General features: G+C 73.2%; 44 protein-coding genes and 1 pseudogene. 22 read left to right on the top strand and 23 right to left on the bottom strand.

Annotated elements, in window-relative coordinates; translation table 11 throughout:
- Positions 1 to 240 precede the first annotated feature (240 nt).
- From AB0E07_RS36250 to AB0E07_RS36265, 4 genes are all read left to right on the top strand, one after another.
- The gene (locus tag AB0E07_RS36250) at positions 241 to 1,470 is read left to right on the top strand and encodes a DegT/DnrJ/EryC1/StrS family aminotransferase (RefSeq protein WP_362261601.1); all 1,230 of its coding nucleotides are present in this window, start codon (positions 241 to 243) and stop codon (positions 1,468 to 1,470) included.
- A gap of 207 nt (positions 1,471 to 1,677) precedes the next feature.
- The gene (locus AB0E07_RS36255) at positions 1,678 to 2,802 is read left to right on the top strand and encodes a Gfo/Idh/MocA family oxidoreductase (RefSeq protein ID WP_362261603.1); all 1,125 of its coding nucleotides are present in this window, start codon (positions 1,678 to 1,680) and stop codon (positions 2,800 to 2,802) included.
- Positions 2,799 to 3,719, top strand: a complete 921-nt coding sequence (locus AB0E07_RS36260; protein ID WP_362261605.1) for a PmoA family protein — start codon at positions 2,799 to 2,801, stop codon at positions 3,717 to 3,719. The genes AB0E07_RS36255 and AB0E07_RS36260 overlap by 4 nt, the downstream gene beginning before the upstream one ends.
- Positions 3,713 to 4,450: a cupin gene (locus AB0E07_RS36265; RefSeq protein ID WP_362261607.1), complete on the top strand. Its 738-nt coding sequence runs from the start codon at positions 3,713 to 3,715 to the stop codon at positions 4,448 to 4,450. The genes AB0E07_RS36260 and AB0E07_RS36265 overlap by 7 nt, the downstream gene beginning before the upstream one ends.
- Before the next feature lie 25 nt (positions 4,451 to 4,475).
- On the opposite strand, the gene AB0E07_RS36270 is transcribed toward AB0E07_RS36265, so the two are convergent.
- Together AB0E07_RS36270 and AB0E07_RS36275 are read right to left on the bottom strand one after the other, a co-directional pair.
- Positions 4,476 to 5,525, bottom strand: a complete 1,050-nt coding sequence (locus AB0E07_RS36270; RefSeq protein WP_362261609.1) for a glycerophosphodiester phosphodiesterase family protein — start codon at positions 5,523 to 5,525, stop codon at positions 4,476 to 4,478.
- Positions 5,526 to 5,656: 131 nt separating this feature from the next.
- Complete coding sequence (locus AB0E07_RS36275) at positions 5,657 to 7,885, bottom strand: heavy metal translocating P-type ATPase (RefSeq protein WP_362261611.1); 2,229 nt, start codon at positions 7,883 to 7,885, stop codon at positions 5,657 to 5,659.
- A 158-nt stretch (positions 7,886 to 8,043) separates the two neighbouring features.
- Here AB0E07_RS36275 and AB0E07_RS36280 point away from each other — a divergent pair, with 158 nt between their 5' ends.
- Positions 8,044 to 8,979: a hypothetical protein gene (locus tag AB0E07_RS36280; protein WP_362261614.1), complete on the top strand. Its 936-nt coding sequence runs from the start codon at positions 8,044 to 8,046 to the stop codon at positions 8,977 to 8,979.
- Positions 8,980 to 8,981: 2 nt separating this feature from the next.
- Here AB0E07_RS36280 and AB0E07_RS36285 read toward each other — a convergent pair whose 3' ends face one another.
- Together AB0E07_RS36285 and AB0E07_RS36290 are read right to left on the bottom strand one after the other, a co-directional pair.
- The gene (locus AB0E07_RS36285) at positions 8,982 to 10,820 is read right to left on the bottom strand and encodes a glycoside hydrolase family 15 protein (RefSeq protein WP_362261616.1); all 1,839 of its coding nucleotides are present in this window, start codon (positions 10,818 to 10,820) and stop codon (positions 8,982 to 8,984) included.
- A gap of 77 nt (positions 10,821 to 10,897) precedes the next feature.
- A complete protein-coding gene (locus AB0E07_RS36290) occupies positions 10,898 to 11,677 on the bottom strand; it encodes a DeoR/GlpR family DNA-binding transcription regulator (RefSeq protein WP_362261618.1) in 780 nt (259 codons plus the stop codon).
- Between the two features lie 122 nt (positions 11,678 to 11,799).
- Between AB0E07_RS36290 and AB0E07_RS36295 the strand changes: the two genes are divergently transcribed.
- A complete protein-coding gene (locus AB0E07_RS36295; RefSeq protein WP_362261621.1) occupies positions 11,800 to 12,681 on the top strand; it encodes an SIS domain-containing protein in 882 nt (293 codons plus the stop codon).
- 195 nt (positions 12,682 to 12,876) lie between these two features.
- Positions 12,877 to 13,734 carry a class II fructose-bisphosphate aldolase gene (locus AB0E07_RS36300; protein ID WP_362261624.1) on the top strand — a complete coding sequence of 286 codons (858 nt, stop codon included), beginning with the start codon at positions 12,877 to 12,879 and terminating at the stop codon, positions 13,732 to 13,734.
- Here the strand turns inward: AB0E07_RS36300 and AB0E07_RS36305 are convergent.
- Positions 13,718 to 14,857 carry a methyltransferase gene (locus AB0E07_RS36305; protein ID WP_362261712.1) on the bottom strand — a complete coding sequence of 380 codons (1,140 nt, stop codon included), beginning with the start codon at positions 14,855 to 14,857 and terminating at the stop codon, positions 13,718 to 13,720. The genes AB0E07_RS36300 and AB0E07_RS36305 overlap by 17 nt on opposite strands.
- A gap of 103 nt (positions 14,858 to 14,960) precedes the next feature.
- Here AB0E07_RS36305 and AB0E07_RS36310 point away from each other — a divergent pair, with 103 nt between their 5' ends.
- On the top strand, positions 14,961 to 15,602 hold the full coding sequence (locus AB0E07_RS36310) for an alpha-ketoglutarate-dependent dioxygenase AlkB (protein ID WP_362261627.1): 642 nt from the start codon (positions 14,961 to 14,963) through the stop codon (positions 15,600 to 15,602).
- 37 nt (positions 15,603 to 15,639) lie between these two features.
- Positions 15,640 to 16,884, top strand: a complete 1,245-nt coding sequence (locus AB0E07_RS36315) for an ROK family protein (RefSeq protein ID WP_362261629.1) — start codon at positions 15,640 to 15,642, stop codon at positions 16,882 to 16,884.
- Between the two features lie 37 nt (positions 16,885 to 16,921).
- Here AB0E07_RS36315 and AB0E07_RS36320 read toward each other — a convergent pair whose 3' ends face one another.
- Positions 16,922 to 17,563 (bottom strand): helix-turn-helix domain-containing protein, encoded by a 642-nt coding sequence (locus tag AB0E07_RS36320; protein ID WP_362261632.1) that lies wholly within the window; start codon positions 17,561 to 17,563, stop codon positions 16,922 to 16,924.
- A gap of 72 nt (positions 17,564 to 17,635) precedes the next feature.
- On the opposite strand from AB0E07_RS36320, the gene AB0E07_RS36325 reads away from it, so the two are divergent.
- Positions 17,636 to 18,490: a class I SAM-dependent methyltransferase gene (locus tag AB0E07_RS36325; protein WP_362261635.1), complete on the top strand. Its 855-nt coding sequence runs from the start codon at positions 17,636 to 17,638 to the stop codon at positions 18,488 to 18,490.
- Positions 18,491 to 18,837: 347 nt separating this feature from the next.
- Here the strand turns inward: AB0E07_RS36325 and AB0E07_RS36330 are convergent, their stop codons facing one another.
- Positions 18,838 to 19,374, bottom strand: a complete 537-nt coding sequence (locus AB0E07_RS36330) for an ATP-binding protein (protein ID WP_362261637.1) — start codon at positions 19,372 to 19,374, stop codon at positions 18,838 to 18,840.
- A 186-nt stretch (positions 19,375 to 19,560) separates the two neighbouring features.
- The gene (locus AB0E07_RS36335) at positions 19,561 to 19,884 is read right to left on the bottom strand and encodes a hypothetical protein (RefSeq protein ID WP_362261640.1); all 324 of its coding nucleotides are present in this window, start codon (positions 19,882 to 19,884) and stop codon (positions 19,561 to 19,563) included.
- 320 nt (positions 19,885 to 20,204) lie between these two features.
- On the opposite strand from AB0E07_RS36335, the gene AB0E07_RS36340 reads away from it, so the two are divergent.
- On the top strand, positions 20,205 to 21,329 hold the full coding sequence (locus AB0E07_RS36340) for a PLP-dependent cysteine synthase family protein (RefSeq protein ID WP_362261642.1): 1,125 nt from the start codon (positions 20,205 to 20,207) through the stop codon (positions 21,327 to 21,329).
- Between the two features lies 1 nt (position 21,330).
- On the opposite strand, the gene AB0E07_RS36345 is transcribed toward AB0E07_RS36340, so the two are convergent.
- Complete coding sequence (locus AB0E07_RS36345) at positions 21,331 to 21,798, bottom strand: SRPBCC family protein (RefSeq protein ID WP_362261644.1); 468 nt, start codon at positions 21,796 to 21,798, stop codon at positions 21,331 to 21,333.
- A 50-nt stretch (positions 21,799 to 21,848) separates the two neighbouring features.
- Complete coding sequence (locus tag AB0E07_RS36350) at positions 21,849 to 22,679, bottom strand: DeoR/GlpR family DNA-binding transcription regulator (protein WP_362261646.1); 831 nt, start codon at positions 22,677 to 22,679, stop codon at positions 21,849 to 21,851.
- A 285-nt stretch (positions 22,680 to 22,964) separates the two neighbouring features.
- Between AB0E07_RS36350 and AB0E07_RS36355 the strand changes: the two genes are divergently transcribed.
- Complete coding sequence (locus AB0E07_RS36355) at positions 22,965 to 25,313, top strand: hypothetical protein (RefSeq protein WP_362261649.1); 2,349 nt, start codon at positions 22,965 to 22,967, stop codon at positions 25,311 to 25,313.
- Here the strand turns inward: AB0E07_RS36355 and AB0E07_RS36360 are convergent.
- From AB0E07_RS36360 to AB0E07_RS36375, 4 genes are all read right to left on the bottom strand, one after another.
- Positions 25,283 to 27,724 (bottom strand): right-handed parallel beta-helix repeat-containing protein, encoded by a 2,442-nt coding sequence (locus AB0E07_RS36360; protein ID WP_362261651.1) that lies wholly within the window; start codon positions 27,722 to 27,724, stop codon positions 25,283 to 25,285. The two genes, AB0E07_RS36355 and AB0E07_RS36360, sit on opposite strands and share 31 nt — an antisense overlap.
- A 159-nt stretch (positions 27,725 to 27,883) precedes the next feature.
- A complete protein-coding gene (locus tag AB0E07_RS36365) occupies positions 27,884 to 28,492 on the bottom strand; it encodes a hypothetical protein (RefSeq protein ID WP_362261654.1) in 609 nt (202 codons plus the stop codon).
- A gap of 281 nt (positions 28,493 to 28,773) precedes the next feature.
- Complete coding sequence (locus tag AB0E07_RS36370; protein WP_362261657.1) at positions 28,774 to 29,601, bottom strand: MOSC N-terminal beta barrel domain-containing protein; 828 nt, start codon at positions 29,599 to 29,601, stop codon at positions 28,774 to 28,776.
- Positions 29,602 to 29,643: 42 nt separating this feature from the next.
- Positions 29,644 to 30,072, bottom strand: a complete 429-nt coding sequence (locus AB0E07_RS36375) for a DUF6643 family protein (protein WP_362261660.1) — start codon at positions 30,070 to 30,072, stop codon at positions 29,644 to 29,646.
- Between the two features lie 300 nt (positions 30,073 to 30,372).
- Between AB0E07_RS36375 and AB0E07_RS36380 the strand changes: the two genes are divergently transcribed.
- Positions 30,373 to 31,650: a TerD family protein gene (locus AB0E07_RS36380; protein WP_362261714.1), complete on the top strand. Its 1,278-nt coding sequence runs from the start codon at positions 30,373 to 30,375 to the stop codon at positions 31,648 to 31,650.
- On the opposite strand, the gene AB0E07_RS36385 is transcribed toward AB0E07_RS36380, so the two are convergent.
- Positions 31,651 to 32,844, bottom strand: a complete 1,194-nt coding sequence (locus tag AB0E07_RS36385) for a glycosyltransferase (RefSeq protein WP_362261662.1) — start codon at positions 32,842 to 32,844, stop codon at positions 31,651 to 31,653.
- A gap of 39 nt (positions 32,845 to 32,883) precedes the next feature.
- Between AB0E07_RS36385 and AB0E07_RS36390 the strand changes: the two genes are divergently transcribed.
- Together AB0E07_RS36390 and AB0E07_RS36395 are read left to right on the top strand one after the other, a co-directional pair.
- A complete protein-coding gene (locus AB0E07_RS36390) occupies positions 32,884 to 33,669 on the top strand; it encodes an aspartate/glutamate racemase family protein (protein ID WP_362261665.1) in 786 nt (261 codons plus the stop codon).
- 88 nt (positions 33,670 to 33,757) lie between these two features.
- Positions 33,758 to 34,300: a hypothetical protein gene (locus AB0E07_RS36395; protein WP_362261668.1), complete on the top strand. Its 543-nt coding sequence runs from the start codon at positions 33,758 to 33,760 to the stop codon at positions 34,298 to 34,300.
- A 227-nt stretch (positions 34,301 to 34,527) separates the two neighbouring features.
- Here AB0E07_RS36395 and AB0E07_RS36400 read toward each other — a convergent pair whose 3' ends face one another.
- Positions 34,528 to 35,586 (bottom strand): O-antigen ligase family protein, encoded by a 1,059-nt coding sequence (locus tag AB0E07_RS36400; RefSeq protein ID WP_362261671.1) that lies wholly within the window; start codon positions 35,584 to 35,586, stop codon positions 34,528 to 34,530.
- A 242-nt stretch (positions 35,587 to 35,828) separates the two neighbouring features.
- On the opposite strand from AB0E07_RS36400, the gene lnt reads away from it, so the two are divergent.
- The 4 genes from lnt to AB0E07_RS36420 all read left to right on the top strand — a co-directional run bounded on the left by lnt (position 35,829) and on the right by AB0E07_RS36420 (position 40,828).
- On the top strand, positions 35,829 to 37,436 hold the full coding sequence (gene lnt / locus AB0E07_RS36405) for an apolipoprotein N-acyltransferase (RefSeq protein WP_362261674.1): 1,608 nt from the start codon (positions 35,829 to 35,831) through the stop codon (positions 37,434 to 37,436).
- Between the two features lie 68 nt (positions 37,437 to 37,504).
- Positions 37,505 to 37,984, top strand: coding sequence for an NUDIX domain-containing protein (locus AB0E07_RS36410; protein WP_362261677.1), 480 nt, complete (start codon positions 37,505 to 37,507; stop codon positions 37,982 to 37,984).
- A 54-nt stretch (positions 37,985 to 38,038) separates the two neighbouring features.
- Complete coding sequence (locus AB0E07_RS36415; RefSeq protein WP_362261680.1) at positions 38,039 to 38,839, top strand: 3-hydroxybutyrate dehydrogenase; 801 nt, start codon at positions 38,039 to 38,041, stop codon at positions 38,837 to 38,839.
- A 66-nt stretch (positions 38,840 to 38,905) separates the two neighbouring features.
- On the top strand, positions 38,906 to 40,828 hold the full coding sequence (locus AB0E07_RS36420; protein WP_362261682.1) for a GAF domain-containing protein: 1,923 nt from the start codon (positions 38,906 to 38,908) through the stop codon (positions 40,826 to 40,828).
- Between the two features lie 77 nt (positions 40,829 to 40,905).
- Here the strand turns inward: AB0E07_RS36420 and AB0E07_RS36425 are convergent, their stop codons facing one another.
- Positions 40,906 to 42,276, bottom strand: coding sequence for an MFS transporter (locus AB0E07_RS36425; RefSeq protein WP_362261684.1), 1,371 nt, complete (start codon positions 42,274 to 42,276; stop codon positions 40,906 to 40,908).
- Between the two features lie 169 nt (positions 42,277 to 42,445).
- Positions 42,446 to 43,249 (bottom strand): class I SAM-dependent methyltransferase, encoded by an 804-nt coding sequence (locus AB0E07_RS36430; RefSeq protein ID WP_362261687.1) that lies wholly within the window; start codon positions 43,247 to 43,249, stop codon positions 42,446 to 42,448.
- A 151-nt stretch (positions 43,250 to 43,400) separates the two neighbouring features.
- On the opposite strand from AB0E07_RS36430, the gene AB0E07_RS36435 reads away from it, so the two are divergent.
- The 3 genes from AB0E07_RS36435 (at position 43,401) to AB0E07_RS36445 (ending at position 47,229) form a co-directional block, all read left to right on the top strand.
- Positions 43,401 to 44,606, top strand: coding sequence for a serine hydrolase domain-containing protein (locus AB0E07_RS36435; protein WP_362261690.1), 1,206 nt, complete (start codon positions 43,401 to 43,403; stop codon positions 44,604 to 44,606).
- 65 nt (positions 44,607 to 44,671) lie between these two features.
- Positions 44,672 to 45,874 carry an alpha/beta fold hydrolase gene (locus AB0E07_RS36440; protein WP_362261693.1) on the top strand — a complete coding sequence of 401 codons (1,203 nt, stop codon included), beginning with the start codon at positions 44,672 to 44,674 and terminating at the stop codon, positions 45,872 to 45,874.
- A gap of 98 nt (positions 45,875 to 45,972) precedes the next feature.
- The gene (locus AB0E07_RS36445; RefSeq protein ID WP_362261696.1) at positions 45,973 to 47,229 is read left to right on the top strand and encodes a serine hydrolase domain-containing protein; all 1,257 of its coding nucleotides are present in this window, start codon (positions 45,973 to 45,975) and stop codon (positions 47,227 to 47,229) included.
- 59 nt (positions 47,230 to 47,288) lie between these two features.
- Here AB0E07_RS36445 and AB0E07_RS36450 read toward each other — a convergent pair whose 3' ends face one another.
- The 5 genes and pseudogenes from AB0E07_RS36450 to AB0E07_RS36470 all read right to left on the bottom strand — a co-directional run.
- A complete protein-coding gene (locus tag AB0E07_RS36450) occupies positions 47,289 to 49,307 on the bottom strand; it encodes a serine protease (RefSeq protein ID WP_362261699.1) in 2,019 nt (672 codons plus the stop codon).
- A gap of 529 nt (positions 49,308 to 49,836) precedes the next feature.
- On the bottom strand, positions 49,837 to 50,034 hold the full coding sequence (locus AB0E07_RS36455; RefSeq protein WP_362261702.1) for a hypothetical protein: 198 nt from the start codon (positions 50,032 to 50,034) through the stop codon (positions 49,837 to 49,839).
- A 34-nt stretch (positions 50,035 to 50,068) separates the two neighbouring features.
- The gene (locus AB0E07_RS36460; RefSeq protein ID WP_362261706.1) at positions 50,069 to 50,281 is read right to left on the bottom strand and encodes a hypothetical protein; all 213 of its coding nucleotides are present in this window, start codon (positions 50,279 to 50,281) and stop codon (positions 50,069 to 50,071) included.
- 75 nt (positions 50,282 to 50,356) lie between these two features.
- Entirely contained in the window at positions 50,357 to 50,548 is a 192-nt protein-coding gene (locus tag AB0E07_RS36465) for a hypothetical protein (protein WP_362261709.1), read from the bottom strand.
- 269 nt (positions 50,549 to 50,817) lie between these two features.
- Positions 50,818 to 52,057 (bottom strand): annotated as a pseudogene (locus AB0E07_RS36470) (hypothetical protein); the annotation flags it as partial.

A 52,057-nucleotide genomic window follows, 5' to 3' on the forward strand; every position in this document is an offset into this window, starting at 1 on the left:
GTGGGCTCCCTGCGCTCCGGGCCCGGGGCCGCGCCCGGCGGCGACGGGCAGCGCGCGCACTGAGCCACCGCCGCCGGTCCCGGCGGACCGGGAGGGGCGGCCGTCCCGCCGTCCCGCCGTCCCGGTCCGCTGCGGCGGGCACCCCGCCGGGGTGAGGCTCCCCGGCACCCGGCTCCCCCCGGCGCGCGCCCCGTGCCGCGTCCGTCCCACCCTTCGACCCCTGCGACGGAAGAAGTGACGATGGCGTACGGATCGCGGCTGGCCGCGACGATGACGCGGCGACTCGGCCGCGAATGCGTCTACACCCCCTCGGCGCGCCTGGCCCTCTACCTCGCGCTGCGCCGCTGGTGCCGGCCCGGCGCCCGGGTGCTGATGTCCCCGGTGAACGACGACGTGATCCTCTTCGTGGTGCTCGCGGCCGGCTGCCGCCCGGTCCAGGCCCCCGTCTCCGTGTGGGACGGCAACATCGACCCCGCCGCCGTACCCGAGTCGACCTGGCGGAACGTGGACGCGGTGCTGACCACCAACCTCTACGGGGTGCCCGACCGGGTGCTCGAACTGCGCCGCCGCTGCGAGCAGTCGGGGATCCCGTTGATCGAGGACGCGGCGCACGCGATCGGCACCCACGTGGACGGCCGGCCGATCGGCACCTTCGGCACGGCCGCCGCGTTCAGCCTCTCCAAGCACGTCGCGGGGATGGCCGGCGGATTCCTCGCCGTCGAGGACGCGCACACCCGGCGCGAACTCGAACTGCTCCGCGACGACCTGCTCACCCCGCGCCGCCTGCGCGACGACCTGAACGTGACCCTGCGCCCGCTGGCCCGCTCCACCGTCCGCACCCTCCACCTGGTCCGCCCGGTGTGGCGCACCATGGAACGCCTCGGCCTGCTCGAACGCGACACCTTCCGGATGGACCTGCACGCCCCCCGGCTCACCGCCTCCGCCCGCTCGGCCCCCAGCCTGAGCGCCTACGAACCCTGGGTCCGGGTCGACCTCCACGGCTTCCGGGTCCGCCACGGAGCCCTGGTCCGGGGGCAGTTGAACCTGCGCATGGCCGGACTGGACGACGACCTGACCCGGCGCCGCGCCGGAGTGGCGCTGCTCTCCGGCACCGAGTGGGCCTCGGCCGCCCTGCGCGACCGGGTCGTCCACGACGGACCGCTCCCGCTGTTCCGCGTCCCGCTCCTGGTCGACGACCGCGACATCCTGCTGGAGCGCATGGTGGACCACGGCATGGTGTGCGGGTACGTCTACGACCCGCCCCTCGACGACTACGCGGGCGCCGAGTTCGTCGAACCGTCCCCCGACCCCTGGGCGGCCCGCTGGTTCGCCTCGCACGTGCTGCCCGCCGACCCGCTGGCCGCCCGCAGGGTCATCGACGCGCTCACCCGGGAGCGGACCGCGACGGTGCGCCCGGTGCGCCCCGCACCCGTCAGGGACGCCACCCCGCCGGCGCCGCTCGGACAGTAGCCGGGCGCCCCCGCCACCCGGCCGGAAGGTCCCCGCCACCCGGCCGGAACGCCCCCCTCCGACACCTCCGTACGCCGCTTGACCAGAGAAAAGACCCGGCGATGTGGAGGCAGGGGGGTTGTTCGGACAATGCCTCGGCACCTAGGGTCTGCGTGGGGAGCAAGCGCTTTCCCCCGGCATGTCCACCGGTCGTTCGAGGAGCGCCGCATGACCCTGTCCCCAGCGACCCCCGCCCGTCGCCGAGTCGCCGTCGTAGGCACCGGCGCCATCGTCAGCGGCAGCCATCTCTCCGCGCTCACCGAGCACGCCGACCGCACGGAACTGGTCGCCGCCGTCGACGTGGACCCCGACCGGCTGCGCGCCTTCCAGGAACTGGCGGGCGGCAAGGTGAACGGCTACCCCTCGGTGGGCGCGATGCTCGACGCCGAGCGCCCCGACCTGGTGCTGATCGGCACCCCGCCCGCCCTGCACCGGGAACAGACGATCGCCGCGCTCAAGGCCGGCGCCTGGGTGCTGTGCGAGAAGCCGCTCACCCTCTCCCTCGCCGAGTACGACGAGATCGCCGCCGCCGAGGAGGCGTCCGGCTGCTACGCCTCCGTGATCTTCCAGCACCGCTACGGTTCGGGCGCCGAGCACGCCCGCCGGCTGATCGGCAGCGGTGAACTGGGGGCGCCCCGGGTCGCCCACTGCCAGACCACCTGGTACCGCGACGCCGCGTACTACGCGGTGCCCTGGCGCGGCCGGTGGGCCAGCGAGGGCGGCGGCCCGACCATGGGCCACGGCATCCACCAGTACGACCTGCTGCTGCATCTGCTCGGCGAGTGGGAGGAGATCCGGGCCATGACGGCGCGGCTCGTCCACGACACCGAGAGCGAGGACGTCTCCACCGCCCTGGTCAGGTTCACCGGCGGCGCCCTGGCCACCGTCGTCAACAGCGTGCTCTCCCCGCAGGAGGTCAGCCGCATCCGCATCGACTGCGCCGACGCCACCGTCGAACTGACCCACCTGTACGGCCACCGCAACGCGGACTGGGTCTACACCCCGGCGCCCCACGTTGCCCCCGACCGCGCCGACGCCTGGCGCACGCCCGCCGCCGACGTCCCCAGCTCCCACACCGCCCAGCTGGGCGGCCTCCTCGACGCCTACGACGCGGGTGTACGGCCTCCCGGCAGCGGTCCCGAGGCGCGGGCCACCCTGGAGTTCGCCGCGGCCCTGTACAAGGCGGCCTTCACCGGCCTGCCCGTCCGCTCCGGCGAGATCACCCCGGGGGACCCCTACTACGCGGCGATGCACGGCGAGCACCCCGACTGGGCCCCCAAGGAGCAGGCATGAGCATCCGAGTCAGCCACGTCCACGGCGAGCACATCGCCGTGGCCGCGGCGGGCGGCACGGAGATCCTCCGCTACGTCTACCGCCCCGACGCCGACGCCTTCGAGTCCCGCAAACCGTACGCGCACCCGCTGCGCACCCTCGCCGGGCACACGGTGACCGGCTACCGGCCCAACGACCACCGCTGGCACAAGGGCCTCCAGATGACCGCGAGCCATCTGTCCGGGCAGAACTTCTGGGGCGGCAACTCCTATGTCCACGGCGAGGGTTACCTGCCGCTGCCCGAGCGGGTCGGCTCGATGCGACACGACGGCTTCACCGGGTTCACCGCGACCGCGGACCGGCTCTCCGTCACCGAGGAGCTGACCTGGGTGGAGCACGGCGGCGCCGCGTGGGCGCGCGAATCACGCGGACTGACGGTCCACTCCGTCGACGAGGCGGCCGGCACCTGGGCCCTGGACTGGTCGATCCGGCTCACCAACCTCCGTACCGAGCCCCTCGTCTTCGGCTCCCCGACCACCGCGGGCCGTGAGATGGCGGGCTACACCGGACTCCAGTGGCGCGGGCCGCGCGACTTCACCGGCGGCACGGTCCTCGCCCCCGGCACCGACGCCGAGAAGGCGATGGGCAGCCAGGGCCCGTGGCTCGCCTTCACCGCCGAGCACGACGACGTCGACGCGCACTCCACGCTCGTCTTCGCGCACGCCCCGGAGAACCTCGACGAGGACGCGGCCGTCCACGAGTCCCACTGGTTCGTACGCTCCGAGCCCTTCCCCACAGTGGCGTTCTCCTGGGCGTTCTTTGAGGAGTTCGAGCTGGCGCCGGGCGACTCCTTCGACTACCGCTACCGGGTGGTGATCGCCGACGGGGCCTGGGACGGCGAACGCGTGGCCGCCCATCTGGAGAGCCTGCCGTGGTGAGCCCGGCCCCGCCGGTGCCGCTGCCCGGTGGGATCGGCCTGTCCCGTCTGGCCGCCTACGACTGGGAGTCCGCCGACGGCGTCTGCGGCGGCAGCCCGCATCTGCACCTGGTGTGCACCGAGGCGTACGTCGTCACCGGCGGCCGGGGAGCCGTGCAGACCCTGAGCCCGGACGGCTACCGGGACATCGCCCTGGAGCCCGGCTCGCTGGCCTGGTTCACCCCGGGCACCGTGCACCGGATGGTGCAGGGCGGGGACCTGCGGGTCACCGTACTGATGCAGAACGGCGGGCTGCCCGAGGCCGGCGACGCGGTGTTCACCTTCCCGCCGGAGATCCTCGCCGACCCCGAGCGGTACGCGGCGGCGGCGACGCTCCCGCCCGGTGCGGGCGCCGACACGGCCGAGGCCGCCCGGCGCCGCCGGGACCTCGCCGTCGAGGGCTACCTCGTCCTGCGCGAGGCCATGGTCGCGGGCGACGACGGCCCGTACCGCGCGTTCCAGGACGCCGCCGCCCGGCTGGTGCGCGACAAGGTGCCCGCCTGGCGCGAGCTGTGGCGGGCGGGGGCCCTGGCCGCGGCGGAGCGCACCGGCGCCCAGCTCGACGCGCTGGCCGGGGGAGAACCGGCCTACCTCTCCGAGGCGACGGCGCGACAGGCGTCCCCGACCCGGCGCGGCGGCTTCGGCATGTGCGGCAGACGGGACGAGTACGCCTTGCCGGGTCCGGGGATGTAGCGCTCGGCTGCCGCGCCAGGGGTGGTCAGCGCGGTTCGTACGGCCTCGGCAGACGCATGCCCCGGTCGGACATGATCCGGCGGACCCGGTCGGGGTAGTTGGTGATGACACCGTCCACGCCCGCGTCCATCAGCGCCTCCACCGTGGCCGGGTCGTCGCAGGTCCACGGGACGACCTTCAGCCCGCGGGCGTGTGCCGCGTCGACCATCGCCGCGTCGGCGTAGAACCGGAAGCCCGGGTCGCCGACCTTTCCGCTCTGCGGGAAGCCGTAGTTGGGGGAGAGCGTGGTGACCCCGGGGAGGGTGTCGGCGGCCTTCACGAAGTCGCCGTCGTAGTCGTCGGCGTCGATGCCGCCCAGCCAGGGTGACGCACCGGGCTTGCCGACCTGGAGGAAGTCGTAGTTGGTGAGCGCCACCAGGGGCCACCGGGGCGCGAGCCGGTGCATGGCCTTCAGCGCGCCCCAGTCGAAGGACTGGATCGTCACCTGCCGCTCGATACCGGAGCGGCGGATCTCCTGGTACACCCGGCGCACGAACAGCTCGCGGGGCGCGGTCTGTTCGGGGGCGCCGGCCTCCACCTTCGTCTCGACGTTCAGGGTGACCTGGCGGGCCTTGTAGCGCTTGACCAGGTTCAGCACGTCCTTCAGCTCGATCATCCGCAGGCCGTCGATCCGCTCCTGCTCCGGGTACCCGGGCAGTTGCCGGTAGCCGCAGTCCATCGTCCTGATCTGGGCCAGCGTCAGGTCCTTCACGTACTTCCCGACGTACGGATACATCGGGTCGTCCGGGACCAGCGGCCCGGTGTCCCGGCACTTGGTGGCGCTGACCTGCCGGTCGTGGGTGACGACGACCTTCTCGTCCTTGGTGATCTGGGTGTCCAGCTCCAGCGTGGACACGCCCAGCCGCAGGGCCTTGGCGAAGCCCTCCAGCGAGGACTCGGTCGTCATGCCGAGACCGCCGCGGTGCGCCTGGAGGTCGAAGGACGGCCGGTGACGGTCGACGGGTTCGTGCGCCGCCGCCGGGACGGTGAACACCGGCACCAGGGCCAGACCGGCGAGGACATGCCGTACGGACATAGCAACCTCGATCGTGTGGGTTCGAGCGACCAGCAGACGCTAGTGGGAGGGCGGACGCGGCCGACCTCCCCCGGATGAGGGCGCCGTGAACGCTGGGCGAACCCCTCACGGCAGCCGGGCCGCCGGACCTGTCAGCGCGCCGCCCGGAACGAGCGCAGTCGCAGCGAGTTGCCGACCACGAAGACCGAGGAGAAGGCCATGGCCGCCCCGGCGAGCATCGGGTAGAGCAGCCCGGCCGCGGCGAGCGGCAGGGCGGCCACGTTGTAGGCGAAGGCCCAGAACAGGTTGGAGCGGATGGTGCCGAGGGTACGGCGGGCCAGCCGGATGGCGTCCGCCGCGGCCCGCAGGTCGCCGCGGACCAGCGTCAGGTCGCCGGCCTCGATCGCCGCGTCCGCGCCGGTCCCCATCGCCAGCCCCAGGTCGGCCTGGGCCAGGGCCGCCGCGTCGTTGACGCCGTCACCGACCATCGCCACCGAACGCCCCTCGCCCTGAAGCCGCTTGACGACGTCCACCTTGTCCTGCGGCAGCACCTCGGCGATCACCTGCTCGGGCGCGATCCCGACCTGGCGGGCCACGGACTCGGCCACCGCCCGGTTGTCACCGGTGAGCAGCATCGGCGTCAGACCGAGCGCCCGCAGCCGGGTGATCGCCTCCGCGCTGGTCTCCTTCACCGCGTCGGCGACCTCCAGCACGGCCCGCGCCTCGCCGTCCCAGGCCACCGCGACGGCGGTACGTCCCTCGGCCTCCGCCTCGGACTTCGCCCGAGCCAGCGGCTCCGGAAGCTCCACGGCCCACTCCTGGAGCAGGCGCTCCCGGCCGACCAGCACCGCGTGGCCGTCGACGACGCCCTGCACGCCGAGCCCCGGCACGTTGGCGAAGTCCTCCGGGGCGGGCAGCGAAACCGGCTTCTGCCGGGCGCCGTCGGTCACGGCACGGGCGACGGGGTGCTCGGAGGCGTACTCCAACGCGCCCGCCAGCCGCAGGACTTCGGCCTCGTCGGCGTTGTCCGCGGTGTGCACGGCCAGCAGGGTCATCCGGCCGGTGGTGACGGTGCCCGTCTTGTCGAGAACGACGGTGTCGACCCTGCGGGTGGACTCCAGCACCTCCGGACCCTTGATCAGGATGCCGAGCTGGGCGCCGCGTCCGGTGCCCACCATCAGCGCGGTGGGAGTGGCGAGCCCGAGGGCGCAGGGGCAGGCGATGATGAGTACGGCGACGGCGGCGGTGAACGCGGCGGCCGGACCGGCACCGCTGCCCAGCCAGAAGCCGAGGGTGCCGAGGGCCAGCGCGATCACTATGGGCACGAAGACGGCCGAGATACGGTCGGCGAGCCGTTGCGCCGCCGCCTTGCCGTTCTGCGCCTCCTCCACGAGCCGTGCCATGCGCGCGAGTTGGGTGTCGGCGCCGATCCGGCCGGCCTCCACGACGAGCCGTCCGCCCGCGTTGACGGTGGCTCCGGTGACGGGGTCGCCCTCGCCGACCTCGACCGGCACGGACTCACCGGTCAGCATCGAGGCGTCCACCGCGGACGAACCCTCCACCACCGTTCCGTCGGTGGCGATCTTCTCGCCGGGACGGACCAGGAACCGGTCACCGACCTTCAACTCGGCCACCGGCACCGTCCGTTCGCCGCCGTCGGCGCGGACCAGGGTGACGTCCTTCGCGCCCAGCTCCAGCAGTGCCTTCAGGGCGGCGCCCGCCTTGCGCTTGGAGCGGGCCTCGAAGTACCGCCCGGCGAGGATGAAGGTGGTGACCCCGGCCGCCGCCTCCAGATAGATGTTGGCCGAGCCGTCCCCGCGGGAGACGGTCAGCTCGAAGGGGTGCGTCATGCCCGGCTCACCGGCGGTGCCGAGGAACAGGGCCCACACCGACCACAGGAACGCGGCCGAGGTGCCGACCGAGATCAGCGTGTCCATCGTGGCCGCGCCGTGCCGGGCGTTGGTGAACGCGGCCTTGTGGAAGGGCCAGGCGGCATAGGTGACGACCGGCGCCGCCAGGGTCAGGGAGAGCCACTGCCAGTACGCGAACTGGAGGGCCGGGACCATCGCCATCGCGATGACGGGCACGGCCAGGACGACCGCGGTGACCAGCCGCTCCCGCAGCGGCCGCAGCTCGTCGTGGTCGGGGGCGCGCTCCGGTTCCGGCGCCGGCCGGCTGGCCGTGTACCCGGTGGCCTCGACGGTCGCGATGAGGTCGTCGACCAGGACGCCACCGCCGTGACGGACCTTCGCCTTCTCGGTGGCGTAGTTGACGGTGGCGGTCACCCCCTCCATGCGGTTGAGCTTCTTCTCGATACGCGCCGCGCACGACGCGCAGGTCATGCCGCCGATGGCGAGTTCCGTGTCGGTCATGGTGGTCATCTCCGCTCCTGGCGGTCATATACCCGGTGGGGGTATCGTTCGAGCGCTTCCATGTATACCTATGGGGGGTATCGAAAGCAAGCGACGACCCCACTTGACTTGATACCCCCCAGGGGTATGTTGGGTGCTGTAGGGGAGATGAGACGGAGGAGATCGACATGCACACCGGACTGAAGATCACCGCGTTCGCCGCCGGCCTGGCCGCGACCTTCGGTACCGCCTACGGCGTGGGCCAGGGCGTGGGCCCGGTCGGGGAGGACCCGGCGCCCGCACGGCACGAGAGCCACCCGGAGGCGTCACCACAGCCGGAGGGCGGGGGCGCCGTGCCCGGGGGGCTTCAGCTCTCCGAGGGCGGCTACACCCTCGACCTGCGTACCCCCACCGTCACCGCCCGTGACCGCAGCGACCTGCGTTTCGTGATCCGGGACGGTGACGGACGAGCGGTGACCGCGTTCCAACGCGAGCACGACAAGGAACTGCACCTGATCGTCGCCTCACGCGACCTGACCACCTACCGCCATCTGCACCCGACCCGCGCCACAGACGACACCTGGACCACCCCTGTCGACCTGCCTCGCGCGGGCGGATACCGGGTCTTCGCCGACTTCACCCCGGCGGGGCAGGGCGCCCGGAACCTGACCCTCGGCGCCGACCTCGCCGCCTCCGGCCCCTACGCACCCCGGCCCCTCCCGGCCCCGAAGGACACGGCCGAGGTGGACGGGTACCGGGTACGCCTCGACGGCGAACTCCGCCCCGGCGCGTCGAACGAACTGAAGCTGACCGTCTCGCGCGACGGCAGGCCCGTCACCGACCTCCAGCCCTACCTCGGTGCCTACGGGCATCTCGTCGCCCTGCGCTCCGGCGACCTCGCCTACCTGCACGTCCACCCGAACGGTGAGCCCGGCGACGGCAATACCGAGCCCGGCCCCGGAGTCTCCTTCACCGCGAGCGCGCCCAGTGGCGGCACCTACCGGCTCTTCCTCGACTTCAAGCACGACGGCGAGGTCCGCACGGCCGCGTTCACCGTCCGGGCCGGGCAGGCGGCACCCGAGCCGGAGGCCCCGCACGAGCAGGAGCCGGCCCACGGCCACTGACGTCAGCCGAGCGCCAGGTCGAGATTGAAGGCCGCGCTGATCAGGGCGAGGTGGGTGAACGCCTGCGGGAAGTTGCCCTGTTGCTCCCCGGTGTGGCTGATCTCCTCGGCGTACAGGCCCAGATGGTTGGCGTACGTGAGCATCTTCTCGAAGGCCAGCCGCGCCTCCTCGACCCGGCCCGCGTGCACCAGCGCCTCGACGTACCAGAAGGAGCAGATCGAGAAGGTGCCCTCGTCGCCGCGGAGTCCGTCGGGGCTCGCCATCGGGTCGTAGCGGTAGACCAGGGAGTCGGAGACCAGGTCCTGGCCGAGCGCGTCCAGCGTGGACAGCCACTTGGGGTCCGTCGGGGCGATGAACTTGGTCAGCGGCATCATCAGGACGGCCGCGTCCAGTACGTCGTCGTCCTCGTGCTGGACGAACGCCTGACGGGACTCGGACCAGCCGTGGGTCATGATGCGGCGGTAGATGGTGTCCCGGCAGGTGCGCCAGTGGACGATGTCGGCGGGCAGGCCGCGCCGGTTGGCCATCCGGATGGCCCGCTCGATCGCCACCCAGCACATCAGCCGCGAGTACAGGAACTTCTTGCGCCCGCCCCGCGTCTCCCAGATCCCCTCGTCCGGCTGGTCCCAGTGCTCGCACACCCAGTCCACCAGCGCGCACACGTCGTCCCACTGATCGCTGGAGATGGGCTTGGCCCACTTGTCGTAGAGGTAGATCGAGTCGATCAGGGCGCCGTAGATGTCGAGTTGGAGCTGCTCGGCCGCCGCGTTGCCGATGCGGACGGGAGCGGAGCCGCGATGGCCCTCCAGATGGTCGAGTTCGCGCTCGGCGAGGTCCGTGCGGCCGTCGATTCCGTACATGATCTGCAAGGGACCCGAGGGCTTGCCGTCGCCCGGACTGATGTGCCGGGTCACGAAGTTCATGAACGCCTCGGCCTCGCCGGTGAAGCCCAGCCGCAGCAGCGCGTACACGCAGAAGGCCGCGTCCCGCACCCACACATAGCGGTAGTCCCAGTTGCGCTCACCGCCCAGCTGCTCGGGCAGGCTCGTGGTCGGCGCGGCGACGATCGCGCCGGTGGGCGCGTAGGTGAGGAGCTTCAGCGTGAGCGCCGAGCGGTGCACCATCTCCCGCCACCGGCCCCGGTACTTGGACGCGGACAGCCAGTGCCGCCAGTAGGCGACCGTGGTGGCGAACTGCTCCTCCGCCTCCGTCATCGCGCACCGGCGGGGCGTGACCTCGCCGCCCACCTGATCGAGTGCGAACACCGCCGTCTCGCCCTCGGCCAGCTTGAACTCGGCCTCCACGTCCGGCCCGTCGGCCCGCAGTGGGACCGTGGCGGTCAGCCCGAGCGAGAGCTTGGCCGACTCGAAGACCGCGACATCGCCGACCATCCGCACCGAGTGCGGCCGGGTGCCGTAGTCGAAGCGCGGGGCGACCCGCACCCGGAACGGGATGGAACCGCGCACGCACAGCACACGCCGGATCAGCCGGTGCCGCTCGGTCTCCACCGCGTCGCCGTCGACCGGCATGAAGTCCTGCACCTCGCCGACACCGTCCTCGGTGAAGAAGCGGGTGATCAGCACGTTGGTGTCCGGGAAGTAGAACTGCTTGGTCCGGGCCGGGACGGCCGCCGCCAGCTCGAAGGCCCCGCCGCGCTCGGCGTCCAGGATCGACGCGAAGACGCTCGGCGCGTCGAAGGAGGGGCAGCAGTACCAGTCGATCGTGCCGTCGGTCCCCACCAGGGCCACGCTGCGCAGATCGCCGATCAGCCCGTGCTCGGCGATCGGCAGATAGCGCGGAGCCCCGGGGGCGTCCTGGTCGCTCGGTGCTGTTCCGCTCATCGCAGCCTCCCTGGGCCCCCGACACCGCCTCGGCACCAGCCTAGGACGATTCGGTACGCGCCGGGCGGACAATGGCCTCAGACCGTGACGACCGAGATACCCGCCTCCGTGAAGCGCCGCACGGTCTCCGGTGCCGCCGCCGCGTCGGTGACCAGGGTGTCCACCGCCTCGGCCGCGCAGATCCGGGCGAAGGCCCGGCGCCCCAGCTTGCTGGAGTCCGCCGCGACGATCACCCGCCCCGCCCGCTCGCACAGCAGCCGGTTGATCGCGGCCTCGGCCTCGTCGTTGGCCGCCGCGCCGTGCGCGACGTCGAAGGCGACGACGCCCAGCACGGCCACGTCGAGGGTGATCTGCCCGAGCACCCCGTCGGCGAGCGGTCCGATCAGCTCGTAGGACTGCGGGCGCGCGACGCCACCGGTCACCACGATCTTGAACTGCGGGCGCACGGCGAGTTCGTTGGCGATGTTCAGGGCGTTGGTGACCACGGTCAGCGCGGGGGAGCCGGTGGCGAGGTCACCCCGCACGGCCAGGGCACGGGCCACCTCGGTGGTCGTCGTGCCGCCGGTCAGCCCGACCGCCTCGCCGGGCGCGACCAGCGCGGCCACCGCCTTGGCGATGCGCTCCTTCTCCGAGGCGTTCCGCGCGGTCTTGTAGCGCAGGGGGAGTTCGTAGGAGACGCCGTGCACGACCGCGCCGCCCCGGGTGCGCACCAGCATCTGCTGCTCGGCCAGCTGGTCGAAGTCGCGGCGGATCGTGGCGGCGGACACCGACAGCTCCGCCGCCGCCTCCTCGACGTCCAGCCGGCCGCGCTCCACGAGCAGTTCCAGCAGTGCCTTCCAGCGGGCGTCGCGCGACATCTGCGCCTCCGTTCCTCGATCTTCCGGCGACCCTAGCGCACCCCCGCTGAGCTCGAATGCTTGATTCTGCTCGAAAGCTCGCTATATCTTGCAAGAACAATCAAAGCAGGGGAGGGGTGGGTATGACCCACGTCGAGGAGGAGCTGGCCGGCCAGCCCGAGTGCTGGGCGCGGGCCGCCGCGGAGGCACCGGATCACGCCGAGGCGCTGTCGGCGCCGGGGGAGCGGGTCGCGTTCGTCGGCTGCGGCACCTCGTACTTCATGGCGCAGTCGGCCGCCGCCCTGCGTGAGGGGGCGGGCCAGGGGGAGACCGACGCCTTCGCCGCCTCCGAGTTCCCGCACGGGCGCGCCTACGACCGAGTCGTCGCCCTCAGCCGCTCCGGCACGACGACCGAAGTACTGGAGCTGCTGGCCGAGTTGAAGGGCCGTACCCCCACCACGGCGATCACGGCCGACCCGCGCACCCCGGTGATGGACGCGACCGATGCCGTCGTCGTGCTGGACTGGGCCGACGAACGCTCCGTCGTCCAGACCCGGTTCGCGACCACGGCGCTGACCCTGCTCCGGGCGCACCTCGGACTGCACACGGACCAGGTCGTCGCCGACGCCCGCGCCGCGCTGGCCGCCCCGCTGCCCGAGGGGCTCACCGACCGAGCGCAGTTCACCTTCCTGGGGCGCGGCTGGACCGTGGGCCTGGCCCACGAGGCCGCCCTGAAGATGCGCGAGGCCGCGCAGGCGTGGACCGAGTCCTACCCGGCGATGGAGTACCGGCACGGTCCGATCAGCATCACCACGGAGGGCACCGCGACCTGGATGCTCGGCGAGGCCCCCGAGGGGCTGGCGGAACAGGTGCGGGCCACCGGCGGCACCTGGGTGGCGGGCGCGCTCGACCCGCTCGCCGAGCTGATCCGCGCCCAGCGCCTGGCGGTCGCCGTCGCCCGCTCCCGCGGCCTGGACCCCGACCTCCCACGCCACCTGACCCGCTCGGTGATCCTCACGCCCTGAGGCCGCTGAGGCCCTGGCGCCGTGACGCTCTCGCGGACCGGTGCTCGAACGCGACCCCCTCGGCGCCGTCCGCCCGCGCCGCCCGCCCGTCTGCCCGCGTCCGCCCTTCACCGATGGCCGCTCCCGCTCAACGGCGACCCCCGTCCAGCGACGTAGCGACGTCTCGGGACACCCACGCCCCCGGAAGGACCCCCCGTGCCCCTGGTCACCACCGGCGAACTGGTCGCCGGCGCCGCCGCGCGGCGCTCCGCCGTCGCCGCGTTCAACGTCATCACGCTCGAACACATCGAGGCCGTCGTCGCGGGCGCGGAGTCGGCGCGGGCCCCCGTCGTCCTCCAGGTCAGCGAGAACGCGGTCAAGTTCCGCTACGGCAGACTGCTCCCGCTCGCCGCAGCCGCCGTCGCCGCCGCCGAACGCGCCGAGGTGCCCGTCGCGCTCCACCTCGACCACGTCCAGAGCGACGACCTGCTCCGCCAGGCGCCCGCCGCCGGATTCAGCTCGGTGATGTACGACGCGGCCCGCCTCCCGTACGCGGACAACCTCGCCGCCACCCGCGCCGCCGCCGACTGGGCCCACGCCCAAGGCCTCTGGATCGAGGCCGAGTTGGGTCAGATAGGTGGCAAGGAGGGACAGCCCGCCCTGGACGCCCACGCCCCCGGCGCCCGTACCGACCCCGCCGAGGCGCGCGCCTTTGTCGCCGACTCCGGAGTCGACGCGCTCGCGGTCGCCGTCGGCAGCAGCCACGCCATGACCACCCGTACCGCGGCCCTCGACCACGAGCGCCTGAAGCGGCTCGCCACGACCCTGGACGTCCCGCTGGTCCTGCACGGGTCCTCAGGCGTCCCCGACCCCGAACTCACCGCGGCCGTCTCCGGAGGCATCGCGAAGGTCAACATCGGCACCGCGCTGAACCTGGCCATGACCGGTGCCATCCGTGCCCACCTCGCCGCGCACCCGGAGGCCGTGGACTCCCGTACCTACCTGAGCGTCGGCCGGGAGGCGATGACACAGGCGGTGGCCAGGCTCGTACAGGTGGTCAGTCCGGGCGCCTGACCGCCTTGAGGATCACGAACTTGCGGTCACCGGAGACCAGTTGGCAGTTGCCGAACAGCCGGCGCAGCTTGACGTGGTAACCCAGGTGCCGGTTGCCGACCACCCACAGTTCGCCGCCCGGCCGCAGCGCCCGCCGGGCCCCGGTGAACATCCGCCACGCGGTGGCGTCGGTCGTGGCCTGATGGGAGTGGAACGGCGGGTTGTTCAGCACCAGGTCCACACTGCCGGACGGCACCCCGGCCAGCCCGTCGCCCACCCGGAACTCGGCGTGCCCCGGCACCCCGTTCGCCTGGTACGTCGCCTCCGCGGACGCCACCGCCTGGAAGGACTCGTCCACGAACAGCACCTCGGCCTCGGGGTTGGCGAGCGCCACCGCCGTACCGACCACGCCGTTGCCGCAGCCGAGGTCCACCACGCGCTGAGTGCCCCGTCCCGCGGGCAGATGGCCGAGGAAGAAGCGGGTGCCGATGTCGAGCCGGTCCGCGCAGAACACGCCCGCGTGGTTGACCACCGTACGGCCGGAGACCGGGCCGACACCTTCCGGCAGCGCATAGCTGAGCGGCCACGGGTTGGCGCCCCGCTCCAGCGCCGGATCCGGGGTCGAGAAGATCAGGCGGGCCTTCTTCTCGGCGAGCGAGGTCCGGGTCGGGCCGACGAGCCGCTCGAACAGCTCCAGCGTCGAGGTGTGGATCTCCTTCACCATGCCGGTGCCGACCACCACCGAACCCGCGTGCAGGGCCGGTGCCAGCCGCCGCAACTGGTCCTCCAGCAGCGCCAGGCTCTTGGGGACCCGCACCAGCAGCACGTCGACGCGGTCGGGCGGCGGGTCCTGCGTGGTGAGCAGCCGCACCGTGCCCGGTTCGACACCGGCCCGCGCCAGATTGGCCCGGGTGGCTTCCTGGGCGAGATGGGAGTCGGTGATCTGCACCGGCCGGTGCCGCGCGAGCGCCGTGGCCAGCGCGCCCCAGCGGTCGCCCACCGCCACGACCGTGCCGGTCAGCGAGGTGTCCTGGTCCGCGAGATGTCTCAGGAGGTACTCGTCGGAGGCGTCCCAGGCACGCAGCAGGTCGCGCGGGTCCTCCGGGAAGCGGGACAGCGCGACCTCGCCCCACGGAGTCGTCATACGGTCGTTCATCGTGCGTCAAGGCTAGGCCCTGTCGTCAAATTCCCGCCCGCGCCGCGGGCACCGGACCGGCCCGAGCCGCAGCTCAGGGCAGGATGGAGGGATGGACGCCGAGCTGTTCCCCAGGTCCCGCGCCACGATCGCACCGGGCGCGGTGCACCTGCCGGACTGGCTCGGCGCCGAGCGGCAGCGGGACCTGCTCGAAGCGTGCCGCGCCTGGGCACGCCCGCCCGCCGGACTGCGTACCGTCCGTACGCCCGGCGGCGGCACGATGACCGCGCGACAGGTCTGCCTCGGCTGGCACTGGTACCCCTACGGCTACGCCCGCACGGTCGTGGACGGCGACGGCGCCCCCGTGAAGCCGTTCCCGGACTGGCTCGGAGAGCTGGGCCGGCAGGCCGTCCGGGACACGCTCGGCACCGGAGCGCCGCCCTACGACATCGCGTTGATCAACTTCTATGACGGTGACGCCCGCATGGGCATGCACCGCGACAGCGACGAGGAAGCGGACGCGCCCGTGGTCTCCCTGAGCCTGGGCGACAGCTGCGTCTTCCGCTTCGGCAACCCCGCGACACGGGCCCGCCCCTACACCGACGTGGAGCTGCGCAGCGGCGACCTCTTCGTCTTCGGAGGTCCCTCCCGGCTCGCGTATCACGGGGTGCCCAAGGTGTACCCGGGCACCGCCCCGGCCGAGTTGGGGCTGGCCGGGAGGTTGAACGTCACGCTCAGAGTGAGCGGCCGGTAGGCACCCCGCACCTGCGGATCATGGGAGACTCGCCCTCATGAGCGGCAAGGCGGACCCCCGGCCGGCGGGGGAAGGGACCACCTCCAGGACGCGTCTGGACCGGGGACGCGGTGCGCTCGGGCCCGCCCTGGAGCTCGTGCACACCGGACGCGCCCCCACCCGGGCCGTACTCACCGCCGAACTCGGCGTCACCCGGGCCACGGCGGGCGCGGTCGCCGCCGAACTGGAGGCGCTCGGACTGATCCGCGTCGACGCCCGGCCCGGTGCGGCGGCCGGGTCCCAGGGCCGCCCCTCGCACCGGCTGGAGGTCGCCGAGGACGGACCGGTCGTCCTCGCCGCCCAGGTGCACGCCGACGGGTTCCGGGCCGCGCTGGTGGGCCTCGGCGGGCGGATCGTCGCCACCGCACCGGGCTGCGAGACCGTCGACGCCGACCCGGCGAAGGTCCTCGGCTCCGTCGTGGAGGCGGGCACGGAGCTGCTGCGCGCCACCGGACGGCGCTGTGTGGGCGCCGGGCTCGCGGTGCCGTCCGCGGTCGCCGAACCCGACGGGCTCGCCCTGAACCCGCTGCACCTGGCCTGGGCCGTGGGCGCGCCGGTGCGCCGGATCTTCGCCGAGTGCGTCCGGGAGGCGGGCCTGACCGGGCCGGCCTTCGCGGGCAACGACGTCAACCTCGCCGCCCTCGCCGAGCACCGGCACGGCGCCGGGCGCGGCGCCCGGGACCTGCTGTGCGTGGCCACCGGGCACCGCGGGGTCGGCGGCGCGCTGGTGCTCGACGGGCGCCTGCACACCGGGAGTTCGGGGCTGGCGCTGGAGGTCGGCCACCTCACCGTCAACCCCGAGGGCCGCCCCTGCCACTGCGGCGGACGTGGCTGCCTCGACGTCGAGGCCGACCCGCTGGCCCTGCTCACCGCCGCCGGCCGCGAGCCGGGTCCGGAGATGTCGCTGCTGCGGCAGGCCGACGAACTGATCCGGCAGCACTACGACGCCCCGGGCGTGCGCCGGGCCACCGAGCAGCTGATCGACCGTCTCGGCCTCGGACTCGCCGGGCTGGTGAACATCCTCAACCCGGACCGGATCATCCTCGGCGGCCTCCACCGGACCCTCCTCGACGCGGATCCGGGCAGGCTGCGCGCGGTGGTCGCCGACCGCAGCCTGTGGGGGCAGAGCGGCAGTGTCCCGATCCTCGCCTGCACCCTCGACCACAACAGCCTCGTCGGCGCCGCCGAACTGGCCTGGCAGCCCGTACTGGACGACCCGCTCGGCGTCCTGAGCCACGCCTGACGGGACAGGCCCGAGGACCGGGCCGCCCGCGCGGCCCTCAGGGCCGTGCCGCTCCGCCGGTCAGCAGCTGGGCGCCGAGGGTGCCGTACGCCCATCGCTCCCACCGGGCCGCCGGCCAGGCGCGGTCGCGGGTGAGGACCAGGAAGAGTTCCGGGCTGAGGACGGCGTAGACGATGTCCGCCGCCTCCTCGTCCGGGACGTCCGGGCGCGCGCCCGGTTTCCCCGTGAAGGACTTCACCGCCGTGGAGATCACCGTGTACCGGGGGTCCGCCTCCTCCGGCCACAGCTCCCGTAGTTCCGGATCGGACGCCGCCGCGGCGCGGACCATCTCGCTGATGGCCGCGACGCGTTCGAGTGTCGCCCGGGTGCCGGAGACCAGCGCGGCCAGCGCGGCCTCCGCGGTGGGCGCGCTCAGGACCTCCTCGAACCAGGGCCGCTCCATCGTGGGCACCGGGTCGTCGTCGCCCGCGATCGCGACGTCGACGAGTTCCTTGAGCAGTGAGGGCTTGTTGCGGAAGACGAAGTAGATCGTCTGCACCGCCACGCCCGCCCGGTCGGCGATCTCCTGGAGCTTGGTGGCCCCGTAGCCCTGCTCGACGAAGAGCGAGGCCGCCGCCTCGATGATCCGCCGCCGGGTCTCCTGAGCTTTGCTCCCCTGTTTTCCCTTGCCCTCACGCATGACTGGAGCTTATATCTAGAGTTGAACTCTAGAAGTGAACTCTAGTTGTCGTCGGCGTCATGGAGGCATGCCGTGCACACGATCGCCAACCGTCAGCAGGCAGAGGCGTGGAACGACTGGGAGGGCGTCCACTGGGCCGAGCACCCCGAGCGCTACAACGGGATGATGGGCGCGTTCAACGCCCGTCTGTTCGACGCCGCCGGCATCGCGCCCGCGGACCGGGTCCTCGACGTCGGCTGCGGCACCGGCCGGACGACGCTCCTCGCCGCGGAGCGGGCGTACGACGGGGACGTCGTGGGCATCGACCTGTCCGCGCCGATGCTGGAACGGGCCAGGCGCGACGCGGCCGCGGACGGTGTCCGCAACGTCCGCTTCGAGCAGGGCGACGCGCAGGTGCACCGCTTTCCCGGGCGGGGGTTCGACGTCCTGATCAGCCGCGGCGGCTTCATGTTCTTCGCCGACCACGCGGCGGCCTTCACCCGTCTCCGGGGCGCGCTCGTGCCCGGGGGCCGCCTGGCGTTCCTCGGTCCGGGGCCGGCCGGCCCCGACGGCGACTACGCCCGCGCCACCGCGGCACTCGCGCCGTTCCTGCGCGAGCCGTCCCCCGCCTCCCGGGGGATGGGGTCGCTCCTCGATCCCGCGGGCATCCGCCGGGCGCTCTCCGCCGGCGGTTTCGCCGACATCGAGGTGCTGCCGTTCGAGGCGCCCATGACCTTCGGCGCCGACGTGGGCGAAGCCGTCGACTTCCTGTTCTCCATGGGCCCGACCCGCCACAATCTGCGCGACGCCGACCCCGCGACCGTCACCCGCCTCCGCGGTGAAGTGGGCGACGCGCTGAAGGAGTTCGAGACCGCGGAGGGTGTCCGCATCCCCGGATCGGTCTGGATCGTCACGGCCACGCGTCCGGCCGTACCGCCGAACGGGTGAGCCGGGCCGCGCGCCCGGGAGCAGGTACCGGCGCCCCGGCTGCTCCCCGGGCGGTACGCGCACGGCCGCTGCCCGTACGACGCGCCCGGCCCCGTCCCGGGGCGAGGCTCGGAGTCGGGGCCGCCGGACCGGTCGACGACAGGACCGGCGGGACCGTTCGGACCGACACGGGAGATGAGCCGTACTGGCGCCGTCTCTCCGTCCTGTGCGAGCAGTTCGGCCGCGCGGGGCGGAGCGGCGGGGCGTGACCGATCCGCCCTCAGGTCCTCCGGGCGCCTCAGGCCCTCGGCGCGCGAGGAGTGCGTGCCGGGGGCCTGAGGCGCCTCGTACCGGGCGTCACCGCCCGGTCAGCCGACAACGGCCGACCGGGCGGGGGCGTGTTCGGGTTCGCGCAGGTCGACGCGCGAGCCGATATCGGGAAACAGGTGTTTGTCCAGCACGATCCGCCGCGGCGGACGCGCCGTGACCGTGCGCGCGGCCACCGTCGTGGGCAGCGTGAACCACACGACCTTGCCCGACTCGCCGTCCGGTCGCACGCCCCAGCTCTCGCTGAACGCGGCCACCATCGCCAGGCCCCGCCCGCAGGTGGCGAGCGGCGCGACGGCCTCGATGTCCGCCACGACCGGCAGACGCGGGTCGTGGTCGTGCACGGAGACCGTCAGCCGGTCGAGCAGCAGCTCGATCTCCACGGTGCACGTCTTGTCGGGCTGGGCATGCTGGTGGACGTTGGTCAACAACTCGGTCACACCGAGCGCCGCCCGGTCTATCAAGGGATCGAGATGCCAGTAGCGCAACTGCGCAGATACGATTCTGCGGACCTGGCCGATCCGCGACGGCAGGGCTTGCAGCTCCACCGTGCAGTGCCTGCTTGGGTGACTGATCACGGCTGCGACTCCCCGACGTGAGGTCCGGAAGAACACGGGATTCGGATCGATCGAGCAGGGTGCCGGGTGCTGATGGCCGCCTGCTGTCGTGGCCGGCGGGCTGGTTCGCAGCGTTATCGCCGGTAAACCCTGAGTGACGTGAGACCAGCGTGACCCAGGGGGTGCGTCACCGCAACTCGCCGTGCGTCAGCGGTGACGACCCGCCGCCTTCCGTACCGCCTCTATGAACCGCCGCGCCGCGGGCGGTCCGGGCTCGCCCGGCGCGGGGTCGTGGTCGCCCAGCGTCAGCAGGTACCGGTTGCCGTTGAGGTCCGCCAACGCCCGGTCGTCCGCGGCGAACCAGGGCTTCGAGGCCCGGACCGCCTGCACCGGCGCGCTGTCGATCTCGCTGCCGTAGCTGGTGAGCAACTCCAGCCGGCCACCGCTGATACGGACCTGTCCGGCCCGGGTGAGCGAACGCAGTCGCTTCCCGATCCGTACGCCCGTGGCTGTGAACTCCGGCTCCGCCATGTCGCCCCGCCCCCTCGCGCGTGTCGTCCCGGACCCCCGGCCCAGGGCCGTGTCCGGCTGGTTCTCGTGATCCAGTGTGCGCCCTCGGTGCAGTCTGCCCGCACCCGGCGCCGGGCACCAGTGCGTACGTCGAGGTGGACGCGCGGGGCCGGAGCACTCGCCCGAATGCGCCCCCGCACGGTCACGCCAATCGGTTCCCCAGGGTGGCCTTTGGGGCGCTCAAAGGTGTGTTTATGCAGGTGAGAAGCGTGCGGAAGGTGTCTATGATCGGGGCGTCGGCCGCGCGAGGCGTCGTCGGCGCGAAGCGTTAGGAGCCCGTCGTGAGCACCCCCCAGCAGACCAGGACCGGCGCGACCCTCGATGTGGACCACACCGACGCCGCCTATCGAACCTGGCTGAAAGAGGCCGTCCGCAAGGTCCAGGCCGACGCCAACCGCTCGGCCGACACGCATCTGCTCCGCTTCCCGCTGCCGGAGAAGTGGGGCATCGACCTCTACCTCAAGGACGAGTCGACCCACCCGACGGGAAGCCTCAAGCACCGTCTGGCCCGCTCCCTCTTCCTCTACGGCCTGTGCAATGGCTGGATCCGGCCGGACCGCCCGGTGATCGAGGCGTCCAGCGGTTCGACGGCGGTCTCCGAGGCCTACTTCGCCAAGCTGATCGGCGTGCCCTTCATCGCCGTCATGCCGCGCACGACGAGCGCCGAGAAGTGCCGGCTCATCGAGTTCCACGGCGGGCGCTGCCACTTCGTGGACGACCCGCGCACGATGTACGAGGAGTCCGCCCGCCTCGCGGCGGAGACCGGCGGCCACTACATGGACCAGTTCACCTACGCGGAACGGGCCACGGACTGGCGCGGGAACAACAACATCGCCGAATCCATGTTCCGCCAGCTGGAGTTGGAGCGCTTCCCCGAGCCCGCGTGGATCGTCGCCACGGCCGGCACCGGCGGCACCTCGGCCACGATCGCCCGCTACGTCCACTACATGCAGTACGACACCCGCATCTGTGTCGCCGATCCGGAGAACTCCTGCTTCTTCGAGGGCTGGACCACCGGCGATCCGGACGTCACCTGCGATTGCGGCTCCCGTATCGAGGGCATCGGCCGGCCGCGGATGGAACCGAGCTTCGTGCCCGGCGCGATCGACCGCATGATGAAGGTGCCGGACGCGGCGAGCATCGCCGCCGTGCGGGCGCTGGAGACGGCCATCGGCCGCAAGGCGGGCGGCTCCACCGGCACCGGGCTGTGGAGCGCGCTGAAGATCGTCGCCGAGATGGTGGCCGAGGGGCGGCGGGGCAGCGTGGTGACCCTGCTGTGCGATCCCGGCGACCGGTACCTCGACAAGTACTACTCCGACGCCTGGCTCGCCGAACAGGGCCTGGACATCCAGCCGTACAGCGAGGCCATCGGGTCGCTGCTGGAGACGGGCGTGTGGCCGGCCTGACTCAGCGCGCCGCCAGCCGGCGGTCCAGCGAGACCACCGCGCCGCGGAACGACCGGCCCAGACCGGGCCGCGCCGCCCCGAGCAGCAGCCGCAGGGGCGCCGGGCCGTCCGCCGCGAACGTCCACCGCACCCGTGTGCCGGCTCCGGCGGGCTCCAGGCGCCACTCCTCGACCAAGGCGCGCAGGCCCGGCGCGTTGGTCGCGTCGACGCGGTAGGCGTACACGCGCGGAGCGTCCGCCGTGAGGACGGTCTCCTCGAAGCGCACGCCCCCGCGCAAGGTGATCCGCCGTCCGTCCGCGACGGGTTCGGCGCGCGTCACGGCCGGGAACCACCGCGCCCAGCCGGGCACGTCCGAGGCGAGGGAGTGGAAGACGGCCTCGGGCGGCGCGGAGATCCCACGGGTGAAGACCAGGCGCACCGGAGCGGTCCCGACGAAGTCGAGCCCCTCCGGCCGCAGTCGGCGGAGCATGGCATCCCCCTTCGTGAACGGCCTGAGGGATCAGCCTAATTGACGGTGCGTCAGATGTCTGCGGGCTGCTCGGTCTCGCCCGCCACGACCAACCGTCGCAGCCGCTCGGAGATCTCGGAGCGGGCCTCGGTGGCGAGACCGCGGTCCGTCACCAGCGTGTCCACCTGATGCAGGCCGGCGAACGAACTCAGGCCCACCACACCCCACTTGGTGTGGTCGGCGACCACCACGACCCGGCGTGCCGACTGCACCAGCCGACGGTTGGTCTCGGCCTCGGCCAGATTCGGCGTCGACAGGCCAGCCTCCACCGATATCCCGTGCACACCGAGGAACAGCACATCGAAGTGCAGGGCCGCGATGGCCTGGTCGGCGACCGGGCCCACGAGCGAGTCCGAGGGGGTGCGCACCCCGCCGGTCAGCACGACCGTGGCCGCGCCCTGACGCGGCCCAGCGGTCCGCTGCGCCACGTGGAAGACATCGGCCACCCGCACCGAGTTGGTGACCACGGTCAGATCGGGCACGTCCACCAGCTGGTGCGCCAGCGCGTACGTCGTCGTGCCGCCGGAGAGCGCGATCGCCGCCCCCGGGGCCACCAGCTCGGCCGCGGCCCGCGCGATGTCCTCCTTGGCCGTCAGCTCCAGCCCCGACTTCGCCTCGAAGCCCGGCTCGTGGGTGCTCGCCTCGACCAGCGGGACGGCCCCGCCGTGCACCTTCTCCAGCACGCCCTGCCGGGCCAGCGCGTCGAGATCGCGGCGCACGGTCATGTCCGACACGCCGAGCTTGCGGGTGAGCTCGTTGACCCTGACCCCGCCGCGGCGGCGGACCTCGTCCAGGATCAGGGCGCGGCGCTGCTCCGCGAGGAGGTTCTGATTCTCACTCACGTACGCTCCGGTTCCTTTCGCCGCTCGGCCCGCTCGCCCGCCGCGCGGACCACTCCGCCGAGGACGTTCTCCCGGATCTGGGTGCACGGACGTCCCATCCTTGCACGTCGGGGCCGACCACGCGCCACCGGCCGGCCCGACGCGCGCATGTCACCCGCACCCCCTCGGTCACCTCCGTGTCACCCGGATCGGGGAGATTCCGTGACGAGGGGTGCGGACCGCCCCGGCGGCGGAGATCCTGTTGCACGCACGCACGCACGCACGCACGCAGACCGACGGCTCGTCATGGGGAAGTGCCAATCAGTGGAGCACGCGCCGGACCGTGCCCCGGCCGCAGCGCCGCGGCCGGAGGAAGCGGACATCGCCCTGGAACTCCTGGTGCACGGCGTGGGCGGCGCCACGCCCCAGGACATGCTCGGGGACCCCCGCACCCAGCGGATCACCGGCGACGACGTGGCCGCCGTCTTCCGGCGCGCCGACGACGTCGACGCCGAGTCCCGGCCCGGGGACTACCGGGACCGCCCGGTCCCGGAGGCGTACGTGTGGTGCAACCTCACCTCCGGCAACGGCGCCCGCGCGCTGTGGCTGTTGCTGCTGCCGTTCATGGTGGTCAACCTCGCCCACTGGATGCGCCCCGGCGCCCACGGCCGGGTCCGCACGGTCCGCCTCTACGGCCTGCTCGTCCGGCTCGCCGCGCTCTCCCTGACGGTCCTGCTCGTCGCCGCGGCCTGCGAGGTGGCCCTGGACCTGGCCGCCTGGCAGTGCGCCGGCACCCGGGCCTGCGCCGAGCGCCACACCTGGCTGGGCTTCCTGGCGCCCGGCGCGTCCGACAGCGGCTGGTGGAGCCTGCCCGGCCGCCGGCTCGCCCTCGCCGCGCTGATCCCCCTCGCCCTCACCGGCCTGCTCTGGTACCTCTCCCACCGCACCTGGAGCGCCTACGAGTCCCAGGAGCCGCTGAGCCGCGAGTGGCGCCCCGAGGAGGAGACCGACCGCACCGCGCTCGCCCGCCCCGGATTCTGGTACGGCCGCCGCCTGGTGGCCCGGCTGCGCGCCGCGCACACCGCGGCCGGACTGCTGACCGTGGCCGCCGCGGTCGGCCTCCCGGCGGCCCGCTTCGACCACCGTCCGGGCGGCCCCGCCGCCCTCGACGCGGTGGCCCGCCTGCTGGAGGCGTCCCTGCTCGCCGCGGCCGCCGTGGTGGTGTGGGTGGTCTGCCGCCGGGGCCGCAGCGAGCACCGCCCCGACCGGGCACGGGACGACCGCCTCGTCCGACGGCTGCCGCTCGCCTGCCTCCTGCTGCTGGCCGCGGTCCTCGTGCACGGCGCCTGGCAGCGCCCCTGGGTGTCGAGCGGACGGCTCCCCGGCGATGCCGCCTTCGGCGCGCTCGCCCTGGTCCAGGGCCTGCTCGTCATCGCCCTCGGAGTGATCGCGCACCTCCTGCACCGCGCACACCCCGATCCCCGGGCCGCCCTGCGCGGCCTCGGCGGACCCGCGGTGACGATGCTGGCCTGCGCGCTCGGCGGAGTGATGTCCGGCGGCCTCGCCCAACGCGTCGCCGACTGGCTGGACGGCACCCGCGCCTCCCTCCCCGGCCCGCCCGCCCTGCTCACCTGGCAGGCGTCCGTGATCCCGCCGCTGCTCGTGCTCGTACTCCTGCTCTGCGCCGTCCTCGCCCGGCGCACCTGGCTGCTGGCCCGCGCCGAACGGGCCGCGGTGGACCGCGAGTACCGGGGCGAACCCGCGGACGGCGCCCGCAGCCGCCGGATCGCCCGCGCCCGCGCGATGGCCGGCCTCACCGACCGCGGCCCCCTCCTCGTCGGCGTCGTCTCCGCCGCGACGCTGTTCCTCGGCGCCGGAGCCCTCGTGGGCGCCCTCGGCACCGACCGGACACCGGCCGAGGCGGGCGAAGGGGCGCCGGGCTTCGTGCGGGGCGTCGCCGAGTCCGCTCAGGCCCTCGGGTCCTGGCTGATCGGCCTCGGTTTCATACTGTTCGTCACCTGGGGCAGACGCGCCTACAAGGACCCCTCCGCGCGCCGCACCATCGGCATCCTGTGGGACGTCGGCACCTTCTGGCCCCGCGCCGCCCACCCCTTCGCCCCACCCTGCTACGCCGAGCGCGCGGTGCCCGACCTGACCTGGCGCATGGCCACCTGGACGCAGGCCACCGGCGGCCGGCTGGTGCTCTCCGGGCACTCGCAGGGCAGCGTCCTCGCCGCGGCCGCCGCCTGGCAGTTGCAGCCGTCCGTCCGCAACCGGGTCGCGCTGCTGACCTACGGCTCCCCCCTGGAGCGCCTCTACGGCCGCTGGTTCCCCGCCCACTTCGGCCCGGACGCGCTGAGCGCCCTCCACCACGACGTGGACTGCTGGCGCAACCTGCACCGGCCCACCGACCCGATCGGCGGCCCGGTCCGGCTGCCGGGGGAGTGCGGCCCCGAGGTGGACCGGGACGCGCTGAAGGATCCGCGAGCCCGCGGACGCACCGCACTTCAGCCGCTGCCCGCGCCGATCCTCGGCCACTCCGACTACCAGGACGACCCGGCCTTCGCCGAGGAACGCGCGCGGCTGCTGGCCCGGCTCGGGGCGGGACTGCCCGCCCCGCGGAGTCAGGACGGCTCGGGCAGGTCCTCCGGGTAGAGCAGGGTCAGATCGTCCGTGCTGGGCTCCGCGAGCTGGGCGACCCGGCCCGCGTGCCGCTCCACCATCGCCTCGAACGTCTGCCGCGCGGTACGCCCGTTGCCGAAGGCGGGCCCCTTGTCAAGCGCGTCGAAGTACGTCACCAGCGCCTCCTCGGTGCCGGGTGCCAGCCGGTACTCGTGCTCCTCCGCCTGCTGCTGCACGATCCTCAGCAGCTCATCGGCGTCGTAGTCGCAGAAGGTGATGGTCCGCGAGAAGCGGGACGCCACACCGGGGTTGACGGAAAGGAACCGTTCCATCTCGGCCGTGTAGCCCGCCACGATCACCACCACGGCCTCCCGGTGGTCCTCCATCAGCTTCACCAGCGTGTCGATGGCCTCCTTGCCGAAGTCCCGGCCGGAGTCCTCCGGCGAGAGCGCGTACGCCTCGTCGATGAACAGCACACCGCCGCGCGCCCGGTCGAACGCCTCCTGGGTGCGGATGGCGGTGGAACCGATGTGCTCGCCGACCAGGTCCACCCGGGACACCTCGACGAGATGCCCCTTCTCCAGCACACCGAGCGAGGCGAGGATCTCGCCGTAGAGCCGGGCGACCGTGGTCTTGCCCGTGCCGGGGGAGCCGGTGAAGACCAGGTGCCGCCGGACGGAGGCGGCCTTGAGGCCGGCCTCCTGGCGGCGCCGCCCCACCTCGATCATGTCGGTCAGCGCCCGCACCTCGCGCTTGACGCTGTCCAGCCCCACGAGCGCGTCCAGTTCCCCCAGCACGGCCTTGGAGGTCCGGGCGGGCCGGTCCGGGACCTCGGGCGCGGCGGCGGGCTCCGGTTCCGCGGCGCGCCGGGCGGGGATCGCGCCGAGCAGGCCGGGCGACTGACCCGCCGTCTGCACGGCCGGCTCCGGGGGCAGGGTGGTGCGGCTCAGGCCGCCGCTCTCGTCGCTGGTGCAGTCCTCCACGACGGGGCCGGATCCGGAACCCGCGTCGGGGCCGCCGTCGGCGAACTCGTAACCGCCGCGCGCGCACCGCTCGGTGCGGCACTTGCGCAGTGTCGTCCGGCAGCCGTCTATGACGTGGAAGCCGTAGCCCGCGCTGCCCGTGACCCGGCAGTCGACGAAGCTGCCCCGGCCGCCCGCCGACACGTAGAACCCGGCCTCGGCCGGGGACTCGACCGTGCACCGCTCCAGCGTGGGGTCGGCGCCCTTGGTGACGATCACGCCCGTCTGCACCCCGTTCAGCGTGCAGTGGGCGAGGGTGCCGCCGCTGCCGTGGTCGCGGAACCAGGCGCCGGTCGCCGCGTCCCGGATCCGGCAGTCGTCGAGCTGGGCGGTGGCGCCGTCGCTGACCGACACGGCGGTGTTGCGCACCTGCGTCAGATCACTGTCGACGACGTCCGCCCGGGAGCCGCGGTCCAGTACGAACAGGGCGTCGGGCACGTCGTGCACCCGGCAGGAGTCCAGTACGGCGGTGGCGCCGTCGCTGACCCAGACCGCCGGGTAGTCGCCGGTGCTGTCGAAGATCTCGCACTGGTTGGCGTCCACCCGGGTGCCGGGGTCCCACACCGACAGGCCGTTGCGCCCGAACTGCCGGACGGTGGTGCGGGTCAGCGTCAGCACCGAACGGGACCGCAGGTCGACCGCGTTCTCCGGGATGTCGTGGATCCGGCAGTCGGCGAGGGTCAGCACGGCGTCCGTGTCGAGCGTGACCCCGTCGCCCGTGGTGCGGTGCACATCGCAGTCGGTGAGGTGGGCGGTGGCCCGGCCGGTGATCTGCACACCGCTGCCCCGGACCTCGTAGATCTCGCAACCCACCGCCTCCAGCGCGGAGTTCTCACCGGTCGCGGCGAGTCCGGAGCCGGAGGTGTGGTGCACGCGGCAGCGTTCGAGACGGGGGTGCGCGCCGCCGCGCACCGCCACACCGGACTGGCCCGCCGAGACGATCTCGCACTCCTCGAACACCCCGCCGCCGCCGTCCACCACGGCGATGCCGATGCCCGCCGGGTTGTCGACCGTGCATCGCCGCACCGTGGGCCGGGCTCCGCCCCGCACCTCTATGCCGGCGGCGGAGCGCGTGACGACCCGGATGTCGGTCAGCTCCGGCGTGCCCTCCTCGACGAGCAGGGCCGGGGCCGCGGCGTCCTGACCCTCCACGAGCAGGTCCTGGACGACCGCCGAGGCCCGCACGGTGAGCGGAACCCCGTCCGGCGGCGCGATGCGCACCGAGCCGGGGGCGCCCTCGGGACCGCGCAGGGTCACGGGCCGCTGGACGACGAGGTTCTCCCGGTACGTACCGGGCGCGATGGTGAGGACGTCACCGTCGGCCGCGGCCTGGAGCGCCGCGGCGAGCGACGCGTACTCACCCGTGCGGCGCCGCCACCGCGATGTGCCGGAGTGCGTCACCTGGACCGTGCCCTGTGCCATGGTGTTGCTGTGCCCCCACCTCAGTCGTACTGCTGGCTCGTTCGCCTTCGGGGCGCGTCGGCCACTCCGGCGGCCGGCCGGCGCGGGTCGTCGCCGAGGACTCGGCCGGTCCACCGTAGCGTGCGCGCAGGACTGGGGATGACCAGAGGCGGAAGGCGGTCAGCTGCCGGTCCCGGTCCGGCCCCAGTCCGGTCCGGCCCGGTCCCACGCCTGGTCCCAACGGGCGTACCGGCGCAGGACCATGCGCCAGACGATCAGTCTGCGGGCGCACTCCACCGCGCAGCCGGCCAGCAGGGCCGCGCCGAACCCGGCCAGTACGGCATGGGTGGTGGCCGTCGCGGAGTCCAGCGGGCGGGTCGCCACACGTCCCTGACGGTCCGTCCAGATCGTGAAGCGGTCACCGGGCTCGGGGTCGTCGATCCGGGTGGTGACCGGCCCGTGGCGCGGGGTGCCGTCCGGTGCGGTCCAGTCGGCCAGGACGCGGGTGCGCACCTCGCGGCCGGTGGCCGCGGTCTCCGGGTCGGCAGTGAGCGGTGAGGCGCCCAGGTTCCCGGCGACGGTGGCCGTCACCAGGTGGCGGGCGGCGCGCTGTTCGCGCACCGACTGCTGGAGGGTGTCCTGCGCGAGACCGCCGGCCACCAGGCCCGCGACCGGGGCCAGGACGAGGACGAGCAGCAGCGCGGAGAACGCCACCCACGCCTCGGCCAGGTCGGTCGCCCGGCGCAGCGGGTTGTGCCGCCAGCGCCGGAGTCCGCTGATCGCTCGCACCGTGCCGCACCCCCTTCCCCCTCCGTGATAACCCTTGGCGGAGCCGCTCACGCGCGATCGCCGGTCGAGGAGAGCGACATCACCCGCTCCCGAGGCTCTCACGACGTGCTCGCGGAACACTCAACGGACGGGTGGGCGCGCGGAGTTCCCGGCGCGGGCCCAGGGGTGCGCTGGGCCTCAGGGCAGGACGTGCTGGGCCGGGCTCAGGACAGGACGTGCTGGGCCGGGCTCAGGACAGGACGCGCTGGGCCGGGCTCAGGGCAGGACGTGCTGGGCCGGGCTCAGGACAAAGCGCGCACCGGGTCGCCGACGCGGACGGTGCCCCCGGTCAGCGGTACGAGGTTCTGCCCGAAGACGAGCTTGCCGCCGATGCGCCGGTGCCGGCCGAGGCTGTACAGGGGCTCCTTGCCCCGGGCGGCGGTCCCCTGGTCGGTCGTGGTGACCACACACCGGCCGCACATCTTGGCCACCCGGAAGGTGACGTCGCCGATGGCGACGCGCGTCCACTCGTCCTCGGCCCAGGCGGCGGTGCCGGACACGACCACATTGGGCCGGAACCGGTTCATGGGCAGCGGGCCCTCCTGGGCGTGCGCGCCTTCGCCGATCCAGGAGTTGAGCGCGTCCAGGGAGGCGGTCGTGGTGAGCAGCAGCGGGTATCCGTCCGCGAAGGTGACGGTCTCGCCGGGCAGCGCGTACTCGGGGTCCACGGGACGGCGGGTGGCCGGGTCGTCCATGTGGACGAGCCGCACCCGCAGGCCGAGGTAGGCGCTGCACCAGTCGTGCACGGCCGGATCCTCGGCGGGGAGGGCCTCGACCTTGTCCCGGAAGATCTCCGCCGGGACCGTGGCGCCCTGCCGGGGCACCGACACGGTCAACGGCTCGGCTCCGGGCGCGGACAGGCGAAGGCCGCCGCCGGGCAGAAGCTCGGCGGCGGCCTGCGCGAGACGCGGTTGCTGGCGTTGGGTGACGACCTTTCCCCCGTCGTCGATCAGCATCCAGCGACGATCACCGGTCAGCCCCCAGGGCTCCACGACGGCCTCCCGGGGCGAGGTGCCCCGGAACGCCTTGACCGGATGAACGTGAATCGACTGCAGTTGCGCATTCCCCATGGGGTCATCGTGCCAGTCGGCGCGACCCGTCCGGGAAAGGGCTCAGTAGCCGCGGTACTGCTGGTTGTTGTACGGGTCCTGGTACGACGGAGCCGCCGGGCGGGGCTGCGCGGGGCGCATCGCCTCGTACCCCATGGGGGCCGCGGGACGCGGCTGCTGGGGCTGCGGACCGGGGTAACCGCGGGGCGCGGCGGCCTGCTGCGGGATGTACGCCGCGGGGGCCTGCTGCAGCGGCGCGGGCTGCTGCGCCTGCGGGTAGCCGTAGGAGGGCTGGGAGGGGGCGGCCGGGAGGGCCGGCAGCGCCGACGGCAGCGCGGGCAGGTGGCTGCTCGGCATGTCGTAGGCGGCGGGGACCCGGATCGGGGCGATCTGCGGGGTACCGCGCTCGGCCACCAGCGAGTCGTAGATCGGGGTGTCCGGGAAGGAGGCGGAGTAGTAGCCGCCGCCATAGGTGGAGCGGGGGGAGGTCATGGCCATAAGTTAAGCCCACGATGTGCTGGTTGGGGAGACCGATAAGAGGGTTGTTTTCCGCGTCGACGGTGACTCGGGATCGCCAATGCGAGCGAACTTGGCAAAAAAGGGCATCATTCGACGTTCGGATCGTGTAAAGGCCGAGTTCCCTGGGGGTTACCGGCGGTTGGCCAGCGATCTTCGTGCTCCTCTCCTGGGAGATCGCGTACCTGGGGAATAGGTTGACCCTGTACTGAGGAACCGAATGGACTTGCCGGGCCCGACCTGGCGCGCCGACACGTGATGGGGGCGGACATGTCAATGCCGAAAGGGTCGAATGTTCCAGTGCCGACGGCGGCGCTGCGCGTCGAATTGGGCTGGCGTTCCGGACCGGGAGTGCCCGACGCCGACGCCTCGGCGCTGCTGCTCGTCGGCGGGAAGGTCCGCTCCGACGCGGACTTCGTCTTCTACAACCAGGCGGTGCACGGTTCCGGGGCGGTCCGGCACGAGGGCAAGCGGGTCGCCGGCGGTCAGGTGACCGACACGCTCCTCGTCGACCTCACGCGCGTGGAGCCCGCCATCGAGACCGTCATCCTGGCGGCCTCCTCCGACGGCGGTTCCTTCGGGCAGGTCCCCGGCCTCGGCATCGAGGTCAAGGACGCGCAGGGCACCTCGGTCGCCCGCTTCGACGCGACCGGGGCCACCGTCGAGACGGCTTTCGTGCTCGGCGAGTTCTACCGCCGTCAGGGCGCCTGGAAGTTCCGCGCCGTCGGCCAGGGCTACAGCAGCGGACTGGAGGGCCTGGCCACCGACTACGGCATCACCGTCGACGAACCCCAGCAGGCGCCCCCGGCACCGGCCGCGCCCGCTCCGATGCCGGCCGCGCCCGCTTCGATGCCCGCGGCCACCATGCCGCCCCCGCCCGCGATGCCGCCCGCGGCCCCGCCCCAGGCACCCCCGGTCAGCCTCAGCAAGGTGACGCTCACCAAGGCCGCCCCCGCGGTCTCCCTCACCAAGCAGGGCGGCACCTCGGGCGCTCTGCGGGTGAACCTCAACTGGGAGGTCCGCAAGCAGTTCTCGGGCTGGGCCAGCAAGCTGGGCCGCCCGGTCGCCATGCACAACGACCTCGACCTCGACCTGTGCGCCCTGTACGAGCTGGTCGACGGCAGCAAGGGAGTCATCCAGGCCCTCGGCAACGCCTTCGGCGCCCTGCACCAGCCGCCGTTCATCCACCTCGACGGCGACGACCGCACCGGGGCCGTCTCCAGCGGCGAGAACCTCACCGTGAACCTCGACTACCAGCGGGCCTTCCGGCGGATCCTGGTCTTCGTCACCATCTACGAGGGCGCGCGTTCCTTCGCCGACCTGCACGCCACGGTCACCCTCACCCCGCAGTTCGGCGCGCCGGTCGACTTCTCGCTCGACGAGTGCACCGTCCCCTCCACGGTCTGCGCCCTCGCCCTGATCACCAACACCGGAGACGATCTCGTCGTCCAGCGCGAGGCCCGCTACCTGGTCCCGGAGCGAGGCGTCAGCCCCCAGCGGACCGTCGACCGCGCCTACGGCTGGGGCATGAACTGGACCCCCGGACGCAAGTAGTCAGCCCTCGTCGGGCACCGCGCCGGGGCGGGCGTAGGTGCGGCCCTTCCAGGCCGCGCCGCGCCCCCGGTAGTGCTGCACCGCGGAATCCACCGTCATCAGCAGATACAGGAACGCGGTGAACGGCAGCAGGGGAGCGAGCCACACCGGCAGCCGGTAGTAGCGGAGCATCGGTACGTACGTACCGGTCATCACCAGCCACGCCGACCCGCCGAGGACCGCGGCCCCGGCGCCCCCGGTGAGCGCGCCGGCGACCAGCGCCAGGGGCGGTACCAGGTACACGAGGGCGAGCCCGGCGACCGTGCCGGCGAGCAGCAGCGGGTTGTGGCGCAGTTGCGCGTAGGCGCTGCGGGAGACCATCCGCCACAGGTCGCCCAGCCGCGGGTACGGCCGCACGCTGTCCACCCGGTCGGCGAGGCCGAGCCAGATGTGCCCGCCGCCGCCCTTCACCGCCCGCGCGAGCGCCACGTCGTCGATCACCGCGCGCCGGATGGCGTCCGGGATCCGGGCCCGTTCGGCCGTGTCCGCGCGCAGCAGGACGCAGCCGCCGGCCGCGGCGGCCGTGCGCGTCCCTTTCCGGCCGATCCGGCGGAACGGGTAGAGCTGGGCGAAGAAGTAGACGAAGGCCGGCACGACCAGACGCTCCCAGAGGCTCTCCACCCGCAGCCGCGCCATCAGGGAGACCGCGTCGAAGCCACCGGTGTCCGCCGCCGCGACGAGCTGCCGGAGACTGTCGGGCGCGTGCGCGATGTCGGCGTCCGTGAGCAGCAGGTACTCCGGCCCACGCGCGCGTGCCAGCGCGATCCCGTGCCGCACCGCCCACAGCTTGCCGGTCCAGCCCGCGGGCGGCTCACCCGGCGAGTCCACCGTCAGCGGCAGCCCGCCGCACCGCTCGGCCAGCTCTCGGGCCAGCCGCCCGGTGCCGTCGGAACTGCCGTCGTCGACCAGGAAGACCTCCGCCCGCCCCGGATAGTCCTGCGCCAGCAGGGACGGCAGGCTGTCGGGCAGTACCGCCGCCTCGTCGCGTGCCGGTACGACCACGCAGACCGACGGCCACTCCCGCGGTTCCCGGCGGCCGGGGAGCCGGACGTCGGTGCGCCAGAAGAAGCCCTGGCACAGGAGCAGCCACAGCCAGGCGGCGAGTGATCCGGCGGCGATCCACACGAAGGCGCTCACCCGCGCAGTCTGCCCCACGGGAGGGGCCCACAAGGGGCCATCGTCTATCGTGGCCGGGTGAAGATCGCGCTGATGGACTCCGGAATCGGCCTGCTGGCGGCCACCGCCGCGGTACGGCGGCTGCGACCCGACGCCGATCTCGTCCTCTCCCTGGACCCGGACGGCATGCCCTGGGGACCGCGCACCCCGGAGGACCTCACCGGACGCGCCCTCGCCGTCGCCGAGGCGGCCGCCGCGCACCGGCCCGACACCCTGATCGTCGGCTGCAACACCGCGACCGTGCACGCTCTGCCCACTCTGCGCGCCCGGCTGGAGCCGGGAATCCCGGTGATCGGCACCGTCCCCGCGATCAAGCCCGCCGCGGCCGGCGGCGGACCCGTCGCCATCTGGGCCACCCCCGCCACCACCGGCAGCCCCTACCAGCGCAACCTCATCGCCGACTTCGCCGACGGCGTGCGGGTGACCGAGGTGCCCTGCCACGGGCTCGCCGAAGCCGTGGAACACGCGGACCAGGACGCCATCGCCACCGCCGTGGCCGCGGCCGCCGCGCTCACCCCCGACGACGTGACGACCGTCGTCCTGGGCTGCACCCACTACGAACTGGTCGCCGAGCGGATCCGCACCGCCGTGCAGCGCCCCGGCCGCCCGCCGCTCGTCCTGCACGGCTCCGCCGGGGCGGTCGCCGCCCAGGCCCTGCGCCGGATCGGGCAGCGGCCCGCCCCCGAGGCCCCCGCCACCGGCACCCTCACGGTCCTGCTCAGCGGGCGCCAGGGCGCCCTGCCCGACCCCGCCCTCTCCTACGCCGAGGGACAGCTCCTCCAGGCGGTCAGCCCCGCCCGGTGACCGGCCGTGGCCGGAAGGCCCCCCGGGCGGACCAGTCACCCTCCGCCACGAGGTACCCGCGCAGCGAAACCTGAGTAACCTCATTGCCATGAGGGACCACCCCCAGGGCGGGCACCCGCCGCACCCCGAGGTCTGGACCGGACGTGCCACCAACCGGGTCCAGTGGCTGCTCGCGCTGGCAGGCGCCGCCTGCATGGCGCTGGGCGTGGAGCTGGCCGTCGACTCGGCCTGGACCTCCGACGTCGCCGCGCTCGCGATGGCCGTCGTCGGCTGCATCGCGGCCGGCCTGCTGGTGCTGTTCGGCACGCTGGCCTTCGTGCACGTCGCGCTGAAGGTCGACACGGACTGCCTGGAGGTGCGCTGCGGCCACATGGGCGTGCCGCGCCGCCGGATCCCGCTGTCCCAGGTGGTGGGCGCCGACTTCGCGCCGATGGTCACCCCGCGCCACTGGGGCGGCTGGGGCTACCGCTGGCGCCCGGAGAAGGGCACCGCGGTCGTCGTCCGGCGCGGCGAGGGCGTGGTGCTGAGGCTGTGGGACGGCCATACGTTCACCGTCACGGTGGACGACGCCGAGGCAGCCGTACGGGTCATCCGGGCCCGGCTGACGGGAGTACCCGGCCCCCTGCTGTGACCTGGCGGTCGGCTGGCGGTACCGCGCAGCGCTGTGCTGTGACCTGGTGGCTGGCTGGCGGAAGCGCCCGGCACGCTGCTGTGACCTGGCGCCCGGCTGACGGGAGTGCCCGGCCCCCTGCTGTGCCCCGGAGTTCTGCCGGCGGTACGGCCCGGCGCTCCGCTGCGGCTCGGGGCTCGGGGCTCGGCACCCTTGCCGTGACCACCGGGCCGCGCCCTTGTCGTGGCTCACACCGTGCTGTGCGGGCGCACCCCGGGCGTGGGGGCCGGTGAGGAGTCGGGCAGCGGGCGGGCCGTGGCCAGCCCGGCCAGCAGTCCCGCGCCCACCGACACCGTGGTGAAGCTGAGCGCGTTGCCGATCGCGGCGATGGCCGCGAGCCCGGTCAGGGCCGCGCCGGCGGTGAGCACGACCGGCGTCGGGCGCGGCGCGCGCCAGAGCGCGAACAGCACCCAGCAGAACGCCGCCGCCAGCAGGGCGAGGCCCACCACGCCCTGCTCCGCGACCTGCTGCAGAGGCGCCGAATGCGGTTTGCCGTCGGAGAGCAGGGTGCCGGTCGCGGTGGTGCTCAGCTCGCCGAAACGACCCGGTCCGACGCCCAGGGCCGGATCCCGCCCGGCCAGTTCCAGGGCGTCGTGCCAGAGATCCAGCCGGTGCCCGGTCAGCGGGCCCGCCAACGAGCCGGACAGCCCCTCCGGCACCGCCCTCCCCGCAACCGCCCAGGTCAGTCCGGTGACCGCCGCCGTGGTCAGGGCCAGCCCGGCGAGACCGAGGCCCCGGTGGGGCATCCGGCCGGCGGCGAGCGCGCAGAGCAGGACGGCGGAACAGACCAGAAGCCCGCTGGTGGAGCCCAGGACGGCGGCGGTCGCCGTGATCCCGGCGGCCAGCAGGAGCAGGCCGAGCCGCAGGGCGCGCGCCTTCGCGGCCCAGGCGGCGCAGCAGGCGGCGCCGGTGGCGAGGGTGAGCAGGCCCGCCGTGGCGCCCGCGTGGCCTAGCGGCGGCACGACGGCGGGGTCCGGTCCGAGCCGGGGGAGCGCGGCCGCCAGGGTCACTCCGGCGAGCGCCGCGGCACAGGGCGCGGCCACGGGCAGCAGCGTTCCGCCGATCCGGCCCGCCGCGTACCCGGCGGCGACCGCCAGGATCGCCAGCAGGACGCCCTCGGGCCGGCCGTCCTGCGCGGTGGCCGTGATCAGGGACCAGGTGGCACAGGCGCCGAGCACCAGGACACCCGCCACGTCAGAAACGTTTCGTCTTTCTCCGACGTCCCCGGCACCGGCCGCGGACGTCATCCCCGTGGAACTCACCCGACCCCCGCAACCCGGTCGTCCCCCGGCCCGTGACCCAGCCCTGCGTCACGGTCCTGACCGGCTCGTTCGACACTTGCTCCGGCACACCGTAACGGCTGATGGGCGATTTGTGGACGTCCTGTGCGCGAGCGATGCGGCACACCCGGCGGGACCCGAGCCGCACCCGTGCCGGGCCCGGCGGACCGCGCTGTCGGCGTCCGTGCCCGCCGCCGTACACTCCCGGAGTGACCGTCACCGCAACTTCCGTGGACGGGTCGGACCAGGTGAACCCCCTCGCGCCCGCCCCACGCCGGGCGTGGCTCGCGCGCCTGCTGCCCGCCCTCGCCGCGGCGCTCCTCGGAGTGCTGCTCTACGTCAGCTTCCCGCCGCGCACCCTGTGGTGGCTGGCCGTGCCCGCCTTCGCCGGCTTCGGCCGGCTGCTGCGCGGCCGCGGTTGGAAGGCGGGGCTCGGTCTCGGTTACCTCTTCGGTCTGGGTTTCCTGCTGCCGCTCCTGGTGTGGACCGGTGTGGAGGTGGGCCCCGGCCCCTGGCTCGCGCTCGTCGTCATCGAGGCGGCTTTCGTCGCCCTGGTCGGCGCGGGCGTCGCCGCCGTCTCGCGCCTGCCGGGATGGCCCCTGTGGGCCGCGGCGCTGTGGACCGCCGGGGAGGCGGCACGCGCGCGCGTGCCGTTCAGCGGATTCCCCTGGGGCAAGATCGCCTTCGGCCAGGCCGACGGTGTCTTCCTGCCGCTCGCCGCGGTGGGCGGCACCCCGGTGCTCGGCTTCGCGGTCGTCCTGTGCGGCTTCGGCCTGTACGAGGTCGTGCGGCTCGGCGTCGAGCTGCGGCGCACCGGTGCCGTCCGGCGTCCGGCGGCCGCCGTGGCCCTGCTCGCCCTCCTCGCGCCGCTCGCCGGAGCGCTGGCCGCCCGTCCGCTGGTCAGCGACAAAGCCGAGGACGGCACCGTGACCGTCGCGGTCATCCAGGGCAACGTGCCGCGCGCCGGGCTCGACTTCAACTCCCAGCGCCGGGCCGTCCTCGACTACCACGCGCGGGAAACGGAGCGGCTGGCCGCCGAGATCAAGGCCGGCAAGGTCGACCGACCCGACTTCGTCCTGTGGCCGGAGAACTCCTCCGACATCGATCCCTTCGCCAACGCCGACGCCCGCGAGGTCATCGACGCGGCGGCCAAGGCCGTCGGCGTGCCGATCTCCGTCGGCGGTGTGGTCAAGCGGGACGGGAAGCTGCTCAACGAGCAGATCCTCTGGGACCCGGTCCAGGGCCCCCTCCAGACCTACGACAAGCGGCAGATCCAGCCCTTCGGCGAGTACCTGCCGCTGCGGTCGCTGATCGGTTCGATCAACTCCGAGTGGACGTCGATGGTCCGCCAGGACTTCAGCCGGGGTACCGAGCCCGGCGTCTTCGACATCGGCGGCACCAAGGTCGGCCTCGCCACCTGCTACGAGGCCGCGTTCGACTGGGCCGTGCGGGACACCGTCACCGACGGCGCGCAGATGATCTCCGTGCCCAGCAACAACGCCACCTTCGACCGCAGCGAGATGACCTACCAGCAGCTCGCCATGTCCCGGGTGCGCGCGGTCGAGCACAGCCGCACCGTCACGGTGCCGGTCACCAGCGGGGTCAGCGCGATCATCATGCCGGACGGGACGATCACCCAGAAGACGGGCATGTTCGTCGCCGACTCGCTCGTCCAGGAGGTGCCCCTGCGCTCCTCCGAGACGCCCGCCACGAAGCTCGGCATCCTGCCGGAGATCGCCCTGGTGCTGATCGCCGCGGGCGGTCTGGGCTGGGCGATCGCCGCGGGAGTACGCGGGCGGCGCGCCGGTGACGTGTAACCGTCCGCCCGCCGTACGCCGGGTGCAGGCCCGGCGGCCCGCCGGGGCCGCCGGTTAGGGTCGGGGCCATGGCCACTCCTGACTTCATCCGTACGATCCGGGCCGCGGCCGGTCACCAGTTGCTCTGGCTGCCCGGTGTCAGCGCCGTCGTCCTCGACGACGCGGGCAGGGTCCTGCTCGGACAGCGCGCCGACAACCAGCAGTGGGCGGTGATCTCCGGGATACCGGACCCGGGGGAGCAGCCGGCGGCGTGCGCCGTGCGGGAGGTGTACGAGGAGACGGGCGTGCGCAGCGTGCCCGAGCGGATCGTGCTCGTGAAGTCCGGCAGGGAGGTCACCTTCGACAACGGTGACATCTGCCAGTTCATGGACGTCTGCTTCCGCTGCCGGGCGGTCGGCGGCGAGGCCCGGGTCAACGACGACGAGTCCCTGCAGGTCGGCTGGTTCGACGTGGACGCCCTGCCGCCGCTGAGTGAGTCACAGCTGTTCCGGATCAAACAGGCCCTGTCCGATGAACCCACATGGTTCGAACCCATGACCTCCGATTGAAGTATGGGTTCTGACCACATGGGGTGGCGGGGGTGCGCTGCCTAGGGTCTGGGCATGACCCCGCCCAACGCCCTCCCGGCTCCCTCCGCCCTCTCCCTCGACCTCGGGGGCCGCACCGCGCTCGTCACCGGCGCCGCCGGCGGTATCGGCCGAGCCTGCGCCCTGCGCCTCGCGGCCGCCGGGGCCAAGGTCAGAGCGGTCGATCGGGACGTGGCCGGCCTGGAGACGCTCGCCGAACAGGGCCGGGGCCTGGCCGGCACCGTCGAGCCCCACCCCCTCGACCTCACCGACCTGGACGCCGCCGAACACGCGGCCGCGGGCACCGACGTCCTGGTCAACAACGCCGGACTGCAACTGGTCCGCCCGCTGGAGGAGTTCCCGCCCGAGGTCTTCCACACGGTGCTCACCGTGATGCTGGAGGCGCCGTTCCGGCTCATCCGCGGTGCCCTGCCCCATATGTACGGCCAGGGCTGGGGCCGGATCGTCAACGTGTCCTCCGTGCACGGCCTGCGCGCCTCCGCCTACAAGTCGGCGTACGTGGCCGCCAAGCACGGACTGGAGGGGCTCTCCAAGACCGCGGCCCTGGAGGGCGCGCCCCATGGAGTCACCTCGAACTGTGTGTGCCCGGCCTATGTGCGCACCCCGCTGGTCGAGCGGCAGATCACCGACCAGGCCCAGGCGCACGGGATACCCGAGGAGCGGGTCCTGACCGACGTCATGCTCCAGGACAGCGCGCTCAAGCGGCTCATCGAACCGGACGAGGTCGCCGAGGCCGTTGCGTATCTGTGCAGTCCACAGGCATCCTTCGTGACCGGCGCGTCGCTCGTCCTGGACGGCGGCTGGACCGCGCACTGAGCGGCCGCCGTCGCGGGTTGTCCACAGGGCCGACCCGGCGTCCGTCCGATGGGGAATCCTGTGAGCATGTCCCGCGATCACGTGCAGTCGGCAGAGCGCTCCACCGGCCCGGCGCCGGACGGCGGCGCCGAGACGCCGTTCCTGGAGCTGCTGGCCAGGGGCGCCCCGGCCGACGCCTACGAGCAGCCGATGCTGCGCGCCCGCGCCGAGGGACGGTCCGCCGAGCGGATCGCCGCCCTCGAAGCGGCCAAGCTGCTGGCCCTGCGCGTCCGCTCGGAGCTGGAGGGACGGCGCCGGCGCGAGGCCGAACTGTCCGCGCTCTTCGAGACCGCCCACGACCTGGCCGGACTGCGGGACCTGGACGCCGTGCTCCAGGCGATCGTGCAGCGCGCCCGTTCCCTGCTCGGCACGGACGTGGCCTACCTCAGCCTGAACGACACCGAGCGCGGCGACACCTACATGCGGGTGACCGAGGGCTCGGTCGCGGCCCGCTTCCAGCAACTGCGCCTGGGCATGGGCGAGGGACTCGGCGGGCTCGTCGCCCAGACGGCACGCCCCTACGTCACCGACGACTACTTCCAGGACGACCGGTTCCGGCACACCCACAGCATCGACTCCGGCGTGCGCGACGAGGGCCTGGTGGCGATCTGCGGGGTGCCGCTGATGCTGGGGCACCACGTGATCGGCGTGCTGTTCGCCGCCGACCGGCGGGCCCGGGTCTTCGAGCGGGAGCAGATCGCCCTGCTCGGCTCCTTCGCCGCCCTGGCGGCCGCCGCCATCGACACCGCCAACCTGCTCACCGAGACCCGCTCGGCCCTCGCCGACCTGGAGCGCGCCAACGAGATCATCGGGGACCGCAGCGGTGTGATCGAGCGCGCCTCCGACGTCCACGACCGGCTCGCCGAACTGGTGCTGCGCGGCGGCGGGGTGCACGACGTGGCCGCAGCCGTCTCCGAAGTACTCGACGGCACGGTCGAGTTCACCGAGCACGCCCCCGCGCGCGCCCTGGAGACCTCCCGCGCCGAAGGGCACGCCGTACGGCACCAGGACGACTGGATCGCGGCCGTCGCCGCGGGCGGTGAGCTGCTCGGCGCGCTCGTGCTGCGCGGCCATCCGGGGCTCGACCCGGTCGACCAGCGCACCCTGGAGCGCGCCGCCATGGTCACCTCACTGCTGCTGCTCGCCCGGCGCTCCGCCGCCGAGGCCGAACAGCGGGTCCGCGGCGAACTGCTGGACGACCTGCTGGACGGCCGCGACCGCGACCCCCGTCTGCTGCGCGAGCGCGCCGCCCGGCTCGACGCCGACCTCGACGCCGTCCACGTGGTGCTCGCCGCCCGTCTGGAGGGCCCCGGGACCGACGCCGACCAGGAGGCGGCCGCCCGCCGCCGTCTGTGGTCCGCGGCCTCCCACCTCGCCGCCACCCGGCACGGCCTCGCCGCGGCCCGCGGGGGCGGCACCGTCCTGCTGCTGCCCCTGGAGGGCGACGACACCGCGACCGACCTGGCCCGCCGCACCGCCCGCCAGCTCGGCGCCGCCGTCCGCGAGACGGTCACCGTCGGCGCCTCCGCCCCCGTCGAGGACCTCGCCGCCTACCCGCACGCCGTGGCCGCCGCCTACGAGGAGGGCGGCCGCTGTCTGGAGGCGCTGCGACTGCTCGGCCGTTCGGGGGACGGCGCGGCGGCCGAGGACTTCGGGTTCGTCGGACTGCTGCTGGCCGGCGACCGGGACATCGCCGGTTTCGTCGACCGCACCATCGGCGCCGTCGTCACCTACGACGAACGGCGCGGCACCGACCTGGTCCGCACCCTCGACGCCTACTTCGCCTGCGGGATGAGCCCCGCCCGCACCAAGGACGATCTGCACGTCCATGTGAACACCGTCGCCCAGCGCCTGGAACGCGTCGGACGCCTCCTCGGCGACGACTGGCAGAGCCCGGCGCGGGCCCTGGAGATCCAGATGGCGCTGAGGCTGCACCGACTGGCGGGGTGAGCCCGTCCGTACGGACCCGTATGCCGACGGCCCCACCCGCCCCGAAGGGCCGGCGGGGCCGTCACCGGCCGCGAGGCTCAGCGCACCGAGGCCGGGTCCGGAGTCTCCTGCTCGGAGGACGTGGCCCCGATCCGGGTCAGGTCACGGTGGCGGGTCTCCCGGGCCGCCGCCAGGGCGACGAGCGTGATGGCCACCGCGACCAGCAGGTACAGCGAGACCAGGGTCGAGCCGCCGGACTCCGCGAGCAGCGCCGTGGCGATGAGCGGCGCCGGGGCGCCCGCCGCTACGGAGGCGAACTGCGCGCCCATCGAGGCACCCGAGTACCGCATCCGCGTCGCGAACATCTCGGAGAAGAAGGCCGCCTGCGGCGCGTACATCGCCCCGTGGAAGACCAGGCCCACCGTCACCGCGAGGATCAGCATCCCGAAGCTCTCGGTGTCGACGAGGGCGAAGAACGGGAACGCCCAGGCGCCGATGCCGAGGGCGCCCACCAGGTAGACCGGACGCCGGCCGATCCGGTCGGACAGCGCGCCCCAGGCGGGAATCACCGCGAAGTGGATCGCGGAGGCGATCAGTACGGCGTTCAGCGCGGTCTGCTTGGACAGGCCGGTGTGCTCCACGGCGTAGACCAGGATGAACGCCGTGATCACGTAGTAGGAGATGTTCTCGGCCATGCGCGCGCCCATCGCGACGAGCACGTCCTTCCAGTGGTGCCGCAACACGGCGACCAGCGGCATCTTCTCGGCGGAGTCCTCGGCCCGGCGCGCCTCGGCGTGTGCCAGCGCCGCCTTGAACACCGGCGACTCGTCGACGGAGAGCCGGATCCACATCCCGACGATCACCAGCACACCGGAGAGCAGGAACGGTATCCGCCAGCCCCATGACTCGAACTGGCCCTCGCTGAGCAGCGCCGTCAGGGCGGCCAGCACACCGGTGGCGAGGAGCTGCCCCGCCGGCGCGCCGGTCTGCGGCCACGAGGCCCAGAAGCCGCGCCGCCGCGCGTCCCCGTGCTCGGAGACCAGCAGGACCGCGCCGCCCCACTCGCCGCCGAGGGCGAAGCCCTGGACGAGCCGCAGCACGGTCAGCAGCACCGGGGCGGCGCTGCCGATGGTCGCGTGGGTGGGGAGCAGGCCGATGGCGAAGGTGGCGCCGCCCATCAGCAGCAGGCTGAGCACCAGCAGCTTTTTCCGTCCGAGCCGGTCCCCGTAGTGCCCGAAGACCAGGGCGCCGATGGGCCGGGCGGCGAATCCGACGGCGTACGTGAGGAAGGAGAGCAGGGTGCCGACGAGGGGGTCGGAGTCGGGGAAGAACAGGGTGTTGAACACCAGAGCGGCGGCGGCACCGTAGAGGAAGAAGTCGTACCACTCGATGGTCGTGCCGATGAGGGACGCGGCGACGATGCGCTTGAGATTGTTCGGCGTCGGTGGAGCGGTTGCTGCGGAGGCCATGTGCGCCACTTCCTCGTGTGCGGTGGGGACGGGTGGGTGTCGGCACACCGTAGAAACCCGCAGGTGGGGCGCACATGTGGTGGGGCAACATAGTTTCGGATGTGGTTATGCGTTGGGGCACCATGCGGGGCCCTGAGGCGTCGGCCGGGCGTGGAATTGTCCCGCGTTCTCAGGCCCGGCGTCCCCAGGCCAGCAGCATGCCCGGCGCGAGTGCGGCGAGGTGGGGCGAGTCCAGCTGGGCCAGGGCCACGTCCACCGTGGCGGCGTCCACCCGGCCGGTCGCCTCCAGTTCGGGGCGCATCCGCCGCCAGGTCTGCGACCAGAACCGGGCCAGCGGGCCGCCCGGGGTCAGCGGCGGGCAGTACAGCTCCGCGGCCACCTCCACCAGACCCTCCTCCCGCAGGAAACGCGGGTAGGCCGCGATGTGCGCGATGTCGGTGCCGATCGTCTCGCGCAGGGCCTCCCACATGGCGTCCATGGTCCGCCGGTAGGCCGAGGCGGTGTCGAGCCGGTCCGGCAGTTCCACGGCGTCGCCGAGCAGGATCCGGCCGCCGGGGTTGAGCAGGCCCGCGAGCCGGGCGAGGACGCGACGCCGCTCGGGCAGGTGCATCAGCACGAAGCGGGCGTGGATCAGGTCGAAGGTGCCCAGGTCGAGGCCCTCGTCCGTGAGGTCCGCCGTGACCACCCGGAGGCCGGGATCCTCCGCGCCCTCCAGCGCGCCGGTGTCGCGGTCCAGCGCGACGACCTCGTCGACACCCGCCTCCCGCAGCAGCCAGCGGGCCACGGTGCCCGTCCCCGCCCCCACCTCCAGACAGCGCAGACCGGGCCCGGCCCCCAGCGCCCGGAGCCGGTGGGTCGTGACGGGGTCGTAGACCACCGCGGCGTCGTCGATCCGCTCCGCCTCGCGCGGATGCGCGGGCTCGAACAGGCTCTCGCCGTAGCGCCCGCGACCGGCGGGATTCTCTCCAGGCATGTTCCGACGCTAGGGCCCGGACCGGCACCCGGCCATCCGGGACCGATCGAGTGGACTCGCCCGCACCGGGGCCACGGCGCGGACCTCCCGCGCACGCCCGGATGGTGATGTGGCCCTCGGCAACCCCCTGATCCGGAAGAGGCGCCCCCGTATGCGACGCACCCCCTCCCGCCGCCTGTTCGCCGCGGCCCTGCTCGTGGCATCCGTGCTCGTCCCCGTGACGGTGGCCCCCGCCACGGCCGTGCAGGCCACCGTCGCGCCCGACCGGCACGGCCCCGACGACTGCCCCGAGCACGGGTTCGGCCCCGAGCTGACCGAGCGGCTGGACAAGGCCATCGAGGACGTCCGCCAGGAGGCGGGCATCCCGGGCACCATCGTGGGCCTGTGGATGCCGGGCCGGGGCAGCTACGTCCGCGCCACCGGAGTGGCCGACACCGCCACCGGCCGGCCTATGACCAGCGACATGTTCGTGCGCATCGGCAGCGAGACGAAGACCTTCACCGTCACCGCCCTGCTGAAACTCGTCGACGCCGGCCGCGTCGGCCTCGACGACCCGATCTCCCGGTACGTCCGCGGAGTGCCGAACGGCTCCCGCATCACCCTGCGGCACCTGGCCGAGATGCGCAGCGGCCTGTACCCGTACACCTTCGACCCCGACTTCCAGCACGACCTGATGAGCGACCCCACCCGCTCGATCACCCCGAGGGAGCTGCTCGCCTACGCCTTCCGGCACGCCAACACCGCCGATCCCGGCGCGGAGTTCCAGTACTCCAACACCAACCTGATCCTGCTGGGCCTCGTCATCGAGAAGGTCAGCGGACGCCCGCTCGCCGAGGTCATCGAGCGCGAGGTGCTCCGCCCCGCCGAGCTGCGCCGCACGCTCTTCCCGAGCGACTCCGCGATCCCGAGGCCCCACCCCCGCGGCTACACCAACCAGACGCCGACCGGCGAGGTCACCGACAGCACCGACTGGAACCCCAGTTGGGCCTGGGCGGCCGGGGCCATGATCTCCGACCTGCCCGACCTGCGCCGCTGGGCCAGGATCGTCGCCACCGGCACGCTGCTGAGCCCGCGGACCCAGGCGGAGCGGCTGAAGACGCTGCCCACCGGCATCCCCGGCACCAGCTACGGCCTGGGCATCTTCGACACCAACGGCTGGATCGGGCACAACGGCTCGATCCCCGGGTACGAGACCGTCACCGTGTACCTCCCCGCCGAGAAGGCGACCCTGGTGGTCATGATCAACACGGACATCACCCACGCGGGCCAGGAGCCGTCCTCCCTGGTCGCCCGCGCGATCACCGAGATCGTCACCCCGGACCACCTGTACGGCCGCGCGTCCACGCGGACCCGGTAGCGGGCTGCCGGTCCGTCGTGCCGGCCGGCACGACGCCTTTTCGCCACTCCTCTGGGGGTACACCGATGCGGCTCTTCGACGACGCCATGTTCCAAATGTTCGCCGAGCGGGCACTGACGACCATCAACGGCGGCGGCGCGGAATGGGGTGAATGCGCCCTGACCGCCGAGCGGATCTTCGAGGGGGACGCCGACAGCTGGTACGAGGAGTGGGCCGCGACGGCGACGATGGTCCGCGGCTGGGCCGAGGAGAGCGACCGGGCCGGGCACCGGGTCAGCGCCCGCGAGACGTACCTGCGGGCCTCCACGTACTACCGGGTGTCGTACTACCCGCTCTTCGGCGCACCCGTGGACCCCCGGCTCATCGACGCGGCCGCACGGGAGCGCGCGTGCTTCGCGCGGTTCGCCGAGCTGAGCGATCCGCCCCTCGTCCCGGTCAGGGTGCCCTTCGAGGGGACCTACCTGGACGGCTACCTGTGCCCCGCGCGGGGAACGGCGGCCGAACACGGTCCACGCCCCACCGTCATCGCCGTCAACGGCTACGACTCCAACGTCCACGAGATGTACTGGGCACACGCCCGGCCCGCCTGCCGACGGGGCTACCACTGTCTGCTGGTGGACGGTCCGGGACAGGGACTGGCCCTGGTCGGACAGGGCCTGACGATGCGTCCGGACTGGGAGAACGTGCTGCGCCCGGTCATCGACCACGCGGTGACGCTGCCCGGGGTGGACGCGGAGCGGCTGGCGGTGATCGGCTGGAGCTTCGGCGGATTCCTGGCCCCGCGCGGGGTCAGCGGCGACCGGCGCGTGGCGGCGCTGGTCGCCGACCCCGGCCAGTGGGACCAGTTGGAGAACATCCGCGGGATCCTGCCCCTGCCCGGCGAGCTGAAGGAACGGCTCCCCGACGTGGACCCCGCCGAGCTGGAACCGCACCTCAGACCGCTGGTCCGGTCCGCTGTCATGCGCTGGCGGCTGGTCCGGCGGGGGCTCTGGGTGCACGGACTGCACAGCCTCGGCGAGTACGTCGTCGAACTCGACCGCTACCGGCTCTCCGACGTCGTCGCCGACATCTCCTGTCCCACGCTGATCACCACGAGCGACGGTGACCCGACCGCGGCCGGGGCCCAGAAGCTGTACGAGGCACTGGACTGCCCCAAGCTCCTGGTGCGGTTCACCGCCGCCGAGGGGGCCCAGGGACACTGCGAGAGCTGGAACCGCTCCCGCTACGACCAGCGGGTCTTCGACTGGCTGGACGAGGTGCTGAACTGACGCCCCGTCGGACGCGCGGCGGACCTGACGGGTGATCTTCGGGCGAGTCGAGGCATCGCTCGGCCACCGCGCGGAGGCGCCCGGCGAATACTCCGGCCATGAGAAAGCCCCGTAGCGGACCCCGCTCCCCGCGCCCGTCGCGTCCGGTCGCGGCCACCGCTCTCGCCGCCGTCACCGCCGTTCTCGCCCTGAGCACCCCCGCCCCGGCCGTCGTCGGAACGCCCGGCGAGGGCGCCGGCCACGGCCGTCCCTGCGTCGGCTCGCGGCTTCCCGAGCGCGGCCCGGCGCGCGAGGTCGTACGGATCGCCGAGCAGGCCAAGGAGGAGCTGGACCTCAAGTCGGTGATCCTCCGTGTCACGGCGGACCGCCGCGAACTCGTCACCACCGCGCTCGGCGAGTCGATGACCGGCGTACCCGCCCGGCCCGCCCTGCACTTCCGCAACGGCAACATCGCGATCAGCTACATGGGAACGGCCCTGCTGCGCCTCGTCGACGAGGGCAGGGTGGACCTGGACGCCCCCGTCGGACGCTGGCTGCCCGACCTGCCGGACGGCGACCGGATCACGCTGCGCATGCTGGCCGCCTCCACCACCGGCCTGCGGGACTACGTCACCTCGCCGGGCTTCCCGGAGGCCGTCGGCGAGAACCCGTTCCGGCAGTGGACGCCCGAGGAACTCGTCGGCATCTCCACGAGCCAGGAGCCCTGGTACGAGCCGGGCACCAACTGGAACTACTCGCACGCCAACTTCGTCCTCCTCGGCGCCGCCCTGGAGAAGATCACCCGGACCCGGCTGGACGTGCTGCTCCAGCGCGAGATCATGGGCCCGCTCGGCCTGCGCGAGACCCGCAACAGCTTCACGCCCGACATCCCCACGCCCGTCCTGCACGCCTTCACCTCCGATCGCGGGACCTACGAGGAGTCCACCTTCTGGAACCCCTCCTGGACGACGGCGCCCGGCGCCGTGCAGACCACCGACATCTGCGACCTGGCCCGCTCGGCCAGCGCCATCGGCTCCGGCGAACTCCTCTCGCCGTCCTCGTACGAGGAACTGCTGAACCCGGGAACGGTGGGGCTCGGCCAGGCGACCGGGGCGTGTCCGGCCTCGGTGTGCATCGCGCAGACCGAGGAGACGCACTACGGCATGGGCGTCCTCGTCCTCGGCGACTGGGTCGCCCAGCACCCCCTGTTCTTCGGATACTCCGCCTCCATGGCCCACCTCCCGGCCGAGCGTCTCTCCATCGCGGTCTCCACCACCCAGGGCACCGGTGCCGCGGACGGCCACTCGGCGCATGTGATCCTCCAGCGCATCGCGGCGGCGCTCGCCCCGGACCATCCGGTCCCGGACTTCGGCTGAGCCGACCGCGGTCCGTCCCCCGGCCCACGGGTCCCGTGCGGCGGTGCTGCCGCACGGGGTCAGGCCAGGGCCTCGCCGATGGCCCGGGCCACCTCCGTGTGGGAGAGGTACTCGGTGATGTCGTGCGCCCGGTCCGTTCCGTTGACGACGATCCGCTGCTCCACCTCGCCCCAGCCGCGCTCCCGGAGCGGACAGCCGATGGCGACCGGGTCGGCGGCGGACCAGGCGTTGAGCCAGCCGCGGACGTTCCCCGGCCGGTGCGGACCACCGGCCAGCAGCCGGTCGGCGACCGCGTCCATGCCGAGCGGACTGCCGACGGTCACCAGCAGGACCCGGTCCACGCCGGCCGGCAGACGGCTCATCAGATCGACGCCCACCACCGTGCCCAGACTGTGCGTGACGAGGACGAGCGCGCCGCTGTCCGGCACGGCCTCGGCGACGGTGGCCAGTACCTCCTCCCGCACACGCGTGTCGCTCAGGTACCGGGCCACGTCCTGGAAGACCGTGTCGATGGTCCACTCGTCGAGGTCCGACCGGGCCGCCACCCATCCGAGGGCGCGTCGCAGCGTGCGCACCAAGGGGTCGATGCCCTCCTCGGCGGTTACCGCGGGGGTGTCCGCGCGGGCGCTCTCGGAGAGGCCGGCGCGGGCCGCGGCTTCGAGGAGAATGCGCCGGTAGGCGTCGCACTCGGCCACCGCCGCGGCACCGCCCTCGCCGGTGAGGGACTCGGGCGCGCAGAGCAGTTCGGCGAGCCGGTCGCCGTAGAACGGGAACCAGGTGTCGGCGGGGTCGAGGGTGCGCAGGCCGGCGCGGGTGAGGCCCTCGTTGAGGGCGCCGGTCCACTGTCTGCGCAGGGCCCCGGGGTCCTTGCCCTGCTGGTTCCTGCCGTGCAGGTAGACGAGTTGGCCGCGGCCGCCGAACGCGCCGCCCCGCGAGGCCAGGCCGACCGCAGCTCGGCGCGTCGCGCGTTCGGACACGGTGGGTGCGACCCTTTCGGTGCGCCCGGCCGCCGCCTCGTGGGGCGTACGGCCGTCGAGCCCCGACTCGCGGCCCATGCCCGCCAGCAGTTCACGCTGCGCCGGGGTCGGACGCGCGGTCGCCACATGTCGCAGCACGGAGCTGATGCGCACGCCCTCGTTGGCCACCCAGGAGAGCGCGTCCTCGCCGTCCTCCCGCTCCCACACCGTGCCGTCCTTGCGCAGGGGCCGTCCGGCGGAGTCCGTCTCGGGAACTCCGCTGTGATGGAGGGCCACCACTTCCCACTGGTCGTTGAAGACCGGGGAGCCGGAGTTGCCCGGCTCGGTGTCCGTGCGGTAGTGCAGGAAGTCGTCCAGCCGCGTCATCAGTTCGTTGTCGCGCAGGGCGATCTCCTTGAGCCGGCCGCTGGGGTGTCCGACCACGTTCACCGACTCGCCGACCACCAGCTTTCCGGTGCGGGCGCTGAGCCGGTTCCAGCCGAAGGTCTCACCGGGCCCCGCGCCACCGTCGACCGGCGCGAGGGCCACGAGCGCGTAGTCCAACGGCTCGTGGGCGAGGAACAGTTGGCCGGGTGCGAGCTCGACGCGGACGACGTCGTCGGGCGCGTTGTCCACCCCGACCTGCGCGTCGAACTCCACGAAGCACGATGCGGCGAACCCGGCTGTGGGCAGTACGTGGTGATTGGTCATCAGAAGGTGCGGAGAGACCAGGAAGCCTGTTCCCAGGGGGAGTTCGCGGCCGCCGTCCCGTACACCGATCCGGGCGACCGTGCGGGCCGCGCGGGCGCCGCGAGGAAGGAAGTTCGCCGCCTGGAGGTCGTTGGAGAGGCCGATGATCCGCTCGTACGCCGCGGGCAGGTCCAGCGGTTCGGCGTGAATGCGGTCCACGACGGCCGTGGCGGGCACGTCTCCCCGGCTCAGGATGCGTTCGGCCCGTGCGGCCAGTGCCTGCGGGGTGTCCGGGAAGGGTACGCCCTCCGCCCTCCGGCTCTCGGCCCGTTCGCGGGCCCCGGCGGAGTCGTGGTACCGGCGGGCGGCCTCGGTGATGTGGCGGTGCTGTTCGGCGTGGGTGTGGTCGCCGGGGGAGTCTGTTGAGGGCATTCGTCCCACCTCCGTGGGATACAGGGACGTGCGGCGGGCGCGGGACCACAGCTTCGGGCGCCGTGCCCGCCGCCCGTCCGTTCCGTGGGCCGGTCGGGACGATTCGGCCGGCCTAGACGATCCCGCCCCACACACAGGGGCCACCTGGCGAGCAGTTCCAGCCGCGCTGGTCCCTGCCCGCAGAGGGGCCGGGATCCGCGACGTCATGGCCGGACCTGTGCTGAGGAGCCATGTAGTGCCCTATTGCGCCGGGGGGCTGGTCGACGGGCTCGTACGTGTCCGTCACCACGAGGTGGGGCTCGTAGAAATCCCATCTGCGCTCGACGGTCGGTCCCTGCACGGGGAGATCGAGGCGGATGCCCGACCTGCCTTCCGAGTCATGGCCCCGCTCCGCAGCCGTCGCTCTCCGGGACTTGGCCTTCCTGCGTCGCTCGGTCGAGCGGCTTCTGGTGGGCTCTTCGTTCATCCTGATGTCCTTTCAGCCGCCGCGCCGACGGCGTGCCGTTCGGCCGCCGCCGGCGCGCGGACCTCAGTCGAACAGGGCCCCGAGGGCCGACCCGGCCAGCCCGAGCAGGGGCAGGATGGGCAGATTGGGCTCGACGCCGTCGGCGCCGTCGTGCTGCCCGTGCAGGTCGCTGGGTGCCCGGTCGACAGCGGGTGTCTGGAACGGTGTCCGCAGGGCGGTGACCGGCCCGTTGAGCCGCTGAGGGGTGGTCTCGCCGTTCATGGCGATCTCCTTTCGATGAGTTCTCACATCCGCCTTACAGCACGGCGTCCAGGGCACCCCGCGCGGCCTTGCCGAGAGCGGTCCACGGGATGTCCGACCAGCCGAAGTCCGCCTCTACACCGCCGGTGTCGCCGCGGCGAGAGGCCGGAGCGACAGGTGTGCGGTCGACGGCGGGCGTCTGGTGCGGCGCGCGCAGCGCGGTGGTCGGTGAGGGGGAACCCTCGGCCGACGTTCGCATCGCTGTCATGATGTTGTCCCTTCCGATCCCGTCGCCGGTGGGCGTTGCCCGACCCATCGGCGACGGAGGATCCGTGGTGAGCCGTCAGAGCAGGACGTTCGCCACTGTCTTCAGGATGTCGCCGAAGGCGAAGTTGGCCTCGACGCCACCCGAGTCCTGTGCGTCGGTTCCGGTGGTGACGGCGGGTGTGCGGTCGATCGCGGGTGTCTGGAACGGCGCGCGCAGGACCGTGGGCCGGGCCGGCCCCTCCTCGCGGGTGAACTGTGTGTCGATCATCGCTGTCTCCTCTCGCCAGTGGGAGCGCCGACGGGCGGTCGCCGCCGGTCGTCTTCGGAACTAGCCGCCCATGGACTGGCACATCTCGCGGGCGGAGCCGGTCAGGTTGGCGCACATCGACCTGTTCGCTTCCGCTCCGTCTCCCTCGGGGGTGACGGACGGCGCGCTTCGAGGGTCGCGCTGAATCGCGGGGCCCTGCGGAGGGGCCGAGAGGCGAGGACGAGGTGGTGTCTCCTGCATGACTTCTCCTCGGTGGAGGCGTACGGCGGTCAGTAGCCGCCGATGAACTTGTGGACGGGTGCGAGGCTGACCGGGAGGTCGTCGCTCACGTCGTAGGTGAAGAGGAACGAGAGCTTCGCCCTGCGGTCGTTCTCGGGGTCGAAGAACGTGATGACGACGTCCTGACAGTCCGATCCGGGGCGGCAGAACGGGCTCTTGGAGACCGTGATGGTGTCCAGGGAGTACAGATGCTTCTCGTCGCTGCCGGGAACCTGGTTCGCCGCCAGCATGCCCTCCGCCATCTCCTTGCCCACCTCGAACGCGTTGGTGCCGGCGAAGTTCAGCGCCCGGTCCGCGGAGCTCTGGCCGAGGTTGCGGAACTGCCAGTAGATCTTGTCGAGGAAGGCCCGGATCGTCTTCTCCGGGGCTGGCTGGTCGATCTTCACCTTGCGTTGGGCGAGGTCCTTCTTCAGAGCGGACAGCACCGCCTGGGTGAAGACGTGTTCGTTCCAGGTGTAGAGACCACGACTCCGTACCTCGACCACAGGAACGACCTGGCCGGAGAACAAACGCACCGTTCGATCGGTCAGCACCCCGGGGACCGAGACCCGCGACACGTACGTGGGACTCTCCCGGTCCTCGATCTGGCCGACTATCGCGTCCCGGAACGTCCGGTAGACCGTGGACACGGGCGGGTACGAGAGCGTCTCGACGATTTCCGCCAGGCGGGAGTCCTGCTCGCTCACCGCTGTCTCGGCATCCGTCCGTACGGTTGCCGCCGACGCGCCGGGATTCCGGATGATCGACTGAGTCCAGTCCATCCCCACCGGTGCCTCAGCCTCCAGGGCGTAGAGCGGCGTGGCGTCCATGTTCAGCGTCCACGTGAGCTTGTCGCAGGCCCAGGGGTTCTTCGCCAGATACGCGTGGAGTTGCCTGGGGTCGTAGACGTTGGGCGCGACTTCCTGTTCCGGATGGTCGGCGGTGGCCGGCCGGAACTCGTACGGCATCTGCTGCCGGAAGCTGTCCCGCCGGGCCTCGGTGCGGTAGTCGAAGCCGATCGTGCCGATGGCGAAGATCAGCTGACGTCCCTCGCCGCTCGCGACCGCGCCCGCGGCGCTCACCGACGTGCCCGTGCCGGGGCTGCCTCCGCAGGTGCCGCCGCAGTCCGGGCAGGAGGGGCGGACGCCCTGCTCCGCCGGGGCCGTGTGGGGGGCGGCCGTATGGGGGACGGGGTGCGGGGCGGGCTGGGGCGCCGGTTGTGTCGCAGCCCGCCTGGCCCGCGACAGATCG

This window comes from Streptomyces sp. NPDC048002 (assembly GCF_040653275.1).
In the GTDB taxonomy this organism is placed as follows: Bacteria; Actinomycetota; Actinomycetes; order Streptomycetales; family Streptomycetaceae; genus Streptomyces.

Coding starts and splice junctions, on each gene's coding strand:
- AB0E07_RS36275 (WP_362261611.1), bottom strand. CDS start 7,885: ATGACCACCATGACCGACACGGAACTCGCCATCGGCGGCATGACCTGC.
- AB0E07_RS36465 (WP_362261709.1), bottom strand. CDS start 50,548: ATGATCGACACACAGTTCACCCGCGAGGAGGGGCCGGCCCGGCCCACG.
- AB0E07_RS36360 (WP_362261651.1), bottom strand. CDS start 27,724: ATGGCACAGGGCACGGTCCAGGTGACGCACTCCGGCACATCGCGGTGG.
- AB0E07_RS36400 (WP_362261671.1), bottom strand. CDS start 35,586: ATGACGTCCGCGGCCGGTGCCGGGGACGTCGGAGAAAGACGAAACGTT.
- AB0E07_RS36370 (WP_362261657.1), bottom strand. CDS start 29,601: ATGGGGAATGCGCAACTGCAGTCGATTCACGTTCATCCGGTCAAGGCG.
- AB0E07_RS36270 (WP_362261609.1), bottom strand. CDS start 5,525: ATGTCCGTACGGCATGTCCTCGCCGGTCTGGCCCTGGTGCCGGTGTTC.
- AB0E07_RS36435 (WP_362261690.1), top strand. CDS start 43,401: ATGCGACGCACCCCCTCCCGCCGCCTGTTCGCCGCGGCCCTGCTCGTG.
- AB0E07_RS36280 (WP_362261614.1), top strand. CDS start 8,044: ATGCACACCGGACTGAAGATCACCGCGTTCGCCGCCGGCCTGGCCGCG.
- AB0E07_RS36310 (WP_362261627.1), top strand. CDS start 14,961: ATGGACGCCGAGCTGTTCCCCAGGTCCCGCGCCACGATCGCACCGGGC.
- AB0E07_RS36260 (WP_362261605.1), top strand. CDS start 2,799: ATGAGCATCCGAGTCAGCCACGTCCACGGCGAGCACATCGCCGTGGCC.
- AB0E07_RS36425 (WP_362261684.1), bottom strand. CDS start 42,276: ATGGCCTCCGCAGCAACCGCTCCACCGACGCCGAACAATCTCAAGCGC.
- AB0E07_RS36460 (WP_362261706.1), bottom strand. CDS start 50,281: ATGACAGCGATGCGAACGTCGGCCGAGGGTTCCCCCTCACCGACCACC.
- AB0E07_RS36420 (WP_362261682.1), top strand. CDS start 38,906: ATGTCCCGCGATCACGTGCAGTCGGCAGAGCGCTCCACCGGCCCGGCG.
- AB0E07_RS36305 (WP_362261712.1), bottom strand. CDS start 14,857: ATGACGACTCCGTGGGGCGAGGTCGCGCTGTCCCGCTTCCCGGAGGAC.
- AB0E07_RS36315 (WP_362261629.1), top strand. CDS start 15,640: ATGAGCGGCAAGGCGGACCCCCGGCCGGCGGGGGAAGGGACCACCTCC.
- AB0E07_RS36290 (WP_362261618.1), bottom strand. CDS start 11,677: ATGTCGCGCGACGCCCGCTGGAAGGCACTGCTGGAACTGCTCGTGGAG.
- AB0E07_RS36255 (WP_362261603.1), top strand. CDS start 1,678: ATGACCCTGTCCCCAGCGACCCCCGCCCGTCGCCGAGTCGCCGTCGTA.
- AB0E07_RS36395 (WP_362261668.1), top strand. CDS start 33,758: ATGAGGGACCACCCCCAGGGCGGGCACCCGCCGCACCCCGAGGTCTGG.
- AB0E07_RS36445 (WP_362261696.1), top strand. CDS start 45,973: ATGAGAAAGCCCCGTAGCGGACCCCGCTCCCCGCGCCCGTCGCGTCCG.
- AB0E07_RS36355 (WP_362261649.1), top strand. CDS start 22,965: ATGGGGAAGTGCCAATCAGTGGAGCACGCGCCGGACCGTGCCCCGGCC.
- AB0E07_RS36430 (WP_362261687.1), bottom strand. CDS start 43,249: ATGCCTGGAGAGAATCCCGCCGGTCGCGGGCGCTACGGCGAGAGCCTG.
- AB0E07_RS36320 (WP_362261632.1), bottom strand. CDS start 17,563: ATGCGTGAGGGCAAGGGAAAACAGGGGAGCAAAGCTCAGGAGACCCGG.
- AB0E07_RS36250 (WP_362261601.1), top strand. CDS start 241: ATGGCGTACGGATCGCGGCTGGCCGCGACGATGACGCGGCGACTCGGC.
- AB0E07_RS36455 (WP_362261702.1), bottom strand. CDS start 50,034: ATGAACGGCGAGACCACCCCTCAGCGGCTCAACGGGCCGGTCACCGCC.
- AB0E07_RS36410 (WP_362261677.1), top strand. CDS start 37,505: ATGGCCACTCCTGACTTCATCCGTACGATCCGGGCCGCGGCCGGTCAC.
- AB0E07_RS36380 (WP_362261714.1), top strand. CDS start 30,373: ATGCCGAAAGGGTCGAATGTTCCAGTGCCGACGGCGGCGCTGCGCGTC.
- AB0E07_RS36295 (WP_362261621.1), top strand. CDS start 11,800: ATGACCCACGTCGAGGAGGAGCTGGCCGGCCAGCCCGAGTGCTGGGCG.
- AB0E07_RS36375 (WP_362261660.1), bottom strand. CDS start 30,072: ATGACCTCCCCCCGCTCCACCTATGGCGGCGGCTACTACTCCGCCTCC.
- AB0E07_RS36335 (WP_362261640.1), bottom strand. CDS start 19,884: ATGGCGGAGCCGGAGTTCACAGCCACGGGCGTACGGATCGGGAAGCGA.
- AB0E07_RS36285 (WP_362261616.1), bottom strand. CDS start 10,820: ATGAGCGGAACAGCACCGAGCGACCAGGACGCCCCCGGGGCTCCGCGC.
- AB0E07_RS36440 (WP_362261693.1), top strand. CDS start 44,672: ATGCGGCTCTTCGACGACGCCATGTTCCAAATGTTCGCCGAGCGGGCA.
- AB0E07_RS36345 (WP_362261644.1), bottom strand. CDS start 21,798: ATGCTCCGCCGACTGCGGCCGGAGGGGCTCGACTTCGTCGGGACCGCT.
- AB0E07_RS36450 (WP_362261699.1), bottom strand. CDS start 49,307: ATGCCCTCAACAGACTCCCCCGGCGACCACACCCACGCCGAACAGCAC.
- AB0E07_RS36415 (WP_362261680.1), top strand. CDS start 38,039: ATGACCCCGCCCAACGCCCTCCCGGCTCCCTCCGCCCTCTCCCTCGAC.